This window comes from Spirillospora sp. NPDC046719 (genome assembly GCF_040645715.1).
In the GTDB taxonomy this organism is placed as follows: domain Bacteria; phylum Actinomycetota; class Actinomycetes; order Streptosporangiales; family Streptosporangiaceae; genus Spirillospora.
This window is the reverse complement of record NZ_JBEYYT010000024.1, coordinates 1-49,865: the sequence shown is the minus strand read 5'-3', so window position 1 is coordinate 49,865 and position 49,865 is coordinate 1. Positions and strand designations below refer to the sequence as shown.

Annotated in this window: 48 protein-coding genes and 2 pseudogenes; 30 read left to right on the top strand and 20 right to left on the bottom strand. The window is 70.1% G+C overall.

Translation table 11 applies throughout. The features are described from left to right. The coding region (locus tag ABZ914_RS07080; protein ID WP_500192168.1) for a hypothetical protein at positions 1-215 on the bottom strand (215 nt) is incomplete at its 3' end. Between the two features lie 33 nt (positions 216-248). Then, positions 249-2,324, bottom strand: coding sequence for a molybdopterin-containing oxidoreductase family protein (locus ABZ914_RS07075; protein WP_500192167.1), 2,076 nt, complete (start codon positions 2,322-2,324; stop codon positions 249-251). A gap of 165 nt (positions 2,325-2,489) precedes the next feature. On the opposite strand from ABZ914_RS07075, the gene thyX reads away from it, so the two are divergent. Then, entirely contained in the window at positions 2,490-3,287 is a 798-nt protein-coding gene (gene thyX, locus ABZ914_RS07070) for an FAD-dependent thymidylate synthase (RefSeq protein ID WP_387030244.1), read from the top strand. Positions 3,288-3,364: 77 nt separating this feature from the next. Beyond that, the gene (locus tag ABZ914_RS07065; RefSeq protein ID WP_500192166.1) at positions 3,365-4,087 is read left to right on the top strand and encodes a dienelactone hydrolase family protein; all 723 of its coding nucleotides are present in this window, start codon (positions 3,365-3,367) and stop codon (positions 4,085-4,087) included. Positions 4,088-4,117: 30 nt separating this feature from the next. On the opposite strand, the gene ABZ914_RS07060 is transcribed toward ABZ914_RS07065, so the two are convergent. Further along, on the bottom strand, positions 4,118-4,522 hold the full coding sequence (locus ABZ914_RS07060; RefSeq protein WP_190864005.1) for a PaaI family thioesterase: 405 nt from the start codon (positions 4,520-4,522) through the stop codon (positions 4,118-4,120). A gap of 758 nt (positions 4,523-5,280) precedes the next feature. Here ABZ914_RS07060 and ABZ914_RS07055 point away from each other — a divergent pair. Further along, positions 5,281-5,526 carry a hypothetical protein gene (locus tag ABZ914_RS07055; protein ID WP_500192165.1) on the top strand — a complete coding sequence of 82 codons (246 nt, stop codon included), beginning with the start codon at positions 5,281-5,283 and terminating at the stop codon, positions 5,524-5,526. Between the two features lie 284 nt (positions 5,527-5,810). Here the strand turns inward: ABZ914_RS07055 and ABZ914_RS07050 are convergent, their stop codons facing one another. After that, entirely contained in the window at positions 5,811-7,172 is a 1,362-nt protein-coding gene (locus ABZ914_RS07050) for a serine/threonine-protein kinase (RefSeq protein WP_500192164.1), read from the bottom strand. Between the two features lie 1,273 nt (positions 7,173-8,445). Next, entirely contained in the window at positions 8,446-8,601 is a 156-nt protein-coding gene (locus ABZ914_RS07045; protein WP_500192163.1) for an Lsr2 family DNA-binding protein, read from the bottom strand. A 204-nt stretch (positions 8,602-8,805) separates the two neighbouring features. Here ABZ914_RS07045 and ABZ914_RS07040 point away from each other — a divergent pair, with 204 nt between their 5' ends. Further along, positions 8,806-9,117 (top strand): hypothetical protein, encoded by a 312-nt coding sequence (locus ABZ914_RS07040; protein WP_500192162.1) that lies wholly within the window; start codon positions 8,806-8,808, stop codon positions 9,115-9,117. A 408-nt stretch (positions 9,118-9,525) separates the two neighbouring features. Continuing rightward, complete coding sequence (locus tag ABZ914_RS07035) at positions 9,526-9,909, top strand: STAS domain-containing protein (protein ID WP_500192161.1); 384 nt, start codon at positions 9,526-9,528, stop codon at positions 9,907-9,909. Positions 9,910-9,923: 14 nt separating this feature from the next. Here ABZ914_RS07035 and ABZ914_RS07030 read toward each other — a convergent pair whose 3' ends face one another. Both ABZ914_RS07030 and ABZ914_RS07025 read right to left on the bottom strand, forming a co-directional pair. After that, entirely contained in the window at positions 9,924-10,274 is a 351-nt protein-coding gene (locus ABZ914_RS07030) for a hypothetical protein (protein WP_500192160.1), read from the bottom strand. Between the two features lie 520 nt (positions 10,275-10,794). Further along, positions 10,795-11,090, bottom strand: a pseudogene (locus ABZ914_RS07025) (helix-turn-helix domain-containing protein); the annotation flags it as partial. Between the two features lie 273 nt (positions 11,091-11,363). Between ABZ914_RS07025 and ABZ914_RS07020 the strand changes: the two are divergent. From ABZ914_RS07020 to ABZ914_RS07010, 3 genes are read left to right on the top strand one after another with little or no spacing between them, the layout of a single operon-like run. Further along, positions 11,364-11,963: an RNA polymerase sigma factor gene (locus ABZ914_RS07020; RefSeq protein WP_500192159.1), complete on the top strand. Its 600-nt coding sequence runs from the start codon at positions 11,364-11,366 to the stop codon at positions 11,961-11,963. Between the two features lie 2 nt (positions 11,964-11,965). Next, the gene (locus tag ABZ914_RS07015) at positions 11,966-12,973 is read left to right on the top strand and encodes a CU044_5270 family protein (protein ID WP_500192158.1); all 1,008 of its coding nucleotides are present in this window, start codon (positions 11,966-11,968) and stop codon (positions 12,971-12,973) included. Continuing rightward, the gene (locus tag ABZ914_RS07010) at positions 12,970-13,665 is read left to right on the top strand and encodes a hypothetical protein (protein ID WP_500192157.1); all 696 of its coding nucleotides are present in this window, start codon (positions 12,970-12,972) and stop codon (positions 13,663-13,665) included. The genes ABZ914_RS07015 and ABZ914_RS07010 overlap by 4 nt, the downstream gene beginning before the upstream one ends. Positions 13,666-14,064: 399 nt before the next feature. Here ABZ914_RS07010 and ABZ914_RS07005 read toward each other — a convergent pair whose 3' ends face one another. Continuing rightward, entirely contained in the window at positions 14,065-14,709 is a 645-nt protein-coding gene (locus ABZ914_RS07005) for a TetR/AcrR family transcriptional regulator (RefSeq protein WP_500192156.1), read from the bottom strand. Between the two features lie 147 nt (positions 14,710-14,856). Here ABZ914_RS07005 and ABZ914_RS07000 point away from each other — a divergent pair, with 147 nt between their 5' ends. The 4 genes and pseudogenes from ABZ914_RS07000 to ABZ914_RS06985 all read left to right on the top strand — a co-directional run bounded on the left by ABZ914_RS07000 (position 14,857) and on the right by ABZ914_RS06985 (position 17,171). Then, on the top strand, positions 14,857-15,636 hold the full coding sequence (locus tag ABZ914_RS07000) for a glucose 1-dehydrogenase (RefSeq protein ID WP_500192155.1): 780 nt from the start codon (positions 14,857-14,859) through the stop codon (positions 15,634-15,636). Further along, complete coding sequence (locus ABZ914_RS06995; RefSeq protein ID WP_500192154.1) at positions 15,633-16,109, top strand: nitroreductase/quinone reductase family protein; 477 nt, start codon at positions 15,633-15,635, stop codon at positions 16,107-16,109. The genes ABZ914_RS07000 and ABZ914_RS06995 overlap by 4 nt, the downstream gene beginning before the upstream one ends. 109 nt (positions 16,110-16,218) lie before the next feature. Beyond that, positions 16,219-16,533, top strand: a pseudogene (locus ABZ914_RS06990) (IS5 family transposase); the annotation flags it as partial. 200 nt (positions 16,534-16,733) lie between these two features. Next, positions 16,734-17,171 (top strand): transposase, encoded by a 438-nt coding sequence (locus tag ABZ914_RS06985; protein WP_500192153.1) that lies wholly within the window; start codon positions 16,734-16,736, stop codon positions 17,169-17,171. A gap of 978 nt (positions 17,172-18,149) precedes the next feature. Here ABZ914_RS06985 and ABZ914_RS06980 read toward each other — a convergent pair. The 4 genes from ABZ914_RS06980 to ABZ914_RS06965 all read right to left on the bottom strand — a co-directional run bounded on the left by ABZ914_RS06980 (position 18,150) and on the right by ABZ914_RS06965 (position 24,356). Beyond that, a complete protein-coding gene (locus tag ABZ914_RS06980) occupies positions 18,150-20,045 on the bottom strand; it encodes an acyl-CoA synthetase (RefSeq protein ID WP_500192152.1) in 1,896 nt (631 codons plus the stop codon). Between the two features lie 72 nt (positions 20,046-20,117). After that, on the bottom strand, positions 20,118-21,998 hold the full coding sequence (locus tag ABZ914_RS06975; protein WP_500192151.1) for a thiamine pyrophosphate-binding protein: 1,881 nt from the start codon (positions 21,996-21,998) through the stop codon (positions 20,118-20,120). A gap of 488 nt (positions 21,999-22,486) precedes the next feature. Next, positions 22,487-23,074 carry a VOC family protein gene (locus ABZ914_RS06970; RefSeq protein WP_500192150.1) on the bottom strand — a complete coding sequence of 196 codons (588 nt, stop codon included), beginning with the start codon at positions 23,072-23,074 and terminating at the stop codon, positions 22,487-22,489. Between the two features lie 79 nt (positions 23,075-23,153). After that, positions 23,154-24,356, bottom strand: coding sequence for an acyl-CoA dehydrogenase family protein (locus ABZ914_RS06965; RefSeq protein WP_500192149.1), 1,203 nt, complete (start codon positions 24,354-24,356; stop codon positions 23,154-23,156). Between the two features lie 277 nt (positions 24,357-24,633). On the opposite strand from ABZ914_RS06965, the gene ABZ914_RS06960 reads away from it, so the two are divergent. The 4 genes from ABZ914_RS06960 (at position 24,634) to ABZ914_RS06945 (ending at position 28,611) form a co-directional block, all read left to right on the top strand. Next, positions 24,634-25,815: a PucR family transcriptional regulator gene (locus ABZ914_RS06960; protein WP_500192148.1), complete on the top strand. Its 1,182-nt coding sequence runs from the start codon at positions 24,634-24,636 to the stop codon at positions 25,813-25,815. Between the two features lie 102 nt (positions 25,816-25,917). Further along, on the top strand, positions 25,918-26,349 hold the full coding sequence (locus tag ABZ914_RS06955; protein ID WP_500192147.1) for a flavin reductase family protein: 432 nt from the start codon (positions 25,918-25,920) through the stop codon (positions 26,347-26,349). A 13-nt stretch (positions 26,350-26,362) separates the two neighbouring features. Further along, on the top strand, positions 26,363-27,658 hold the full coding sequence (locus ABZ914_RS06950) for a PucR family transcriptional regulator (RefSeq protein WP_500192146.1): 1,296 nt from the start codon (positions 26,363-26,365) through the stop codon (positions 27,656-27,658). A 104-nt stretch (positions 27,659-27,762) separates the two neighbouring features. Beyond that, a complete protein-coding gene (locus ABZ914_RS06945; RefSeq protein WP_500192145.1) occupies positions 27,763-28,611 on the top strand; it encodes a fumarylacetoacetate hydrolase family protein in 849 nt (282 codons plus the stop codon). 127 nt (positions 28,612-28,738) lie between these two features. Here ABZ914_RS06945 and ABZ914_RS06940 read toward each other — a convergent pair whose 3' ends face one another. Both ABZ914_RS06940 and ABZ914_RS06935 read right to left on the bottom strand, forming a co-directional pair. Further along, positions 28,739-28,891 carry a hypothetical protein gene (locus ABZ914_RS06940; protein ID WP_500192144.1) on the bottom strand — a complete coding sequence of 51 codons (153 nt, stop codon included), beginning with the start codon at positions 28,889-28,891 and terminating at the stop codon, positions 28,739-28,741. A 276-nt stretch (positions 28,892-29,167) separates the two neighbouring features. Then, entirely contained in the window at positions 29,168-29,458 is a 291-nt protein-coding gene (locus ABZ914_RS06935; RefSeq protein ID WP_500192142.1) for a hypothetical protein, read from the bottom strand. Between the two features lie 163 nt (positions 29,459-29,621). On the opposite strand from ABZ914_RS06935, the gene ABZ914_RS06930 reads away from it, so the two are divergent. Beyond that, complete coding sequence (locus tag ABZ914_RS06930) at positions 29,622-29,942, top strand: TetR family transcriptional regulator C-terminal domain-containing protein (protein WP_500192169.1); 321 nt, start codon at positions 29,622-29,624, stop codon at positions 29,940-29,942. A gap of 470 nt (positions 29,943-30,412) precedes the next feature. On the opposite strand, the gene ABZ914_RS06925 is transcribed toward ABZ914_RS06930, so the two are convergent. From ABZ914_RS06925 to ABZ914_RS06915, 3 genes are all read right to left on the bottom strand, one after another. Further along, positions 30,413-31,198 (bottom strand): enoyl-CoA hydratase/isomerase family protein, encoded by a 786-nt coding sequence (locus tag ABZ914_RS06925; protein ID WP_500192141.1) that lies wholly within the window; start codon positions 31,196-31,198, stop codon positions 30,413-30,415. Positions 31,199-31,332: 134 nt separating this feature from the next. After that, positions 31,333-33,066 carry a CocE/NonD family hydrolase gene (locus tag ABZ914_RS06920; protein WP_500192140.1) on the bottom strand — a complete coding sequence of 578 codons (1,734 nt, stop codon included), beginning with the start codon at positions 33,064-33,066 and terminating at the stop codon, positions 31,333-31,335. Positions 33,067-33,447: 381 nt separating this feature from the next. Continuing rightward, positions 33,448-34,083 (bottom strand): TetR/AcrR family transcriptional regulator, encoded by a 636-nt coding sequence (locus ABZ914_RS06915; protein WP_500192139.1) that lies wholly within the window; start codon positions 34,081-34,083, stop codon positions 33,448-33,450. A 266-nt stretch (positions 34,084-34,349) separates the two neighbouring features. Between ABZ914_RS06915 and ABZ914_RS06910 the strand changes: the two genes are divergently transcribed. From ABZ914_RS06910 to ABZ914_RS06895, 4 genes are all read left to right on the top strand, one after another. Then, the gene (locus tag ABZ914_RS06910) at positions 34,350-35,720 is read left to right on the top strand and encodes a carboxypeptidase regulatory-like domain-containing protein (RefSeq protein WP_500192138.1); all 1,371 of its coding nucleotides are present in this window, start codon (positions 34,350-34,352) and stop codon (positions 35,718-35,720) included. 133 nt (positions 35,721-35,853) lie between these two features. Further along, complete coding sequence (locus ABZ914_RS06905; RefSeq protein ID WP_500192137.1) at positions 35,854-36,726, top strand: aldo/keto reductase; 873 nt, start codon at positions 35,854-35,856, stop codon at positions 36,724-36,726. Positions 36,727-36,870: 144 nt separating this feature from the next. After that, on the top strand, positions 36,871-37,599 hold the full coding sequence (locus ABZ914_RS06900) for a nitroreductase family protein (RefSeq protein WP_500192135.1): 729 nt from the start codon (positions 36,871-36,873) through the stop codon (positions 37,597-37,599). A 32-nt stretch (positions 37,600-37,631) separates the two neighbouring features. Next, positions 37,632-38,045: a universal stress protein gene (locus ABZ914_RS06895; RefSeq protein WP_500192134.1), complete on the top strand. Its 414-nt coding sequence runs from the start codon at positions 37,632-37,634 to the stop codon at positions 38,043-38,045. Positions 38,046-38,220: 175 nt separating this feature from the next. Here the strand turns inward: ABZ914_RS06895 and ABZ914_RS06890 are convergent, their stop codons facing one another. Further along, on the bottom strand, positions 38,221-38,958 hold the full coding sequence (locus ABZ914_RS06890; protein WP_500192133.1) for a helix-turn-helix domain-containing protein: 738 nt from the start codon (positions 38,956-38,958) through the stop codon (positions 38,221-38,223). Positions 38,959-39,078: 120 nt separating this feature from the next. Here ABZ914_RS06890 and ABZ914_RS06885 point away from each other — a divergent pair, with 120 nt between their 5' ends. Further along, the gene (locus ABZ914_RS06885; protein WP_500192132.1) at positions 39,079-39,579 is read left to right on the top strand and encodes an acetate--CoA ligase family protein; all 501 of its coding nucleotides are present in this window, start codon (positions 39,079-39,081) and stop codon (positions 39,577-39,579) included. 56 nt (positions 39,580-39,635) lie between these two features. On the opposite strand, the gene ABZ914_RS06880 is transcribed toward ABZ914_RS06885, so the two are convergent. Next, complete coding sequence (locus tag ABZ914_RS06880) at positions 39,636-40,532, bottom strand: LysR substrate-binding domain-containing protein (protein WP_500192131.1); 897 nt, start codon at positions 40,530-40,532, stop codon at positions 39,636-39,638. Positions 40,533-40,615: 83 nt separating this feature from the next. Here ABZ914_RS06880 and ABZ914_RS06875 point away from each other — a divergent pair, with 83 nt between their 5' ends. Genes ABZ914_RS06875 through ABZ914_RS06860 form a run of 4 tightly spaced genes read left to right on the top strand, consistent with a single transcriptional unit; the run spans position 40,616 to position 45,029 of the window. Continuing rightward, positions 40,616-41,785 (top strand): acyl-CoA dehydrogenase family protein, encoded by a 1,170-nt coding sequence (locus ABZ914_RS06875; RefSeq protein ID WP_500192130.1) that lies wholly within the window; start codon positions 40,616-40,618, stop codon positions 41,783-41,785. A gap of 55 nt (positions 41,786-41,840) precedes the next feature. Beyond that, positions 41,841-42,581: a 3-oxoacyl-ACP reductase FabG gene (fabG, locus tag ABZ914_RS06870; protein ID WP_500192129.1), complete on the top strand. Its 741-nt coding sequence runs from the start codon at positions 41,841-41,843 to the stop codon at positions 42,579-42,581. A gap of 40 nt (positions 42,582-42,621) precedes the next feature. After that, positions 42,622-43,836: an acetyl-CoA C-acetyltransferase gene (locus ABZ914_RS06865; RefSeq protein WP_500192128.1), complete on the top strand. Its 1,215-nt coding sequence runs from the start codon at positions 42,622-42,624 to the stop codon at positions 43,834-43,836. After that, positions 43,833-45,029, top strand: coding sequence for an acyl-CoA dehydrogenase family protein (locus tag ABZ914_RS06860; RefSeq protein ID WP_500192127.1), 1,197 nt, complete (start codon positions 43,833-43,835; stop codon positions 45,027-45,029). Before ABZ914_RS06865 ends, ABZ914_RS06860 begins: the two co-directional genes overlap by 4 nt. A gap of 56 nt (positions 45,030-45,085) precedes the next feature. Here ABZ914_RS06860 and ABZ914_RS06855 read toward each other — a convergent pair whose 3' ends face one another. Next, the gene (locus ABZ914_RS06855; protein ID WP_500192126.1) at positions 45,086-45,898 is read right to left on the bottom strand and encodes a mycofactocin-coupled SDR family oxidoreductase; all 813 of its coding nucleotides are present in this window, start codon (positions 45,896-45,898) and stop codon (positions 45,086-45,088) included. Positions 45,899-46,020: 122 nt separating this feature from the next. Between ABZ914_RS06855 and ABZ914_RS06850 the strand changes: the two genes are divergently transcribed. The 4 genes from ABZ914_RS06850 to ABZ914_RS06835 all read left to right on the top strand — a co-directional run bounded on the left by ABZ914_RS06850 (position 46,021) and on the right by ABZ914_RS06835 (position 49,828). Further along, positions 46,021-46,830, top strand: coding sequence for an enoyl-CoA hydratase (locus ABZ914_RS06850; RefSeq protein ID WP_500192125.1), 810 nt, complete (start codon positions 46,021-46,023; stop codon positions 46,828-46,830). Further along, positions 46,827-48,404 carry a class I adenylate-forming enzyme family protein gene (locus ABZ914_RS06845; RefSeq protein ID WP_500192124.1) on the top strand — a complete coding sequence of 526 codons (1,578 nt, stop codon included), beginning with the start codon at positions 46,827-46,829 and terminating at the stop codon, positions 48,402-48,404. Before ABZ914_RS06850 ends, ABZ914_RS06845 begins: the two co-directional genes overlap by 4 nt. A 57-nt stretch (positions 48,405-48,461) precedes the next feature. Further along, the gene (locus tag ABZ914_RS06840) at positions 48,462-48,914 is read left to right on the top strand and encodes a MaoC family dehydratase (protein ID WP_500192123.1); all 453 of its coding nucleotides are present in this window, start codon (positions 48,462-48,464) and stop codon (positions 48,912-48,914) included. 74 nt (positions 48,915-48,988) lie between these two features. Continuing rightward, positions 48,989-49,828: a FadR/GntR family transcriptional regulator gene (locus ABZ914_RS06835; RefSeq protein ID WP_500192122.1), complete on the top strand. Its 840-nt coding sequence runs from the start codon at positions 48,989-48,991 to the stop codon at positions 49,826-49,828. Positions 49,829-49,865: the final 37 nt, after the last annotated feature.

Sequence of the window (49,865 nt, the reverse complement as noted above, 5' to 3'; positions counted from 1 at the left end):
GCCCGCTCGGCGCCGTCCAGCACCCGCAGCGCCTCGTCCACCCGGCCCGCCGCGGCGAGCGCGCGCGCCTGGCGGGCCCGGACGGCGACGGCCGACGGCCGGTCCCCACGCGCCTCGGCGTCCTGCGCGGCGGACGCGTACGCCCCCGCGGCCTCCTCCGGGCGGCCCTGCCGCTCGTACTTGCGGGCGCGGTCGAGCATGGCCTGAAACGTCATCGATCCCTCCGTACGGCGCATACCGTATCGGGATCAGCCGGCAGCGGTGATCTCGACGCGGGTGTCGTGGAACACCGGGCCGCCGCCGAGGTCGGTGGCGCGCTCGTCCACCACCGCGTTGGCGTTCGAGCCGCCGGCGAACTTCGGCCAGTGCCCCTTCGAGGTCGCCGCGACACCGGGCCTGACCTGGTCGGTCACCCGCAGGACGGCCTCGAACGAGCCGCGGTCGTTGCCGACCCGGACCCGCTGCCCGTCCGCCAGGCCCCGCGCCGCCGCGTCGTCCGGGTGGACCCGCACGGCCGGGCCGCCCGCCCGGCGCCGCAGCTCCGGGTTGTTCGCGAACTGGGTGTTCAGGAACTCGTGCGACGCCGCCGAGACCAGCGCGAGCGGGTAGCGCCGCGCCCGCTCCGGATCGGCGACCTCGGCCGGCGGGACGTACCCGGCCAGCGGGTCCGCCCCGGCCGCGGCCGCCCGCGCCGACCGGAACTCCAGCCGCCCCGACGGCGTCGGGAACCCGTCCGCGTACGGGACGAACGGGTCCGGCACGGCCATCCGCACGAACCCCTCCTCGCGCAGCCGGTCCAGCGTGATGCCCGCCATCCACGGGTGGTCGGAGGCCAGGAGCTGCTCGGCGAGCCGCTCGTCGGAGTCGTACACGGCCGGCTCCTCGACGCCCATCCGCCGCGCGAGCCGCCGGAACGTCTCCGACGTCGGCAGGCACTCGCCGGGCGGCGCGACCGCCGGCTCGTTCCAGGTCAGGTACAGGTGGCCGTAGCCCTCGTGCAGGTCGGCGTGCTCGTGCTGCGCCGTCGCCGGGAGCACGATGTCGGCGTAGTCCACGGTGTCGGTCGGGAACTGCTCCAGCACCACCGTGAACAGGTCCTCGCGCGCGAGGCCCCGCCGCACCCTGTCCTGGTGCGGCGTGCTGCCCGCCGGGTTCGCCGCGATCACGAACAGCGCCTTCACCGGCGGGTCCTGGATGTCCAGCAGCCCCTCGCCGAGCCGGCTCATCGACAGCGTCCGCACCGGCCCCGGGCGCAGGTCGTCCCGGTACAGCGCCGCCTTGTTCAGCTTGACGTGCCCCGACGTCGAGAACGCGAGGCCGCCGCCGTGCAGCCGCCAGTCCCCGGTGACCGCCGGGACGCCGGCCAGCACCCGGAGCGCCGCCCCGCCGCCGGAGTGCCGCTGGAGGCCCTGCGTCGCCCGGATGGCGGTGGGACGGGTGCGCGCGATCCGCTCGCCCAGCGCGGCGATGTCCGCCGCCGGAACGCCGGTGATCTCCGCGGCCCGCTCCGGCGGGAACTCCGCGATCCGCTCCCGGAACTCCTCCCACCCCTGCGTGTGGTCCCGCAGGAACTCCTCGTCCTGCGCGCCGAGGCCCACGATCACGTTCAGCAGCCCCAGCGCGAGCGCCGCGTCCGTGCCGGGCAGCGGGGCCAGGTGCTCGTCGGCCTGCTCCGCCGTCCGCGTCCGGACCGGGTCGATCGCCACCAGGTGCGCGCCCGCCCTGCGCGCGTCCTGGACGAACTTCCACACGTGGTGCCCGCTGGTCAGCGGGTTCGTGCCCCACAGCAGGATCAGCCGCGCGTGCGCCAGGTCCTGCGGGTCCATGCCGCCCGCGGAGCCGATCGCGGCCTCCATCCCGGCCGCCCCCGCCGCCGAGCAGATGTCGACGGCGTGCGCCGACGCGCCCAGCGCGTTGAAGAACCGGCGCCCGCCGAAGCCCTCGCAGCCCTGCAGGTAGCCGAGCGTGCCCGTCCCCCAGTAGGGCCAGACGGCCTCGCCGCCGTGCTCGGCGATCACGCCGCGCAGCCGCCCGGCGATCTCGTCCAGCGCATCGTCCCAGGTGATCCGCTCGAAGCGCCCCTCGCCCTTCGCGCCGGCGCGGCGCATCGGGTACAGGATCCGGTCGGGCTGCTCCGCGCGTTCGAGCCACCGGTTCACCTTGGTGCACAGCGCCCCGCGCGTGTACGGATGGTCCGGGTTGCCGCGCAGCCGCACCGCCTTCCCGTCCCGGACGGTCACCGCCCACGAGCAGCCGTCCGGGCAGTCCAGCGGGCACGCTCCCAGCACCGTCAGCCCGGCCAGCCCCGAGCCCTCCTCGACCATCCTCGAACCCCCCGTAGCAGGTGAAACCTCTCCAGTGTCCGACATAACCACATGAGCGTCGTCCCGGGACGCCCATGACGCGCGGTGCCGGGCACCCGGGTCGCGGCGCCCCCGGCGGGGTGGTTTCCTATAGGACGATGGAACCGGCCCGTAGGGGGATACGAAGTGAAGAGCGTCGAGCCTGAGGTGTTCCTCGTTGCGCGGCCCGAACTGGACTACGGCGAGGTGGCCCGGTACCTGCGGGACGTCGGCGGCGAGAGCTGGCTGGAGCGCCTCGACCGGGGCGACCTCGACGGCGAGCTGAACGACCCCCAGGCCCTCGCGGAGTTCGCCGGCCGGCTCTGCTACCGGTCCTGGGAGCCGGGCCTCAACCCCAACGTGACCAAGGTCCGCACCGACTCGTCCGCCTACCTGGAGAACATCCTCCGCAGCCTGCACGGCTCGGTGCTGGAGCACGTGAGCTTCAGCTTCGTGCTGCACAACGTCAGCCGCGTGCTGACCCACGAGCTCGTGCGCCACCGCCCCGGCGTCGCGATCTCGCAGGAGTCGCTGCGGTACGTCCGGCTCACGGACATCCCCTTCTGGTTCCCCGAGTGGGCCCGCGAGGACGCCGAGCTGATGAAGCGCGCCACCGCGATGCTGGAGCAGATGGAGGAGTTCCAGGGGTGGATGACCGAGCACTTCGGGCTGGACGAGGAGGGCGTCCCCTTCAAGGAGAAGAAGCACAAGACCTCCTTCATGCGCCGCTTCGCCCCCGAGGGCCTCGGCACGGGCCTGGTCTGGACGGCGAACGTCCGCAGCCTGCGGCACACCCTGGAGAACCGGACCGCGCCCGGCGCCGAGGAGGAGATCCGCCTGCTCTTCGGCAAGATCGGCGAGCTCATGCGCACGGAGGCGCCCGACCTGTTCGGGGACTACGAGGTGGAGGACGGCGCCTGGATCCCGAAGTGGCGCAAGGTCTGACGACCGCCCGGGGGCGCTGAGCCGGCGCCCGCGCGGGCCTGTACGTACGACGTACGCCTGCGGCAGGATGGGGCGGCATGTCGGACATCGTGATTCCCGCCGGCGCCCGCGAGCTGCCCGGGTACCTCGCCGTCCCCGAGGGCGAGGGTCCGTGGCCCGCCGTCGTCATCGTGTTCGAGGCGTTCGGCGCCACCCCTGACATGCGCGCGCAGGCCGACCGGTTCGCCTCCCACGGCTACCTGGCCGTCCTGCCGGACTTCTACGACGGCGCGCCGTGGGTGCGGTGCGTCCGCAAGGCGCTGGGGGAGATGCGCGCCGGACGCGGCCCCACCTACGACGCGGTCGAGGCGACGCGCGCGTGGCTGGCCGCGCGCGGCGACTGCACCGGCGACGTGGGCGTGTGCGGCTTCTGCATGGGCGGCGGGTTCGCGCTGGTCGCCGCGGCGAAGTACGACTTCCAGGCGGCGGCGGTCAACTACGGCATGCTGCCGAGGAGGCCGGAGGAGGCGCTGCGGGAGGCGTGCCCGATCGTCGCCAGCTACGGCGGCGCGGACCCGACCCTCCGCGGCGCCGCTGCCAAGCTCGACCGGGCGCTGACCGCCGGGGGAGTCCCGCACGACGTGCGGGAGTACCCCGGCAGCGGCCACGGCTTCCTCACCGAGACCGAGCCGCCGGGCCTCCTCGGCCCGGTCACGAAGATCGCTTTCGGCCTGGGGAAGGGCCGCGAGAACGCGCCCGTCGCCTGGGAGCGCGTCTTCGCCTTCTTCGACGAGCACGTCGCTAAAAAATCTACAACGTAAAGGCGTCGGGCCGTGGCGCCGGGCGTTCGGTCACGTCCGCAGGACGGCCTGGGTCTGGGTCACCTGGGCGACGCGGCGGCCGGTGCCGTCGTAGAGGTCGGTCTGCACGACGATGGACGTCCGGCCCGTGTGCAGCGGATGCGAGACGCCCCGGACGCTGCCCTCCTTCACGCCCCTGAAGAAGTTGGTCTTGGACTCCAGCGTCGTCGTGGACGCGCCCGGCGGCAGGTTGAGGAAGGCGCAGGCCGCGCCGAGCGTGTCGGCGAGCGCCATCAGCGCCCCGCCGTGCATCAGCCCGCCGGCCGTGCAGCGGTCCGCCGCCCAGTCGAGGCGGCCCGTGACCTCCTCGGGAGCGGCCGCGTCGATCTCCACGCCGAGCGCGCGGGCGAACGGCATGGCGTCGGTGATCTGGTCGGGGGTGAGCCCGGTGGTCATGGATCCTCCTCGGACGGCGCCGGAACCTACCCGGCCCACCTTCACGATCAGACCCGCGCGCCGTCCATTACCTCATAGGTAAAGCCGAGGCGTCCGACCACGTCGGAGGGAGTCGATCGGGGAGCCTCCTACCTGCAGCGATGCAGGGAGGAGGTCGCAGGTGATCGTGAGGTGTTCGAGCACGTTGGCTCCCCACTCTGGCTCCCGTAGCTCCCTTCCAGAGCAGCAGGGGTTCGCGGCAATGACACCAGCAGCCATGAGGAGCCGAGGCCGCCAACACCTGGGCAGTCAAGCCGGTATCCAGTCGTGGCCGTCACTACCGGCGACGCTAGCCCTGCGGATTAAAAGTCCGAAACTGCCGTATCGGTGCGGCCTGCTCGGTGTCGGCTGGTGTCGATCCGTCCGCATCGAGTCCGATTCGCGTGCCGCACGGTGCCGCCGCGCGCCGATCCGGTTCGGAACCGCCGAGCCGACAACGAGCCGACATGGACCATTGGCGGTCTGGTGGCTTGCTCATCGACGGCCCTATCTGACCAGGCTGGATGGAGTCTTCGGCAAGCGCAGCGTTCCGTCCGCGTCCTGGTGCTGCGCCTGGTCCGGGAGAACCCCGGCTGGGGATATCGGCGCGTGCATGGCGAACTGCTGGTGCTCGGGGTGAAGGTGGTCGCGTCGACCGTGGGAGATTCATCGACCCGGCACCCGAACGCGCCGCCGGCACGTGGGCCGCCTTCCTACGCTCCCAGGCCGACACGCTACTGGTGTGCGACTTCCTGGAGACGGTCACCCTGACCGGGGCGCGCATGTACGTGCTGGCCGTGATCGAACACCGCACCCGCCGGATCCGCATCCTGGGTGCGACCGCCCACCCGACCGCCTCCTGGATGACGAAGGCGGCCAGAAACATGGTCATGGACCTGGAAGACGTCGGTTGCCAGGCAGGGGGTCCTGATCTGGAACCGACGGCACTTGCTTCATGCGCTGCGCGAGTTCGAGATCTTTTATAACCGCCATCGTCCTCACCAGGGCATCACGAACGCCCGACCGTGTGCCCCGCTGCCCGCCGATCACCGACCGCGACCAGATTGCCCGGCTGGACGTGCGACGACGCCAACGCCTCGGCGGAATCCTCAACGAGTACGAGCATGCGGCGTGACCTGCACGGATGTAGTTTTCGGCAGGGGTGAGGTCGTCCGGGAGTAAAGACGGCCCAGCGCGGCGGCGAACACCACCCTGTTTCTCGCTTCAGCCACGCCGCCCTGAGCCTTGGCACCCGTCCGGGCTAGGCGGCTCAGGCGACCTCGATTCGCAGGAGCGTCCTGCCGTCGTCGAGGACGACCTCGACACTGATGACGCCCGGCACGTGGACGGGGCGGACCCCGATGGTGCAGCTCCTGCCGTCCGGGGCCAGCGTGCACGGGCTCACGGCCGCGACGCCGGGCTTGGTCTGCAGCCACTGCTGGACGGCTTGGAACGTCGCTCGATCGGTGGGCGTGGCGGGGCCGGAGCACGCTGCGCCGCATGCGCGGGCGGCAGTGAGGGTGACCTGTGCCCTGCCGCCGCCGACGTTCTTCTCCGATGTACGGGTGTAGCCGCTGGGCGCCCCGAGCTTCTCGGCGATGCTCAAGTTGTTCTCGTAGGTGGAGTCCGCGCCGCCACGGATGACGAACGCGAGCACCGCCGCGGCCGCGACGGCCGTCAGTGCCGCGCCGATCAGCACGGGCCACAGGAGTTTCGCGCGCCGCCTCGCCGGCGCCCCGGGCATCGGGGCCTGGGGGACCCCCGGCGGTGGCACTTGGACAGGTGTTCGCTGGGGCGGTCCGGCGGGTGCCGGCTGACCCGAAGCGAGCTGGGCCAGCATCACCTGGAGCCGGTCGACGGTCAGCCGCTGGGCCGGGTCCTTGCGGAGAAGACCGCTGATGACCGGCTCAAGGGGGCCCGCGTGAGCGGCGGGTGCGGGATCTTCGGTCGCGACGGCGACGAAGACCGCGCCGGTGCTCGTGCCTGTGAACGGGGGACGGCCCTCCACGGCGGTGTAGAGGGTCGCGCCCAGCGACCAGAGGTCGGTCTCGGCGCCGGTCGGACGCCCGCGTACCTGCTCGGGCGACATGAAGGCGGGGGTCCCGATGACCTCGCCCGAGCGGGTCAGGGCGGCATCGCCGTCGACGGCGGCGATGCCGAAGTCGGTCAGGACGACCCGGTCGCCTTCCAGGAGGACGTTGGCCGGCTTGATGTCGCGGTGGGTGATGCCCGCCCGGTGCGCAGTGTGTAGGGCGTTGAGCATCTGCAGGCCGATCCTCGCGGCCTGTTGGGGCGGGAGCGGCCCCTGGGCTTTGAGGAGGTCGTCCAAGGACCCGCCGTGCACCAGTTCCAGGACGATCCAGGGGCGTCCGTCGTCACCGGTCACCAGATCATGGACGGTGACGATGCCCGGGTGCTTCAACCGCGCGGCCGCGCGCGCCTCCCGGTCCAGCCGCGCGATCCAGGTCCGCCGCTGGTCGGCGCTGAGATGCTCGGGGAGCCGGAGTTCCTTGACGGCGACGTCTCGCCCCAGCTGCCCGTCATGGGCGCGCCAGACGGCTCCCATGCCGCCCCGTCCCAGCAGCCCCGTCAACCGGTACCGGTGGGCGAGGACCTGACCGAGATCGTTCACGAGCCGACCCTAGCCGCGCCCCGCTCAAACAGACAACCGCGTCCGGCGCGGCGCACCGGCGAGCCGGGCCGCCATGCTTTTCTGCCACTTCCTGCGCTCGGGCCGCAGCGGCCGCCGGCATGACGGCCGCACGGCGCCCTCGATGGCGACGGCAGCGTCCGGCTCGGTTGGCCGATGTCCGGCTTCCGGCGCCTCTGCAACGGACGTTCATGATCGTGGCGTGGCGTGGTGTCCGATATTTTCTATCAGTCCCGCGTCGTGGCTGGCGCGACGCTGCCCACGGCGGCCGAGGGACGTGACGCAGCCCGGCTCATCGCGTGGGCTGACCGGGTCGTGGTTCGCCAGCCGGTGTGCGGTGGCGTCCGGCGCTGTGGCCAGCCGCGGTCGCCTACGGGGCGGCGTTCAGCACCCAGGCGCTGAGCGGGACCGGCATCGCAAACCCGTCCACGTCGTGGCCTCCACCAGCGACGGTCTGTCGAGTCTCCGCGCGCCGTTCGCGGTCGCCGGCGATGCGCACAATGCCGAGGACGGGTTGGAGCAGCGCCTCTACGGAGCCGAACCCGACGACGACCGTCCGGGCCGGTCGCGGTAGGACGCCCGGCTGAAGCGCCGCCGTCGACCAGACCCACCGGATAGGCGTCGTCCTCGGCCGTATCCCCGGCCTCCCGGACGCCCCGGTGATCTGGGACGGCAGTGACCGCCCACCCGGTGGCGGCGCGCCGCTGGGCGTGACCAGCCCGGTCAACGCCGTCGTCAACGAACTGCGGCGGCAGGCCCGGATCGAGATCGTCGGCCAGATGTTCGACGACGCCGGGCCGACCTTGATGAGCGCCGACCAGACCTGGGAACGAGCCGTAGGAGCTGAAGGCGGCGGGCGATCGGAACCGGTCGACACCCTCAGTACGCGCCAGGATGTTCACCGCCGGCAAGATCCTCGATGCCGTGCAGCACGGTCAGGGTCGTGCCGGAAGCGGTGCCCGCCGCGGAGGTCCGCTCGGCGGCCATGGTGATGGTTGCCGGTGACCAGCCTGGTCGTCGGGCACCGGAATCGTGGTGGCGATGGCACGAGATCGAGGACCTCAGCCGCCAGCACCGGACAACCAAACCCGACTACTCCATGTCCTCGGAGTCCTTGATCAAGGAGCTGAACGCCTGTGACCGCTCATGATGCTGCGAGCACCTCGGAAGAGCACCTGATCCGGACGTCCATGACCACGCCATGAGGCCTGAGGCACTCTGAGCGCGCGGATCCATCGTGGCTCGTTGTGCTCCCTCAGTGGTAGCCGGTGCCGTGGGAGGCCTCGTACTGCTCGATGACAATGACTGGCAGCGGCCCCTCCCGTGGGACCTTGATACCCACGCTCTGGGCCCAATGCCTGATCGCCGCATCGCTTCCGACCAGCGCGTGCGACGCGCGGCGCTCCTCCAATGCCTGCTCTACTTCCTGTCTAGTGCAACACCGACCCCGACCGCACCGGCGAACTCGCCCGCCGCTGGCCGGCCGAGGTCAGCGCTGAGCGGCCTGGCCCGAAACGCCTCGCCGTCACCGCCACCCGCCTCGCCGGTGTCCGAATCGATCACGGTGAGAAAACCTCAATAGACTGACCTGCTGAACCGCTCTCCAGTGCATTGAGTGGTGGAACGACTGACGCGAGCCGAGTCCAACACCCCTCATCGGGAAAGGAAGACGCAGATGCGACTACGTAAAGCAGCCGTGAGTGCCGGGTTCACCATCCTGGCGGTCAGCGGACTGAGTACGGCCGCCCAGGCGGCCGCCCCGCAGATCGGCGGCTCCTCGAAATTTGGGCCGGGTCCAGGGTGGACGCTGGTCGATAACTATGCGAGCCGTTTCGAGTGCGTGGATGCGGGCCAGCAGTACGAGCGTGAGGGCTGGAAATACATCTGCTGGGACCAGGCCTTTACTACACAACTCTGGATCAGATAGCTCAGGCACCGAGCGCTGTGAACAGATCACACACGTAATGAATGTCCGGTCCGGCGGATTAACCTTCGGTTACAAATCCGTCTCGGCCGCACGAAGGAAGGGCGAGGCCCCGCGGCCTTGCCCTTCACTCGTGCGGATCCGGATGCACACCCGCGAGGTCCTGCTGCAGAGCGTTTGTTGGGCATGAGGGTCTCGCAGCGTGTTCCTCGCCTTGGTGAACATTTTGCGCCGGTCAGTGAGCCATTCGACGTCTCAGCCCGTCCCCTGCGGACTTCCTGAGACCGTCACGTTCACGGGTGCGCGGATGTACCTGCTGGCGGTCATCGAGCACCACACCCGCCGCATCCGGGTTCCGTGAGTGTGGGCGGTAAAGGCGCGGCTGTTGGGCGACGATGACGACGTGCCCTGGTGGCCGAGCTGATCGCCGAGCACCTGCCCCTCGTCAGCGTAACGCGCACGGGCGCCTCTCTCGCCTTCGGACGGGATGAAGAGAGACTTAGCCGGAGGTGGCGGCATGGCCGTGACGCCGGAGGGGCGTCGTCGGCATCGTCGTCGACGTACGGGACGTCTGTGTCCGAGTTGGGCGCGGGCGTGCAGCAGATCGGCCCGTGGCTGGTGGTCGAGGTGACCGGCGAGCAGGACCTGGTCACCGCTCTGGGCTTGCTCGCCCGGGTCGGCAAGCTGATCGCGTTGACGACCTCGCCGTGTATCGCGCTGGAGATGTCGGGAGGCACCTTCTGCGATTCGTCGGCGATCAACGCGGTGGTCCGGCTGTGGAAGCGGGCAACATGACCATGTCGGGGACCCTACTCGCGCCTGCCACCCGGCGGACGCTGCATCACCGGCCGCCCTCCGGCCACGCCGACGAGCACAAATCCGTGCGTGCCGTACCGGTCGGTCAACGCGCCGATACCGGCGTTAGAGCCGCCGATCGGTTCGACGACCACCCGCAACCCGTGGCCCAGGCGGTCGGCCAGGGCAATGACATCGCGCAGTGCTTCCTCAGCGAGTCCCTCGCCGTGCCGACCGGGCGGCGTTCGGAGGATCTGCATCGTGATCGGCTCATCCGGCCCAGCCCAGGTCAGCGTGAGCAGCACCTCCGGATGCGCCGCGCGCACGTGAGTCGCCGCCATGCGGAACCGCTCGTACTCCTGCACACCGCCTAGGTACCCGTCACGAGTGCTGTCGACCTCACACGCGCGGTCGCGCGACCGCCGCCGGTCACCTTCGCCCCGGCGGGAGCGCCCGAGAGCGGGAAGGCAGGCCGGTGCGTCCCTGTGAACGCGGCGGTGATGACGGCGAGGCGTCGCCGACGTCGGCGCGAACGCGGACCGCCGGCCCGCATGCGTTAGCGGGACCACGTCGCCGGGTTGGTCCCGGTCCGTGTCGTCGGGACGTGATCGTCCCTGCCCGTCGGGCCCGCTGTGTGGCGAGGTCGGCGGCCTCGCCATCGTCGGTGTCGTCGGGGTCTGGGGGTGGGGAGGCGGCAAGGAAGGCCAGGTGGGCGTGGGCGACCATGGCCATGGTGATGTGCCGGTGCCAGGCGGTGTGCTTGCGGAACCTGGTGGTGGTCCAGGCCGACCTCGTTCTTGGTCGCTTGGAAGCATTCCTGGACTCTGCAGCGGGATCGGCCACCCGCACCAGTTGGGGCAGACCGACCGGCCGGTTGGCCGCGCAGGTCAGGACGCGGTGCACGGTCGAGGGCGCCATGCCCAGGATCGAGGCGATGCGGGCCGGGCCGAGTTTTCGGTCCCGGCGTAGTCGGCACACATCGTCTTCCACTGGCGTGCGGTGGGCGATGGTGTGGCGGACGGCTGGAGCGATCGGCCAGCCCCGGCGATGCCCTCGGCGCGCCAGCGGGCGATCCGTTTATGCGCGGTGGAGCGGGAGACGCCCATTTCGGCGGCCACATGCGTAACCGGGCGGCCGGACTGCACCCGTTGGACCAGCAAGAGCCTGCCATGCACGGTCAGCCGGGCGTTACGGTGGGGCCACGAGGACCTTCGCTGTGGTGTGGAGCCTAGACACCTCCACCCACGTCGGAGGTCTTCCTCGCTCACCAGACGCCCACGGTGTCAACAACGTTCGTGATCAGTACAGCCAGCGCCTATGGAACACGCTCCTGGCGTGGGTGATGCCCCACGGTGCGGCCGTGCCGAAGGGCGTGAACCCGGGCCGCCTCGTCGGCCAAGGAGAGGTGACCCACCTGGTGCCCGCTACGGGCCCTGACGAAGGGACACCGCTCAATGCCCGCAGCGCCACCGCGCTCGCAGGCCGCGTCGTCGACCGACGTCGATGACGCGAGCCTCATCGAGCGATCGAGGAGCGAACCCGAGCTCTTCGCCGCGATCTTCGATCGCCACGCCGGGCGGCTGCGCGGATACGTCGCGCGCCGCCTCGGCCCCGATGCCGCTGACGACGTGGTCGCCGACACGTTCCTCATCGCCTTCCGCCGCCGGACCCGCTACGACCTGTCTCGTAGGGACGCGGCGCCGTGGCTGTACGGCATCGCGACCAACCTGATCGGCGAGCGGCGACGGGCCGAGGTGCGGATGTACCGTGCGTACGCCCGCTCCGGAGCCGACCCGCTCACCATCGAGGGCCACGCCCAGCGGGTGGCCGACGCCGTTTCCGCCGAGGCGGAGAGCCCACGCCTGGCCGCCGCGCTCGCGTCACTGAAAAAGCGCGACCGCGACGCGCTACTCCTCTTCACCTGGGGCGACCTGTCCTACGAGGAGGTCGCCCACGCGCTCGACGTGCCGGTCGGCACGGTGCGCTCACGCCTCAACCGAGCCCGGCGGAAGCTGCGTGCCGCCCTCGGTACCCCGACGACGAGCGAGGACTGACCATGAGTGAACCGAACACGAGCGAGCTGGACACGCTGCGGCGGATGCGGGCGCCCCTGGCCGAGCCCGAGCCGGTACGGCTCGCCGCGGTCCGGTCACAGGTGACCGCGCGATTCGACGAGCGCGGGCCTCGCGTCCGACTGTCGCGTACGAGCGTACAGCTGGTGGCCGTCGGCGCCATGGCCGTCACGATCGCCACCGGCGTGACCGTGGCCCAGAACCTCGGGGGCGTGGACCAGAACGGCCACCGCCACACCGGCATCCCGGGCCTGCCCGCCGGTCCCGTCGCCTCGGCGGGCGAGCTGGCCCACTGGGCCACGCTCGAGGCGGCGACCGAACCCGCCTGGAACCCACGGCCGAACCAGTGGACCTACCTCAAGGAGGTGCTCGCGACCTCTTCCGCCGGTACGGGGGGATCGCTGGCCGGGCGACCTGACCGACGCATCACCGTCGAACGCTGGCTCAGGGTCGACGGCATGCGACGGGCGACCAAGGAGAACGGGGGACGGCTCGAAGCCGTCCCGACCACGCCTATGGATCGCTCGGCCGTACCGCGGTCCGACTACACCTACCTGCGGTCGCTGCCCACCGACCCGAAGGCCCTGCTGGCCCTGGCCTACAAACAGGCGGAGCAGATGCCGCTCGGCCGCGACGCCGGGGCCTTCACCACGATCCAGGACCTGATGAGCCGCAGCGTCCTGCCGCCGAAGCTGCGCGCGGCCCTGTACGGGGCACTCGCCGCGATTCCCGGTGTCCGGCTGGACAAGGACGTGGCCGACGCGGCCGGGCGCCACGGCGTCGCCCTCTACCGGATCGACGAGGGCTACCTGCGCACCGACGTCATCATCGACCCGACCACGTACGCCTACCTCGGGCACCGCGCCATCGCCGTCAAGGACCACACGTCGACGGGTGACGACGGCACCTCGCGGTTCGTGAAGGGCCAGATCCTCGGCTGGTCCGCCCAGCTGACCACTGCCCTCGTCGACCGGCCGGGAGCCCAGCGGTGAGAAGAACCCTGACCACCGCGATCGCCGTCGCCGCGGGTGCGGTCAGCGCGCCCGTTTCGGCCACAGCCGTCACCGGCGTACGCCAGAACCCGCGCGCCGCGACCGGAAAGACCGCGGGCGGCACCGCGGCCATCTTGGATCCCCGGATGCGCACCCGTTTCGGGGCGCGCCCGGCGGCACGAGCTCCCCGACATGCGGCGTCCGACGTGCCCGTCGATCTGATGTTGCTCGACCACACCGGGAAACCCGCGACAGAGGACGACCTGGCGTTCCTCACCGAGACGACGACGGGCGAGAGCCCGGCACCCCTGGCACACCCCCATGAGCCTCACGCTCTCCCGCCCTCCCAGCACACCGACTCGGCGACACTGCCCCTCCTCGCGGTCCGCTACCGGATGACGCTCGATGAGCAGAACCGCGCCACCGCTGGAGCGGATCAGCACTTCGAGGTGCGCGTCGAACGGCCCGGCGGGGCCGTGGCCACCGATGTGACGAAGCTGACCGTCGACGCGTCCTTCGACGACGGCACCACCTGGCAGCCGGTCACCCTGACCTGGGCCGGCGACCACTGGACCGCCGCGCTCCGGAACGCCGCTGATGCGCAGCACGTGTCCCTCCGAGCGAGAGCGGCCGGCACCACGGGCGACGCCGTCGACCAGACGCTGATCCACGCGTACGGCATCACACGCTGACAGACCAAGAAGCCCTCGCCCCGGCGCCCTCACAGCCCGGGGCGGGGGCTCCCTGCTGCCTCACGTCTTCGGATCACCGCTCGTTGAGGGCTCTTCACAGATGGGGGTGTAGCTGCGGGGGCGACTGGGCTTGCGGGTCTTGGGTCACCCTCTCTTGCTGTCGTTGGGAGTTTCCCCCGAGAGGGCAGCCTTGCACGTTTGGGCCCGCTGCTGAGACTTCTTGTCGGGCCGTGCTGATGCCAGGCTGATCGAGGTGGTCAACACATCGAGACTCCCTCCTTCGGTGTCCGCCCCGGGATGCCCCGGGATGCCTCGCGAACGCCCTTGGTGCCGACGACTTCGATTGCGTAGGCATCAGCTCTTTTGGTGGCGGCGGGACTTTGTCGCCGTTGGAGGGACTCAGTCGTTGGTGGATGCCCCTGGTCCAGTCGCGGCGTACCGGGCGGCGATGGTGCGGACGGCCTCGTCGACCACCTGAGCGACGCGTTCGGCGCTCACCTCCCAGCCCGGCACCAGGAGTGTCGGCCAGAAGACGTAGTTGGAGATCATGCCCAGGAACTGGGTGGCTGCGAGGTCCACGTCCTCGACCCGCACCGTTCCCGCCTCGTGCTCAGCCAGGAGGTAGCTGCGTACGGACTCGAAGTAGGGCATCTTCCCGTGCGAGAACTGCGCATGGGCCAGCTCAGGGAACCGCGGCAGTTCGGCGATGACGATCCTGAACAGGTCGGTCATCTGGGGCCGGCTCAGCAGCTCGGCGTAACGGCGACCGATGATGCTGAGCCCGTCAACGACGTTGCCTGCCGGCGGAGGATCCTTCTCGTCAGCGGTCGACCAGGACTCGGTCACGATGGCGTCGAACAGGGCGGCTTTGGTCGGAAACTGCTTGAACAAGGTGGCCCGCGAGACGCCCGAGCACTCTGCGATCCGCGCCAGCGACGTCCGGTCGTAGCCCAACTCGAGAAACAGTGCGGTCGCGGCCGTCACGATCAGCGCGCGCTTCTCCTGGGCGACGCGTTGATGGTACGTCGGCACGACCCTGTTCATGGGCCGAGCATACGAGGTGAGTGGCTTGACTCGCCACTACCGCCGACCTAGTGTCGAGGCGATGGTGAGTCGCCCGGCTCACCACTGGCCGCCGTTCATCACTGGTGATCCCGGTCATTCACCTACGTACCGACGAAGGAACACTTGATGCCCCGCTTCGACAACCAGACCGTCCTCGTGACCGGTGGGACCGGCGGCCAGGGCTCGAGCCACGTACGCGCCTTTCACGAGGAGGGAGCGAACGTGGTGATCGGCGACATCGACACCGAACGCGGCGCCGCTCTCGCCGACGAGCTCGGGACCCGCGCTCGCTTCGCCCGCCTGGACGTCACCGACGAGAGCTCGTGGTCCGCCGCTGTGCTAGCCGCCGAGAGCGCCTTCGGCACCCTGAATGTGCTCGTCAACAACGCGGGCGTGCAGAATCCGCCTGCAACAATCGAAAACACGGACCAGGCCACGTGGTCGCGCATCCTCGACATCAACCTCACAGGGACCTTCCTCGGCATCAAGGTCGCAGCCCCCGCTCTGCGCCGCGCAGCAGGGGGAGCGATCGTCAACATCGCCTCGACCATGGGCCTGGGCGGCACGGCGCACTACGCGCCGTACGTCGCCAGCAAATGGGCCGTGCGAGGCCTCACCCAAACGGCAGCACTCGAGCTCGGCCGCGACCACATCCGGGTGAACACCATCCACCCCGGCGTGATCGCGACCCCTTTCATCCACGAACCAGCAGCTGGCGCAGTCGCGGCAATCGCCGACTTCTACTCACCCGAGCCGTTCGCCATTCCCCGGCTCGGGGAGCCGACCGACGTCACCCGGCTTCTCCTGTTCCTCACGTCATCAGACGCGTCGTTCATCACGGGGTCGGAGTACGTCATCGACGGTGGACTCCTCCTCGGCCCCGCCCTTCAGACCGAGACCGCATGAACACTCCAGACACGACCGGGTCGAACGACTCCGCACGGGACGCGTCTCTATCAGACCTGCCTAATCACATCCGACGAGCCATCGAGATCACCCCCGCCGCAGGCACCAGAGAACGGATCATCGACATCACGACGCTGGGTCGCCGCACCGGCCGGCCACGCCGCATCGAGATCTTCTTCTACCGAGCTGCGGGCAGCACCTACCTGTGTAGCGGCGCCGGCGGTGCCGCGACCGACTGGCATGCGAACCTTCTCGCCAATCCCGACTTCACCTTCCACCTCAAGAACGGGATCCGCGCAGATCTGCCTGCACGGGCCACGCCTGTCACCGACCCAGCTGAACGTCAGGCCGTGCTGGCGGAGATCGTCGCGGATCTCAATCAGCCCCACGACCCCGGCACCATCCGGCCGACCCGGCTCGAAGACTGGGCTGACAGTCGGCTGATGCGCATCAGCTTCCGCCATCGGCCGTGATCGGATCCCTCGACAGACGACCTACTCCCAGGGACTGGGGTGTAGTCACGGCTAGGGCCTGTTTCTTGGATCGGCTGACGGTGGGCGTTGGTTGGGTCACTGTGGGGTGATGGGTCGTGGTGACTTGACCGATGCGCAGTGGGAGCGGCTGGCGCCGTTGCTGCCGCCGACGGGCGGGCGGGGTGGACGGTGGGTCGATCACCGGCGGGTGATCAATGGGATCTGTCATCGGGTGCGGACTGGTGTGCCCTGGCGTGATCTGCCGCCGGGTTTCGGGGAGTGGATCACCGTCTACAAGCGGTTTCGGCGCTGGTCGGCGGATGGGACCTGGGAGCGGCTGCTTCAGGTGGTGCGTGCCCAAGCCGACGCCGCCGGGGGCATCGACTGGCGGGTGTCGGTCGATTCCACGATCGAGCGGGCGCACCAGCACGCGGGCGGCGCCCCGCACCGGCCGCCGCCCGCCCCACCGGAAAAGAGGGGACGGCGCCGGGACGAACCAGGACAACCCATCATGGCGCGGACTGGTCGCCCTGCTGGAGGAGGTGGCCCGGCAGGCGAAGCACTAGGACGTTCCCGCGGCGGGTTTCCAGCAAGATCCATCTGGCCGCCGACGGCCGCTGTCGGGTGCTGTCGTTCCTGGTCACTCCCGGTCAGTGGGGTGACAGCCCGCAGTTCGTCGCGGTCCTGGACGCCATCGGTGTCGCACGGCTGGGGCTGGGCCGCCTGCGCCGCCGTCCCGAGCATGTGCTGGCCGACAAGGCCTACTCCTCGCGGGCCAACCGGCTCCTCGCGGGCCAACCGGGCGTATCTGCGCCGACGCGGGATCGCGCACACCATCCCGGTGCTGGCCGACCAGCGGCAGCACCGCCGCGACCGCGGACGCCGCGGTGCTGCCGCCCGCCCGGCTTCGACCCCGAGCGCTACAAGCAGCGCAACACCGTCGAACGCGCCATCAACCGGCTCAAGCAGTTCCGAGCCGTCGCAACCCGCTTCGACAAACGCGGCTACCTGTTCACCGGCACCATCACCATCGCCGTCCTGCTCATCTGGCTACGCACCTGATCCAAGAAACAGGCCCTAGACCGCCTGGTCGACATCTGCACGACCAGCACCGAACAGATGTGCCGGATGCTCTGGGAGGATTTTGCTTCCGCGGGGTGCCCTTCATCCACGGTTAGCCGCGTGGATTCTGCACTGGTTCTCGTTGCGCACGATGCCTCGTTTGACCGGTCAAACCGAAAAACGTGCACGCGTGACATGGTTCTTCCGGGGCAGCGTTTAGTTAGGAGTAGATTTGTGATCGCGCGCTGCCCGGCACCGGCGATGGGGCGCCGCTGATGTCAACTCGATGCCTCGCAGTCATGGCTGCCGGGAGACTACGTACTCCTCGCGCCGTTGAGAAGGCGAGACGTCCGCGTTTACGTCATAGTGGAAATTCCCTCTTCTCGTTTGTCAAGGGTTCTTTGGACGCTGCGATACGCGTCCTCGACGGGACCATCCCCCGCAGGTGCGGGGCCGACGCCGTGTAGCAGGGGTGCAGGACGGGCCGCCGGGAACCATCCCCGCACGTGCGGGGCCGAGGCCGCACATCTGGGCCGGTGTCCCTGGCCGCCCGCCGAGCCTCCGCCTCGGGCCCGCGTGCGCTGGCCGCTGCCGACGTCTATCCGGTCACCGGGCGTGGTCGGCTGTCCTATCCGCGCGCCGAATACCTGTTCAAGACCGCCACCGCCGATTTGGGCCCCGCACGGGCAGGGCTGGGCACTCCACCAGTTGCGCCACTCCGCCCTGCGGGACCTGGCGGCGGGCGGCCGTTCGGCAGCCGAGGTGCAGGCCAAGAGTCGCCACCTGCACCTGGCCAGCCTCGGAACCTATGTCCGCCTCGGCGAAGCCACCTTGGCTCGTCTCACCGCCGAAACCGACCCACACGCCCGTCACCGACGCGGGCCTGGCCGTCCCGGCGTACACGCAGTGATCACCGGGCGGGTTCCGGGTGAGCCGCCCCGCCCCGGCTTTGTGCTGGTGCGCTGCCGGGCGGGGCGGTCATGAGGTGACCTCGTGGGTGAAGGGGTAGCGGCCGAGTTCGGCCGACAGGGCGCCGGCCTGGTCGGTGTCCGGGCTGCTGAGGTGGATGATCGCGTGGGGGCGTCCGTCGCGTGTCTGCGTCTGGACCTGGCCGTTCAGTTCCGCGCGGTCGAGTTCGTGGTGGACGATTCGTCGGATGGAGTCCAGGACCAGTTCCGGTTTGTAGATCTTGCCGACCTGGGTGGTGGGCAGGGTGTCGACCACGTGGACCGAGCGGGGCGCGGCTGCGGGTTCGGGAGCGTGCTCGCGGGCCCACTGGTGGAGCTGGGCGGTGGTGGCCGTAGCGCCGGGCTCCAGTACGAGGTAGGCGACGGGGACCTCGCCGGCGTGGGGGTCGGGTGCGCCGATCACCGCTGCGGCGCGCACGTCGCTGTGCGCCAGCAGCGACTCCTCGATGGGGCGGGGGTCGATGTTGTGGCCGCCGCGGATGATGAGGTCCTTGGCTCGGCCGGTGAGGTAGACGTAGCCGTCGGTGTCGATGTGACCGAGATCGCCGGTCATCAGCCATCCGTCGAAGATCTTTCCGGTCGGGTCGGGGGCGGGGCCGTCGGGTCCGGGGCGCAGGTAGCCGGGGAAGACCGAGGGCCCCTTGATGGCCAGGACGCCGGGGGTTCCTGGCGGGCAGTCGCCGGTCGGTTTGTCGTGGGCGTCGACGGTGACGGCCTTGACGTGCTGGTAGGGCAGCCGCAACCCGACCGATCCGGGCCGTGGGGCGAAGGCCGGTGTGGTCGCGGTTGCGCAGGTGGCCTCGGTCAGCCCGTAGCCCTCCAGCATCGGTACTTTGGCCGTGCCTTCGAAGGCGGTCCGGACGCGCGAGGGCAGGGGGGCGGCGCCGACGACGCCCGCGCGCAAGCTGGAGGTGTCGACGCCGTCGGGTACCGGCGGAAGGGCGGCGTACACGGTGGGGACGCCGGAGAAGCTCGTCACCCGGTAGTGCTCGATGATCTGCCAGAAGTCGGCCATCAGTGTCTTGTCGCGGTAGCCGAGCGGGCCGAGGCTGACCACGGGGCGGGCGTGCATGAACGGCCCCAGCCCGGTGACGTGGACGGCGTTGACGTGGAACAGCGGCAGCCCCGACAGTCCGACCGCGTCGTCGAGGTAGGCGCCTGAGCAGCCCAGTGCCCAGGCCATGTAGACCTCGTTGGCGTGGGTGTGGGGCGCTACCTTCGGCACTCCGGTGGTTCCGCCGGTGTGGAAGTAGGCCGCGAGGTCTTGTGGTGCGGGCCGGCGGTCGGTCAGCAGCCGGTCGTGGGGCTGGGCGGCGGTCAGGGAGGTGAAGTCGGCCGTGGTGACGCCGGCGACCGCGGCGGAGTCGGGCGGGGAGCCGACGGCGGCCACCGCTCGCAGGCCCGGGAGCCGGGAGGCGATTCGCAGTGCCTTGGCCCACAGGTCGGCCGACAGGTCCGGCCCAGGTGCCAGCAGGATCTGTGCCCTGGTCAGGGTGAGGATGTCGACCAGATGGTCCTCGGCGAGCATCGGATTGACCGGGTTGGCGATCCCGACGGCCTGGGCGCCCAGCAGCGCCGCGTAACCGATGCCCAGGTTGGGCAGCATGAGGGCGACGACACCGCCCGCGGGCAGGCCCAGTTCCAGGTAGGTGTTGGCCGCCTGGTGCACACGCTGCAGCAACGTGCCGTAGGTCCAGCAGGGCGCCTGCCGCCACAGGTGCCCGTCCTCACCCAGCAGGTACAGGGCGGGCCGGTCGGGGTGGGTGCCGGCCGAACGGGCCAGCAGGTCGTAAGTGCTGGCGGGCAGTCCCCGTTCGGTGAAGGGGATGGTTTCGATCGCGGGAACGTCCTGGGGCGCCACTACGAGGGGGCGGTCGCCGCGCGTGTGCGGGGCTGGGGCGGACACTGTCGGTTTCTCCTTGCGGCGGGTCAGGCGCTCATGGCCGTGAAGGGGACGGACGGCCGGGAAAGATGTTCGTCAGGCGGTGACGTCGAGGGCGGCGGCGATGATGCTGTCGGTGTCGAGGCCGTGGCCGCGGTACACCGATTCCAGGTCACCGGATTGGCCGAAGGTGGATACGCCTAAATGAACGGCGGGCACCGAGTTGATGGTGGCCAGGAAGGCCAGGGTGTGGGGGTGGCCGTCGAGCACGGTCACCATCGGTGCGGCGCGGTGTGCGGGGAACGCGACGTCCAGTACCCAGGTGTCGCCGGGCATCGTGCCGGTTCGGGCTTGCAGGGCCCGGAACAGCAGCCCTGGGCTGGTGATGCACACGACGTCGGTGCTGGTGCCGAGCGCCTCCAGCCGGTCGGCGGCGGCCAGGGCCTCGGGCAGCAGTGCTCCCATGGCGGCGATCGTCACGGCCGGGTGTTGGGTCCCGGCCGCCCTTTTGAGCGGGTAGGCGCCGGCGACGACCTGCCGGCGTCGTCGCCGGCGTGCGGCGGGGTCGGTGGGGACGGCGGCCAGGTTCTGGTCGATCGGGCGGGTGGACAGCCGCAGGTAGGCCGAGGTGCCGTCCGGTCGGCCGAGGCGGGCCAGGCAGGCGAGCAGGGTCCACTCCACGTCGATCGCGAAGGCCGGTTCGTAGGCGATGCAGCCGGGCTGCTCGACTCCGGTCGAGGGGGTGGTGATCGATTGGTGCGCGCCGCCTTCGGGTGCGAGGGTCACGCCGGAGGGTGTGCCGACCAGGATCGACTGGCCGCCGGCGTAGACGCCGAAGGACCAGGGTTCCAGGGCGCGCTGGACGAACGGGTCGTAGAGCACTCCGATGGGCAGCAGCGGCTGGCCCCAGCGGCTCCAGGTCGTTCCCATTTCCGCCAGTGCCCCGACCAGGTTGACCTCGGCGATGCCCAGTTCGAGGTGCTGCCCGGTGGGCCGCTCGCGCCAGTGCAGGATCGTTTCGGGGTCGTCGTCGAACCAGTCCGGGCGTTCGCTGGGGGACCAGACGCCGACCTTGTTCACCCAGCCTCCGAGGTTGGTGCTCGACGACACGTCGGGGCTCAGGGTGACCACTCGGCGCGCCGCCTCGGGGGCTTGCCTGGTGAGGTCGAGCAGAGTGCGGCCGAGCGCGGCCTGGGTGGTGGCGCGCCCGGTGGGGGTGCGCCCGAGGTCGGTGGGGATCGGTGGGACGGTGGTCGGGGTGACCGGCGGGCGGCGGAGTCGTTCGGCGGTGCGTGTGCACAATTCGGCCGCCGATCCCGCGGGGAACCGGGCCCAGGGGTCGTCGATGCAGGCTCCGACGCGGGCGGCGAGTTCGGCGAGCTGATCGGCAGTCAGCAGCGCGGAGTGGTTTTGCGGGTGTCCCTCGCTGGCCAGCCCGTACCCTTTGATCGTGTAGGCGAAGATCACGGTCGGGCGGGTGTCGTCGATCGCGGCCAGCGCGTCGCTCACGGCGCGCAGATCGTGGCCGCCCAGGTCGCGGAGCGCGGCGTGCAGGGTGGCGTCGTCGAGGGAGGCGACCAGGTCGGTGGTCGCGGTGCCCGCGCCATCACCGGGCAGCCGCCGGCGCAGCTGGTCAGGGCTGCAGCGCAGCAGCCGCTGATACTCGGCGTTGGGCATCTGGTCGATCCGGCGGCGCAGGGCGTCCCCGCCTGGCCGGTTGAACAGCGCTTGGAGCAGGCGCCCGTACTTGACGGTGAGGACCTGCCACCCGGCGGCGGCGAACATGCCCTGGAGCCGGTCGGGGGCGGCGACCGGGACGATCCGGTCCAGCGATTGGCGGTTGAGGTCGACGATCCAGACCACCTCGCCCAGTTCGGCGACCATCGGGTCGCCGATGGCCTCCCAGCACGCGCCCTCGTCCAACTCCGCGTCGCCGAGCAGGGAGTACTGCCGTCCGGTGCCCGCTGTGCCGGTCACCGAGTTGACGTACCGGCGGGCCAGCGCCCCCCCAGATCGGCGCGGTCGCGCCGATGCCGACCGAGCCGGTGGAGTAGTCGACGGGATCGGGGTCCTTGGCCCGCGACGGGTAGCTCTGCAGTCCGCCGAAGGCGCGCAGCGTCGTCAGGTACCGCTGGTCGAGTTCGCCCAGCAGGTAGTTGATCGCGTGCAGGACCGGTGAGGCGTGCGGCTTCACCGACACCCGGTCCTGGACGCGAAGGTGTTCGAACCACAGCGCCGTCATGATCGTCACCATCGAGGCGCTGGAGGCCTGGTGCCCGCCGACCTTCAGCCCTGCCGGGTTGGGCCGCACCCGGTTGGCGTGGTCGACGATGGCGGTGGACAGCCACAGCAGCCGCCGCTCCACCTCCCGCAGCGTGGCCGCCCCCTCCTCGGCGGCGGTATCCGGCATCACCATGTCGATCATCTGGCGTTCCTCCGGGCGGGCGCCGTGCCGGTCGAGCGGATCATTGGGCCGGGGCCGGGAAGCGGATCGGCGCCACCGGCTGGTGGACCGTGCGCACCAGGAAGTCGCTCTGCGGGGCGCCGCCGCGCAGGCGGGCGAGCCAGTCCGCCGGGTCGAACTCGACACCGATCGGGTTCTCGGCATAGCCGGGGCCGGCCATGAAGGCGTTGGCCTCCTCGGCGGAGGCATAGCTTTCGACCTGGAACTCCATCTGGTTGCCGTCGGGATCGGCGTAGTACAGGGAGATGGTGATGCCGTGGTGCAGGCACCAGTACGGCTCGACGCCGATCGCCCGCAACTGGTCCCAGTTCTCCAGCAGGTCGCGCAGCGAGGCGAAGGTGTAGGCGACGTGGTCGACGCCGACCAGACCCTGCCGGTTCCTGTCCTCAGGGGCGGGGTCGGGGTCGATCAGGTCCAGGTTGACGAAGGCGAACCGGTGATGCTCCTGGTCGTAGGTCAGGAACGCAAGCGCCTCATCTTTGAACTGGACACGGGCGTCGAACACCTTCTGATACCACTCCAGCATGGTGTCGAACCGGTGGGTGCGGTAAACGACGTGCACGAAACGTGCGGGGCGGATGCGGTCCATGGTCATCTCCTTGAACGGTGCGGTCGGGCGCCAGGCGGAGTGGCACGGCCCCAGGCGGGTGTCAGGCGTCCGGCGGGTTTCAGGACAGGGGGGTCATCTGCTCCTGGATGCCGAGCAGGGCCCGCCCGTAGGCCTCGGCGCTGATGCTCGGGTTGGCGACCGCGTGGCGGGCGGCGGTGGCCGAGTCGCGCCAGATCCGCTGCAGCGGGTTGGACTCGGCGAAGCTGGAGGCGCCGTTGACGTCCAGCAGCAGGTCGATGGCCTGGCGGGCGCGCGTGATGGCGTAGCCGGTGTCCATACGGACGCGCAGCCGTTCGGTGACGTCCAAGGGCCGGCCCTGGGCGGCGGCCTGGTCGATGTCGGCGGCGGAACGGAACATGTGCAGCGCCGCGGTGTCGATCAGCTCGGTCGCCCGGGCCACCTCGAACTGGGTCGAGGGCGCCTGGATGGCCTGGTCGTAGAAGGTGTAGGAGATGCCGCGCCTGCCGATGGTGTCCAGCGTCCGGTCCAGGGCCGCGCGGGCGAGGCCGAGCTGGGGCCCGGTCAGCACCACCGCCAGCGCCGGGACCAGGGAGGAGCGGTAGAGCGGCTCGTCGGGATGGTTGTCGGGCTGGTCGGCGCCCAAGGCCACCGGGATGAGCCGGTGCGCGGGCACGAAGACGTCGTCGGCGATGAGGGTGTTGCTGCCGGTGCCGCGCATCCCGGCCACGTGCCAGGTGTCCTTGATCGTGAGCTGGTCGATCGGCACCATCACGTTGCCGAACGCGACGATCCGCCCGTCATCGCCGCTGACCTGCACGCCGAGCATCGCCCAGGTGGCGTGCAGGCTGCCGGAGGCGAACCCCCAGGAACCGGTGACGAGGTAGCCGTCGCCGGTGGGGATGGCGGTACCGCTGGGGGACAGCACACCGCAGGCCCGCGCGTCGGGGTCGGCGCCGAAGATCTCCTCACGCACCGGCTCGGGGGCGATGCCGGCGGCCCAGTTGCAGACGTTGAGCAGTGTGCACACCCAGGCGGTGGAGCCGCAGGCGCGGGCGATCTCGGCGTGGACGGCCAGGAAGGTCGCGAAACCGGCTTCGTGGCCGCCGTAGCGGCGCGGCACGGTCAGCTTGAACAGCCCGGCCTCGGTGAGGGCGGTGACGGTCGCCTCGGGCAGCCGCCGCTGACGTTCGGCCTCGGCGGCGCCCGTTTCGATCAGCGGCCGCAGGTCTCGGGCGCGCTGGACGAGGTCGGCGTCGATGGACGGGCTGTACTGCAACGGGAACTCACCGGGAACCGGCACGGAAGGCCTCCTCAACGAACGGGTGTCCGCTGATTTCACGGCGCATCATGGGCGTCACGCTTGGTCCGCCGGCCCAAACTTGCCGCCCGCGGTTGCACCCGGCGTCCTCGCCGCCGGCTTGACCGCATGGTGGAGTGCGGTGATGGACCTTTCCTGGATCAGCCGCCTGGACGGCCCTGCGCAGGCAGAGCCGTGCTGCGACCCGGCCACCTCGGTCCCGGCGAGGCGAGTGCTCGGGGACGGGCCGCTGCGGTGGGCGGTCACCGCCGCTCAGGCCATGACGCAGCAGATCATCGACAACGTTCCCGAACAGGGAATCGGTCCGGCGCCGTTTGAGACACTGCGGCGGGCGTCCGAGGCGGCGGTGCTCACCTGCCTGTGCGGCCTGGCAGGCGGGCAGGCCGATCGGGTGACCCGCGATGGCGTCGAACTCGTCCGCGACTGCGTACGCCGCGGCATACCGCTGGACCGGGTGCTGCGCGGTGTCCGTGTGGGACATGCCTGCCTGCACCGCGCGCTGCGCGACGCCGCGCCCGGCCGCCAGATGCCCGCACCACTCGCCGAGATGTTGTTCGAGCAGGTCGACCGGCTGTCAGGTGAACTGGCGGAGGTGTACGTCGCTGAACGCAACCGGTCAGAGGTGAGCGAGGAGGCCGCGCGCTGGCGCATGATCGAGGCGATCATCGCCGGGGAGCAGTCCGATCCGGTGGCCGCCGAACGTGTCCTGGGCTATGCGCCCAACCGCCACCATGTGGCCGTCATCCTCTGGCGGCAGGGATCGCGCGACGGCGGCGGGCATCCCGCACGGCTGGCCGCCGACCTTGCGGACGCGTGCGGTGGCGACGAACTGCTGCAGGTGAGCGGGCATGCCGCAGCCGTGTGGGCCTGGATGGGATTCGATGTCCGGCCGCGCCGGCTGCCATGGCCGTCCCACCTGCCGGACGGGTGGCGCGCCGCGGCCGGCCCGCCGTCCTACGGCGTGGCGGGGATGCGGCGCAGCCATCTGGCCGCCCGGCGCGCCGCCTCGATCGCCGCGGCACAACCCACCGCGGCCGGCGTGTGCGACTACCGGGACGTGCGCACCGCATGCCTGCTGACGGGCGACGCCGAGCAGGCACGCTGGTACATGCTGGAGACCCTCGGCGCCTTGGCCGCCGAAGACGGCTGGACCGAGCAGTTGCGCAACACCCTGCGGTGCTACCTTGCGTCGGGACGGAGCCTGAAAGCGACCGCCCAACAGCTTGAGGTGGCCCGCAACACCGTCGCCTACCGCGTCAAACGCGCCGAGGAACTACTCGGAGCCCGCACGCCCATGGATCCCCTCGAGACACGGCTCGCGCTGGAGATCATCAGGTTTCCCGGCGTGCTGACGCCCAGGCCGGGAGCATCCAGCGGCGCGACCAACGACGGGCCGGACCGGCTACGGCACATGTACTTCAAGACGGGACTGCTCCCGTGACCAAACGATCGGCGTTGGTTGGTGCCCGCAGACCAAGCGGAGCCGTCGACCCGCCACGCACAGTTGAACGCCATGAGCCCGTTGCGAGAAATCATGCGGCATGTGCCCTCCAGCGTCGCGATCGTCACTGCCGTGCACGACGGCGTCCCCGTCGGGATGACCATCGGCTCGTTCACCTCGGCGTCGCTGGAGCCGCCGCTGGTGTCGTTCTTCACCGGAAAGTCCTCCGCCACCTGGCCGCTCATCGAGAAGGCGGGCAGGTTCTGCGTGAACGTCCTGTCGGCGCACCAGCCGCAGATCGCCACCGCGTTCGCCTCCCGCGACACCGACCGGTTCGGCGACCGCGCCTGGACGCCCAGCCCGCTGGGCTGCCCGCAGTTGGACGGCGTCCTGGCCTGGCTGGACTGCGAACTGTACGCAACCTACGAGGTCGGCGACCACACCGCGGTCGCGGGCCTGGTCCACGGCGCCCACGCCTGCGACAACGCGACACCCCTGGTCTTCTTCCGCGGCAGACTCGCAGCCCTGGGCTGATAGGACTGGCCAGGTGAACCACGTCCCGCACGACTGGATCCTGGCCCTGGCACCCCCCGACACCCCGCAGGGTGCGGCCGAGCCGGCCTGCTCTGCGGTCACCATCGCGGTGGCGACGGCGGTGCTGGGCTCGGGTCCGGTGGCGTGGGCCGTGCAGACCTCGCTGGAGATGACCGACGAGATCATCGAACGCGTACCCGAGCACGGCGGCGGCCCCGCGCCGTTCGCCACGCTGCGTATCTCGGTGGAGGCGACCGTACTGCTGGCACTGTGCGGACTGCTGGAGGACGTTCCACCCGACCACGCGCAGTTCCCCCAGGAGGCCGTCGCCGGAGGCGTGGAGTTCGCGCGCCGCGGCATCCCGTTGGACCGCGTGCTGCGGGGCGTACGGATCGGTCACGCCCGCCTGCACCAGGCGCTCACCGCCATCATCGACACCCAGCCCGAACCGGTCCGCCGCGCCGAGAACCACCGGGTGAGCGATCTGCTGTTCGCCTATGCCGACGCCCACGCCAGCCGGCTGGCCGAGGAGTACCTGGCCGAGCGGGCCCGATGGGAAGCGGGCCGGGAGGCCGATCGCCGCCGGCTCGTGGAGGCCCTGCTCGCCGGCAAGGACGTCCCCACCGAATCGGCCTCCGCCACGCTGGGATATGAGCTGGCCCGCCACCATCAGGCGTTCGTGGTGAGCGGCGACCGCCACGTCCCCGCCGCCGACCTGCACCGTCATGCCGAAGATCTGTCCCGCGCCCTGGCCGCGGACGGATGGATGAGCCTGTCGGTCGTCCCAGGCCAGGTGTGGGCTTGGGCAGGCTGGCGGGCGGCCCCACCGCCCGGTCACAGCGATCCGGGCCGCAGGTTGCGGCCACCGCCCGGAGTCAGAGTGGCCGCCGGACCCGTGGCGTACGGGCCGCAGGGACTGCGCCGCAGCCACGTGGGAGCACGCGAAGCCGACCGGGTCGCCTCCGCGGCGGGCGCCGGCTGGTGGTGCGACTACAGCCGACTGCGGACCCTGTCCCTGGCGACCATCGACGACGAACAGGCCCGCTGGTACGCCGAAGACGTCCTCGGCGCGCTGCTGACCGACGACGAACGCACCCGTGAACTGCGCGAGACCCTGCGCGTCTACCTGGCCTGCGAACGCAGCCCCCAGAACGCCGCCGAACAGTTGCACATCGCCCGCAACACCGTCACCTACCGCGTCCACAAGGCCGAGGAACTCTTGGGCCGCACCATCGACGACCCCATGGAGTTGCGGCTGGCCCTGGAGATCGCCCGCACCCTGGACCCCGCGCCCAAGCCGCGCACCTGACTTTGGCCTGGCGGGCCAAGTCGTTGTCGCCGCTTTCCTCATTCAATGCGGTGAATCCCCTCGGGCTGAGCTGCCGGGGCGACACACCAACCGCGGAGGAACGGATGCGCATCGCGAATTTGGCCGGCCGGGCCGTGCTGCTGACCGGCGACGGAGCCATCGACATCCACAAGGCCAGTGGCGGGACCCTGAGCCCCGACCCGCAGGCGCTGTTCGAACGCTGGCACGAGACCCGGCCGATTCTGACGGCCCTGACCGGCGAGGCGTCCCCCTACAGCGACAGCGATCTGCGGGCGCCGGTGCCCCGCCCCGGCCAGATCTTCGCCATCGGCGTCAACTACCGCGAACACGCCGAAGAGTCCGGTATCGACATCTCCACCCTCGCCACGTGGCCGATGACCTTCACCAAGTTCGCCTCCTGCCTGACCGGCCCGTCCGCCACCGTCACCCTGCCCGAAGGCTGTGTCGACTGGGAGATCGAACTCGTCGTGGTGATCGGGAAGGGCGGCCACCGCATTCCCGCCCACGACGCCTGGGAACACGTCGCCGGGTTCACTATCGGCCAAGACCTGTCCGAACGGATCGGCCAGTGGTCCGGCCCCACCCCCCAGCAGTTCTCCCTCGGCAAGTCCCACCCCGGATTCGGCCCCACCGGCCCCGCCGTCGTCACCCTCGACGAACTCACCGACCCCAACGACCTGGCCATCGGCTGCACCCTCAACGGCGAAACCATGCAGGACGCACGCACCAGCGACATGATCTTCCCCGTGCCCGAACTGATCAGCCACCTGTCATCGGTCGCCACGCTGCGACCCGGCGACCTCATCTTCACCGGAACCCCTGCCGGAATCGGCGCCACCCGAACCCCCGCCCACTTCCTGGACGACGGCGACCACCTGGTCAGCACCATCGAGGGCCTGGGCACCCAACACACCACCTTCCGCGCGACCTGACGACGGCCCGCGCCTCCCGAGCCGGCGGCCCATCCGGCAAGTCGTTCGAACGCCGACCGCCGCTGCTATCTCACGCAGCTCACCCCCGCCGGTCCAGCAGCGGACACGCACAGAGATCGGCACAGCATCAGAACAAGGTGTTGCGCACGCGCAGGGGCCGGTACCCGGTGGGGCCGAGCTGGGCGAGCTCGCCCTCGATGTCGACATCGATCGAGCCGAAGAAGTTGATGTTCTCCCCGTGCCCGGTGTGCGGCCACCCGCTGCCCGACCGGACCGGCAAGCCCGGACGGCCCGGGGCTCGGGTCCGTGCGACCAGCCGCAAAGTAGCTGTGGGTGACTGCGGTGACGGCGGGTGTTTGCATCAATGACCCGTTCTGCGAGGTCAGCGCGCTGCCACGTTTCCGCAGGCTGCCATCTCGCAGATCCCCTCTCACAACCCCGAAGTTCTGCGAGACCGTCTTGCGAAGCTCCTGACCTGCACGAACGACCTACTTTGGGGCCGGTGGTCCGGACCCGAGTCCCGGGCCTGGATGGCCGCCAGCATCCCTGCCTCCCGCTAGAACACCGAGCATTTGTCGGAGATCAGCATGCCGTCTCCGGTGGTCCTGCCGTTGTCACACAGGAAGTGGGTGGGCGAGCCCCACTCTTGGATGGTGAGCCTGCTGTAGTTGCCGGTCGGCTTAGGCTTGCAGCCTGTCGCGATCACGCCGCCGTTGTACAGGACCTGGTCGCAGAGGAAGTAGGGATACGCTGCGGCGTGCGCCGTAGCGTGCGCCGAGGCGGGAAGAGCGGCCAGTGCCGCGGCCGCCGCAACGGCGGCCGCCGCGACGGTGAGGTTCCTGCGCATGCTGTTTCTCCTCCGGGTTCGTATCCGGGCACCCGCCCGGCTTCTCTCTGTAGTTATAACACTACATAGAGCCACATTTGCGGAGGCGGTGCGCAAGGGGACGGCGTCCTTCTCCCGAACCTGTCCCCAGCCGCCAGGTAGCCGAGCGTGACCGGCGGTTGTCATAACATCCGCCTCCGACCGGGCGGGGGCGGCCTGCTTCGCCGCCAAGATGGCCTTGGAGGTCGGCGCCTCCGACCCCGAGGTGAAACGCCTGGCCAAGGAGTGCTCCTCCGTGGTCCGGACGGCGGTGGCCGAGTGTGTGCGAGCGGCGCAACGCAACGGTGACATCGACCCCGACGCGGATCCCGACGACCTCGCGTACCTTCTGCTGACCATCATCCGCGGGACCGATGTAGTAGGCGCGTACGGCCACAGCCCCGCCCGCCTGACCTCGATCGCGGAGAGTGCGTTCGCCTTGCTGCCTCGCCCGCGCCACACCTGAGAAGGACACGGCCGGCCTCGCTGTACAGGCATCCGATGCGGTCGGCCCGCTTCGACGCCGCGGAGGGCACGGCCCGCAGGATGAGGGCAGCGGTACGGACTCCCGCTGGGCGTCGACGAGTCGGCGACCTCCTGCTCACCCACGTGGCGAACGACCCCGTACAACCGGGACCACGACCAGGCAGGGGCGCCCCCCATGCTGACGCGCTGGATCGCCCAGGCCCACGGCCGCCACCGCGCCCCCGGCAGCTCGCTGACTTCATCACCTCAGCCGAAGAGTGACCGGGTGTGCTCCCTTTGGGGGCTCGTGCCGTCTTGTGGTGCCCCGAAAGGCCCGAGGTTGCCTCCTGGTAATTCGTGCCGCGGACAGCGCGGAGAGCTGGCTTGTCACCCCCGAGCACCAGCGGTTCATGTGACCAGGCGGTGTCGAGTCCTCTTCTCAGGGCGCGTACGGGCGGCCACAGGTGAGCACTAGCGGCCGGTGTACACCGGTGGTCGTTTTTCCAGGAACGCTGTGCGCGCTTCGGCTGCGTCCGCGGTGGCGTTGGCGAGGATCTGGGTCCGGTTCTCCAGGTCCAGGGCCGCCTCCAGTGACGGTGCGTCGATGTTCTGGCGGTAGACCTGTTTGGTCATCTTCTGCCCGAACGGGCTGAGCGCGGTGATCGCATCGAGGACGGTGTCGGCCGCCTCGGTGAGCCGGTCGTCGTCGACGAGGCGGCTGACCAGGCCGATGTCGAAGGCCTCGGCGGCGTCGACGTGCCGGTTTGTGATCATGAGGTCGGCGGCGCGGCCCAGCCCGACCAGGCGGGGGAGGAAGTAGCTGATGCCGCACTCGCCGGCGGACAGGCCGATGTTGGGCGCGCCGATGATGAAGCGCGCCGACCGTCCGGCGATCCTGATGTCGCCGGCGAGGCTGAGGCCCAGCCCAGCGCCCGCTGCCGGGCCGTTGATCGCGCTCACCACGGGAACGGGGGCGCACGCCACGGCGCGGATCATTCGGGCGAAGCGCTCCTGGACCAGGAGGGCGTCCGCGTTGCTGCGGCCGCGTTGGCGTTCGTCGGCGCCCGCGATGTCGACACCTGCGCAGAAGCCTCGGCCGGTTCCGGTGATGAGAACCGCTCGATGCGCGCCGGCACCGGTGATGCTCTCAGTGATGTCGTCGACCATTTCCGGCGTTAGCGCGTTGAGTCGATCGGGCCGGTTCAAACGCACGACTCGCACGCCGTCGTCTCGATCCTCGACCACGACGTTCGACATCGCATCTCCTTGGTCCGGTTGCTCAGAGGAAGTACTGCTCGCCCCGCCGATGGGCGAGCCCCGGTGGGACGCCTCCCGACCAGTGCGAGTGCCTCACCGGTGGGCGTACAGTCCCATCGGCCTGCGCGCCGTGCTCAACGTCGGATGATCGGGAGGACGAGCCGGCTGGGGTGCTCGGGACCGTGCAAGATGCGGTTGGTGGCCGCGACGGCCTCTTCGAGAGACTCCTCCGCGATGCAGCCGCCCGTGTTGGTATTGCGGTCGAAGCGAGGGAAGTTGCTGCTGGACACTTCCAGGCGGATCCGGTGCCCGGGCAGGAACACGTTCGAGGTCACCGACAGGTCGAGAGTGATCTCGTAGACCTGCTCCGGCTCGAGGAGTTCCGGTTCGGCCAGTGAGTTGCGGTAGCGGGCACGCAGGATGCCGTCGGTCAGGTAGATCGCGCGGCCGTCGGGATGGACGTCCACCAGCTTTCCGGTGAAGTCGGTGTCCCGGGCCGACGAGACGATGTGCAGGATCAGTGACACATGCCCGGTGACCTCGACCGGCTCCTGGAGAACCGGCGTGGTGTAGCAGAGAACGTCCGGGCGGGCCTCGACCTGGCGCTGGTCGACCGGGCCCGTGGCATTCAGGGTCGCGGGCATGAGCATGCGGCCGCCGAGGCTGGGCACCGGTTGGGCCGGGTCGTACACATAGGTGTCGGCTGCCCCGACCGACGGGAGGCTGGTACACAGGGCGCCATCGCCGTCGGCGGTGTTGGCCTGGCCGGCGCCGTCGAGGAAGTAGTCGATGTAGGTGGTGTCGGGCAGGGGCCAATCCTGCTCGTCGCGCCATCGGTCGATGCCCATGACGAAGATCCGGACCGGGGCCGTGCCGTCGAGGGCGTCGGTCTTTCCGCGCAGCCAGCGGTCGTAGAACCGCACGTGCGCACCGGTGAGATCGGCGGTGGCCGCGTCGCCGGACGGGCCGAACCGGCGGTCGTGGTAGGCGCCGGTCTGGCCGGTGTGGTCCCAGGGACCGATGATCAATTGCTGCCCCTCGCGCGCTGCGGTGCTTCCGGCTTCGGCCTTCGCGCGGGTGTAACTGCGTGTGGTGTTGTTGACGAAGAGGTCGAACCAGCCGCCGACGTTGAGAGCAGGCACGGTCACCGCCTCGAATCGGTCGGCGACGCACAGTTCCTGCCAGAATTCGTCGCGGTCGGCGTGCCGCAGCCAGTCGGGCCACCACGGGCAGTGCTTGGCCAGGAGTTCCTGCTCTGCGGGCATCCCGTTGAGGTGGGCCTGCGGGTCGGAGAACGCGCCGGCCAGTGCCATCAGCGTCTGGAGATCGCCGTCGCCGCGCGATACCGACCGCTGGGCGGCGCGGACCGTCATCATCGTGCTCCAGAACCAGGCGGTGTGCCAGGAGAGCGCGCCGCCCTCGCAGTACCAGGGGCCGGCGTAGTAGTCCGTGCTCGTAATGGTCGGCGCGATGGCCTTCAGCCCCTCGGGGGACTGTGAGGCGGCGGCCCATTGGGTGAAGCCGAAGTAGGAGGCGCCGTAGGCGCCGACGCTGCCGTCACACCACGGCTGTTCGCACACCCAGCCGATGGTGTCGGCACCGTCCTGCGGTTCGTTCGCCATCGCAACGAACTCGCCGTCGGAGTCGAAGGTTCCGCGGCAGTCTTGCCAGACCAAGGCGTAGCCGGCATCCAGCAACTCGAAGATGTTGGGGAGCAGGGGGCTGCCCAACGAGACCACGTTCTTGCCGTACGGCAGGCGAACCAACAGTGCCGGTCCGGGGCCGCCGTCGGGAATCCACAGGTCCGTGGCGAGAGTGACTCCGTCCCGCATCGGCACCATGACGTCCTTTTCCACCCGGAAACCCATGGGCGAGCCTTCCTGCCGTTCGCTCCCGGCCTTGTGACCGGCGTCCCTTCGCGGGATGGGCGAAATTAATTAACTAATATAGCTGTATATGTGGCGGCTGTCACATCGGTTCGCCGGGACGCCCGTCCGGCCGCTGCACCGTGCGAAGTTGGGGCAGGGCAGAGATCCGCTGTTCGGACCGATGCCGTGGTGGGCGCTGGCGGGCGCGCGGGACTGGAGGAGTTCCTCCGCCGGAAGAACGTCTTCGCCCACGCGCCGCCCGCGACCTAGCCGCTAGGGCGGTCAGCGCCGTGGCGCAGACCGCTCCGCCCAGGAGGCGCCACCCGCTCGCCGGGACCCGATCGTGAGAAGGCCTCGTTGAATCAGGTCTCGGGCCTTGAATCAGGTCTCGGGGCCGAGGAGCTCGGTGAGCAGGTGCTCGTGGATCTCGCTGTGACCCTTCAGTTCGTCGGGGACCGGCATCGCCCGGCGGAGGCTCACGTGGCCGTGCAAAGCCGTCCACAACAGCACAGCCAGTTGTCGGGCGTCCAGGCGCGGGTGCGGGCGGATCTCCAGAAGCATGCTCACCGCGGCTTCCCAGGTGTCGAGGATCTCGCTCACCGGGTGTTCGGCGAGCCGTTCCTCGGGCACGGCGGACTGTTCGAGGTCGAACATCAGACGGTAATGGCGCGGCCGGTCGAAGGCGAAGGAGCAGTACGCGTCCGCTATCGCGGCCACCCGCTGCCGCGGGGAGCCGTCGGACGACTGCTCCGCCTCCCGCATCACGGCGGCGAGTTCGCCGTAGGCAGCCGAGAGCACTCCCCATACGATCTCGGTCTTGTCGCGGAAGTGCCGGTAGATGCTCGGCGCGGCGATCCCCGCCTCCCGGGCGATCGCCCTCAGTGAGAGGTTCTCCTCGCTGCCCCCCTGTGCGAGCAGCCGTCCGGCGGCCATGAGGATCTCGCCCCGCAACCGGTCCCCCTGCCCCCAGCGGTTCGGGACGCGGGTACGAGTGGGGCCTCGCTGCGCCGGCGCCATGCGTTCGCCTCCTTGTCGCGGACGATGCGGAACCCTACTGCAGGCTCGACTGGCTAACACATGTTACTCAACTTGGCTTACATGTGTTAGCCTCTGGGCGGCCTGCCTCGGAGCCCGCCTCACCCGGCCCATGCGCGCGGTCCACGGCCGGCCGCGACGGCCGGCCGTGACGGTCGGGAGCTCCGGATCAGCGACGGGCCCGGCGTGCCATGTCCGTATCCGCCACCTCCCGTGTTGAGGGGTGCCGTCCAGAGAGGTCGCCACGCGTGAGCGATGAGCAAACCGCCGAACCCGACGAGAAGCCGCGACTGGTACGCACACTGGCGGGAAGCCTGTGGTTCCCTCTGCTGTTCTTCTTCGGCTTCCTGTTCTGCTACATGCTGCCGTTCCATTCGCCCTCACCCCACGACGTCAAGGTCGCGGTGTCCGGACCGGTGGCCGCGGCGCAACTGAGCGCTGGACTCGACCAGCAGGCGCCGGGCTCCTTCGACATCATCCCGGTCAAGGACTCGGCCGCAGCCAAGCACAAGGTCACCAGCCGCGACGCCGTCGCGGCCTACAGCGTCGAAGGCCAGAAGGCCACGCTGTACCTCGCCAAAGCCGATGGCACCTACCTCGAACAGGCCGCCACCACCACGTTCACCGGCATCGCCAAGCAGGGCGGCCAGAAACTCACCACCGTCGAGGTGGCACCCACCGCCAAGGGCGACGTCACCGGAACCGGCCTGTTCTACCTGGCGATGGTCTGGAACATCGTCCCCTACATATCGGTGATGATGATGCTGCGCGCGGTCACGCTGAGCCGGCGCGTCAAGCTCCTGACCTTGGCGGGAATCGGCGCCTTCACCAGCGTCGTGGGATACCTGGTCGGCCTGTCCATGGACGTCGTCCCGAACCAGCCGCTCGCCATCCTGTACGCGTTCCTCATCACGCAAGCGGTGGCATGGACGACGTACGGGCTGGTCCCGTTCGTCCGCCAGTTCATCCCCGGCGTCGCCATCGGCCTGTTCGTGCTGCTGTCGATTCCGTCCAGCGGCGGCGCCATCCCCTACCAGCTCGTCCCGGGCTTCTTCCGCGCGCTGCACCCGGTCATGCCCCTGGGCAACCTGATCGACGCTCTGCACGGCATCTTCTACTTCGACCGGCAGGGACTCCTGCGACCCACCTTGGTGCTGTGCGCCTGGCTCGCCGCGGGAGCCGTCCTGATCGGGATCGGCGCACTCCTCGAACGGCGCAAGGCCGACCAGGCCCAGGCCGACGCCGATGTGCTTGTCGAGGAGCCCGTCGAAGACCCCTCTTTCGAAGCCCCCAGGCCCCACTCCGTCGACCCCGGTCAGCACGACGGCTTCGGGAAGCAGCCCCCGATGCTGGTCGGTACCGTCCGGACCGCCGAGGGCGCTCCCATCCCGCACGTCGGCGTCACGATCCTGGCTTCGAACGGCCACCAGCTACTGCGCACGGTCACCGACCAGGAGGGGCGCTACGCCGCTACCGGACTGCCGCAAGACTTCGTCACCGTCCTGCTGCTCACCGCGGGCCGCACTCCCGCGGTCGCACGCCTGCTGGTCGCCGGCGGCCGCACCTTCCGCCAGGACTTCGTCCTGGACGCCCCTGTCCACCAGCCCCTCCACGCCTGACGTGCCAGGATTCATCTGGGCCCGGTGCGTCCGGGTTCCGTGTGAGACGTCCGATATCGGGGGTAGGGCACACGATCACCTGTTGCGCGCGACCGTGTGCCGCCTCATCTGACCGATAGAGAGGAACGCTTCCATGAGCACGCTCTCCAGTGACCGCCCCGCCGAAGCGTCGGGCACGTTCGCGATCGGCGGCGACCTGCCGGTCGTCCGCCTGGGTTACGGCGCGATGCAGCTGACCGGACCGGGTGTGTGGGGAGATCCCAAGGACCCCGATGAAGCGGTGCGAGTCCTGCGCCGCGCCGTCGACCTCGGCGTCACCTTCATCGACACCGCCGACTCCTACGGTCCTTTCGTGAGCGAGCAGCTGATCCGCAAGGCGCTGCACCCCTACCGCGACGACCTGGTCATCGCCACGAAGGCGGGTCTGAGCCGCTCCGGCCCCGGCGACTGGCGCCCGCTGGGGCGGCCGGAGTACCTGCGCCAGCAGCTGGAACTGAGCTTGCGTCACCTGGGTCTGGAGAGGATCGATCTCTACCAGCTGCACCGGATCGACGCCAAGGTCCCCCTCGCCGACCAGCTGGGCGAACTCGTCGAGCTGCAGAAGGAAGGCAAGATCCGGCACATCGGGCTGTCTGAGGTGACCGTAGAACAGTTGAAGGAAGCGCGCGGCATCGCCGAGATCGTCTCCGTCCAGAACCTGTACAACCTCGTCAATCGCAAGGCCGAGGACGTCCTGGACTACGCCGAGGCCGAGGACATCGCGTTCATTCCGTGGTTCCCGATCGCGACCGGGGAACTCGCGCGCCCCGGGGGTCCGCTGGAGTCGGCCGCGCGAGAGCACGGTGCCACTCCGTCGCAGCTCGCCCTCGCGTGGTTGCTGCGGCGTTCCCCGGTCATGCTGCCCATCCCCGGCACGTCCCGCGTCGCGCATCTGGAAGAGAACGTGCAGGCGGCGACGGTCACGCTGACCGACGAAGAGTACGAGGCCCTCACCAAGGCCGTGTGATCCCTGGCGGCCGCCTACCGGACTGCCTGAAACGGCCTGACCGCGGCAGAGGGGGAGGCGCGGACTACCCTGCCGGGAGGAACGAGTGATGCGAGCTCGCCGGCCCGTAGCGGATACCGTGGCGAGCGCCGTCGAGGTGGGTACATGAGCAGTGATCTGTCAGACCAGCCGCTCGCGGACGACACCGTAGGGCTGCTCGAAGGCCTGACCAGCACCCGAGCCATACGGCGCTACCTCGATGAGCCGGTTCCTCCGCAGGTGCTGCGGGACATTCTGTTCGCTGCGACGCGGGCGCCGAGCGGGTCCAACCGGCAGCCGTTCCGGTTCCTCGTGCTCGTCGACGGGCCGCGTGCCCGCGAGGCGCGGCGGCTCATCGGCGAGAGCGCACGGCGGATCTGGGCGGCGAAGGAACAGCAGGACGGGTACGGCAAGGGCAGCGGCACGTACGCCGGTTCCCCGAAGAGCCGGATGGCCCGCGTGATGCGCGAGTACGTCGAGGGGTTCGAGTCGGTGCCCGTCGTGGTCCTTCCTTGCCTGGTCCGCTACCGCGCGCCGCATCCGACCGAGGGAGGCTCGGTCTATCCCGCCTGCCAGAACCTGCTCCTGGCAGCCAGGGCGCTCGGTTACGGAGGCGTCATGACCGGCTTCCACCGACCGGTCGAGCCCGAACTGAGGGAACTCCTGGGAATCCCCGAAGAGACGTTGATCGCGGCGACGATCTCGCTGGGCCGTCCGGCCGGCGCGCACGGCCCCGTCCGGCGGCGGCCCCTGCGGGAACTGGTCTTCGCCGACCGGTGGGGCGAGTCTCCCGACTGGGCGTTGGATCCTCCGGGCGCCCGGCACACCGCCGCCGGCCCCCGGCGTCCGCAGTGACTCCGTCCGAAGCGTGCAAGGTCGGGCCGCGGGTGATCGTGGCGGGCGTCGACGGGTCCGAAACCTCGCTGAGGGCCCGCGCCTATGCCTGGGGGCTGGCCCGGCGCAACGGATCCAGGCTCGTGATGGTCTACGTCAAGCCGCTGGTCTCGCTGTCGAGCATCACGACCGGTGGTGCTGCGCTCATGCGCCAGACGAGCGAGGAGATCGCACGAGAATTGCGCACCCAGGTCGAAGACGCGCTCAAGCAGGGCGCTCCACCGATCGCGTGGGAACTCGCGACCGAGGAGGGCGACGCCGCGACCGGCCTGGCCTGCGCGGCGGATGCGGTCCGCGCGGACGCGGTGGTCGTGGGCGCGTCCGCACAGGCCGGACACCGGCTGGTCGGCTCGGTCGCCGTGAAGCTCGTACGCATGGGGCGCTGGCCCGTGACGGTCGTCCCCTGAGGTCCTCGTCATACCCCCGCCGGCCCGGGCTCTCAGAAGGCGGCTTCCACCCGGCCACTGCCGTGCGCGATCCAGATTCAGGCGGGTTTCGCCGTAGGGGCGTACATGCGACCAGGATGCGGGGTGGAAGCGTGCCAGCCGGGCGGGGTGAACAGGCCGGCTTAGCCGGGTGTGTTCAGTGGGTGTCGCGGGATTGGATGTCATCGAAGACTGGGGCCCGGGCACCCCGAGTCGGCGCGATCAGCAGGCCGGTCATGGGTCGGTCGACGTAGAAGGTCAGTGAGGTAAGCGCCTGGCTGCGGCACTCGGCGCTCTGGTAGGTCGCCAGCGTATGGATGCCGAGGTCGAGCACAAGCTGAAATCGCATGGTGAGGACGGCGCGGTCGAGATCGGGAGAGCGCCGTCGGCAGCCATCGCCCGGCCAGGGAATGTATGACCGGACGGGGACGGCATCCGGCCGCATGACCATGTCGACCAGCGCGTGCACGTCATGGCCGCGCTCGACCGAGTCTGCGGCGCGTACGAGTTCCAGCCGGCGGGTGTGGTCACGCCCGCCCGCTGCCCCACGATCGCCCGGACGATCCTCCTTACCGCTGAACTGGTAGTTGAACGCGCTCGCATTGCGCTGCCCGGCTGCGCGGTGGATGTCGCGCAGAGGGCCGGCTTGGATACCACGCTCGGCAAACAGTGCCCTGGCGCTCCGGATCAACCGCAGCCGGGTCTCGAGGGCACCGGTATGTCGGAGTCGCCGCCTCGGCCGACGCCGGAAGCAGCCCGCGCCGCTGCGGCCGGCTCTCAGGACTCTGCCGCGGCGGCAGGCCGCGATCAGCTCGTCACCCCTACCCGAAGGGCTCACCGCTCCCATCGTCGGTGCGGTGTCCGCGGCGCGGCGTCGCAAAGTCACCGTGCTCACCGAACGGATCGTCAGTCCTCTCTTGGCCGACTTGGGCGTTCCCTGTCCCCGCATGGCGTGCGCCGAGTCCCCGGACGCGTTGGGCGCCGCGGTGTCCGGTGGCACCCTGCCGGGCCGTGGGTGCTCAAGGTCGATGACCCCAGCCTGCCGCACCGGGCGAAACTCGGACTGGTCAAGCTCGACCTCTCGACCGAAGAGGAGCTCCGCGCCGCCGCCGATGAGATGGCGCGCGTCTGCCGAACGCTCGACGACCCTCCGAGCGCCCCCGCCTTCGTCGTGCAGCATCAGGAGCACGGGGTGGCGGAGTTCAGTGTGGGAGCGGTCAGGGATCCGGTGTTCGGGCCCATGATCGTGGTGGGGCCCGGCGGAGGCGCCGTGGAGGGGAACGGTGAGCGTGCCGCCTCGCCGGTCCCTCTGACCCCGCGGGGCATCGCGGATCTGCACCAGGCCGCCGAGCGCAACGCCGGAGTCCCGGTGGAGCCCGCCGCCTTCGCCGCGATCGTCGAGGGGGTCGCCGCAGTCCTGCGGACCGGGGAGGTCGCCGAGCTGGATCTCAATCCAGTGATGGTGGTCGGCGGGGGCGGCCTCGTCGCCGTCGACAGCCTGCTCGTGATCGCTTGAGTCCAGGAGGGGATCGGCAGGCCCTGCGGAAGCTCCGAACCGGCCTCCCGCTCGAATCACGCCACGGTGGGGAGCACCTCTTCGGAGATCTCGAGCACGTTCGTCAGGGCCGGGTCCCGGTCACTGGTACGCCATAGGAGGTAGCCGTAGATGGGAGGGATCTCTTCGGCGAGCGGAACGATCTCCACTCCTTCCAGCGTCATCTGCGCGATCGCCGAGTCGGTGGTGAAGTGCAGCCCGACTCCGGCCGCGACGAGGGCGACGCACGTCCATGAGTCGGGCGCGCTCTGCACGATGTCGGGGACGAAGCCCGCCGCGTGGCAGCCGTTGACGAACATCGCGCGCACCGCGGAGCCGACGGTTTCGGGCAGCGTGATGAACGGTTCGCCGCGCAGGTCGGCGAAGGACACCGACCCCGCCCGCGCGACGGGGTGACTCGATGGGACGGCGAGGACGCCGCGTTCGCGGGCCACGACCCGGCTGTCGACCCCCGCAGGTGCGTGCTCGAAGCGGGCGATGGCCAGGTCGGTGGTGTGTTCCACCAGTTCGCGGACGACGATCGGCCCATAGCGGCCGGGACGGAATGCGAGATCGATGCGTTCGTGGCGCTCGCGCACCGTGCGGGCGAGTTTGCCGACCATGGCCTGGGAGGCCGGTCCCGCGAAGCTGAACCGTACGCGGCCGGCGTCGCCGCGGTGAGCCGCTTCGACGTCCGCGCGGGTCCGTTCCTCCATTCGCAGGAGCGCTGTCGCCGGCTCGATCAGGGCCTGGCCGGCCGGAGTGAGCGAGACCCGTCGCGTCGTGCGTTCGAACAGAGGGGTGCCCAGGTCCGTCTCCAGAGCGCGGATCGTGCGGCTGAGGTAGGGCTGGGCGAGGTGCAGGCGCTCGGCGGCGCGGCCGAAGTGCAGTTCCTCGGCGACCGCTTGGAACACCTTGAGCTGGGTGAAGTCCACCGCCGGATTATATCTCCTAATGAAATAACCAAGCGACTATTGGTATTGGACACGCATCAGAGAGGGTTCGACAATCGGTGGTCATGAGCGAGAAGGTCGGCGACGAGGACTTCGCGGAGATCCTGGCCCAGGTGCGGCGGTTCGTGCGTGACGACGTGGTGCCGCGGGAGAACGAGATCATGGCCGCCGATCGGATCCCCGATGATCTGCGTGCCGCGGCGGCGGACATGGGGTTGTTCGGTTACGCCATCCCGCAGGAGTGGGGCGGGCTCGGGCTGAACCTGCGCCAGGACGTAGAGCTGGCGATGGAGTTCGGGTACACCACCCTGGCGTTGCGGTCGATGTTCGGCACCAACAATGGGATCGCGGGGCAGGTGCTGGTCGGCTTCGGCACCGATGAGCAGAAGAAGCAATGGCTGGAAGGCATCGCCTCCGGTGAGGTCGTCGCGTCGTTCGCGCTCACCGAGCCCGGTGCCGGGTCCAATCCCGCCGGGTTGCGTACCCGTGCTCGCCGCGACGGCGAGGACTGGGTCATCGACGGGCAGAAGCGCTTCATTACCAACGCTCCGCTCGCCGATCTGTTCGTGGTGTTCGCGCGGACCCGTGAGCCGGGACCGGACGGGCCCGGCATCGCGGTGTTCCTGGTGCCCGCCGACGCGCCCGGCGTCGGCATCGGGCCCAAGGACGCCAAGATGGGCCAGGAGGGTGCCTGGACCTCCGATGTCACGTTCGACTCGGTGCGCGTCCCCGGATCGGCGCTGGTCGGTGGTGCGGAGGAGGTCGGGTACCGGGCGGCGATGACCTCGCTGGCTCGCGGGCGCGTCCACATCGCCGCGCTGGCGGTGGGTTGCGCGCAGCGTGCGCTGGACGAGTCGGTCTCCTATGCCGAGGCCAACACCCAGGGCGGCGTTCCGATCGGTGATCATCAGTTGGTGCAGGCGATGCTCGCCGACCAGTACACCGGCGTCGCCGCCGGCCGCGCTCTGGTCCGGGACGCCGCGGCGGCCTACGACTCGGGAGCGGACCGGCGTGTGGCGCCGTCGGCGGCCAAGCTGTACTGCACCGAGATGGCGGGTCATGTCGCCGACCTGGCGGTGCAGGTGCACGGCGGCACCGGCTACATGCGTGAGGTCCCGGTCGAGCGGATCTACCGCGACGTCCGCCTGCTGCGGCTGTACGAGGGCACCAGCGAGATCCAACGCCTGATCATCGGCGGCTCCCTGGTCCGCGAGCGGCGGAAGGCGCGGTCCTGACCGTTCGAAGCCGCGGCAAGGACCGCTCCGAGGTAATCGATTAAGGAGAACGACGATGGCTTTGTTGGATGGCCGTACCGCAGTGGTCACCGGCGGCGCGCAGGGAATCGGGTTCGCGATCGCCGAGTGCTTCGTCGCTCAGGGCGCCCGGGTGGTCCTGGGCGACCTGGACCTCACCGCGACGCAGGACGCCGTGAAACGGCTCGGCGGCGCCGGCGTAGCGGAGGCGGTCCGGTGCGACGTGACCGTCGCGGACGACATGGACGCGCTCCTGGCCCGTGCGGTGGACGCTTTCGGTTCGCTCGACGTGGTGGTCAACAACGCCGGCATCACGCGTGACGCCACGATGCGCACGATGTCCGAGGACGAGTTCGACCAGGTGATCAACGTGCATCTGAAGGGGACGTGGAACGGCACCCGCAAGGCGGCGGCCATCATGCGCGAGCGCAAGTCGGGTGCGATCGTCAACATCTCGTCCCTGTCCGGCAAGGTCGGCATGGTGGGGCAGACGAATTACTCGGCCGCCAAGGCCGGGATCGTCGGTTTGACGAAGGCGGCTGCCAAGGAGATGGCCCACCATGGCGTCCGTGTCAACGCCGTCCAGCCGGGACTGATCCGCTCGGCGATGACCGAGGCCATGCCCGCCAAGGCGTGGGACCAGAAGATGAGCGAGATCCCGATGCGCCGCGCGGGGGAGGTGGCCGAGGTCGCCAACGTCGTGCTGTTCCTGGCCAGCGACCTGTCTTCGTACATGACAGGGACGGTGCTCGAAGTGACCGGCGGGCGGTTCATGTGAGCGCGGGCATCGGAAAGTACGAGCCGGAAGGTGGCGTGTCATGCGTGAGGTCGTGATCTGCGAACCGGTCCGCACCCCGATCGGCCGATACGGCGGCGCGCTGAAGACGCTCAGCGCCGCCGAACTCGGCGAGGTCGCTCTGCGGGGCCTGCTGGAGCGGACTGGGCTCCCTTCGGACGTCGTCGAGGACGTCATCGTCGGGAACTGCTACCCCACCAGCGAAGCACCCGCGATCGGGCGGGTCGTCGCGCTGAACGCGGGGCTGCCGGTGACGGTGCCCGGCATGCAGGTCGACCGCCGCTGCGGCTCCGGCCTGCAGTCGGTGATCCAGGCCGCGATGCAGGTGAGCGCCGGCGTCAACGAACTCGTCGTCGCCGGTGGCGCCGAGAGCATGAGCAACGTGCCGTTCTACTCGACCGAGATGCGCTGGGGCGTCAAGGGTGGAGGGGTGACCCTGCACGACGGCCTCGCGCGTGGACGCGTCACCGCGGGCGGGCGGGACTACCCGGTTGCGGGCGGCATGCTGGAGACGGCGGAGAACCTGCGCCGCGAGTACGGCATCTCCCGCGCCGAGCAGGACGAACTCGCCCTGGCCTCGCACAGGCGGGCGGTCGCCGCGCAACAGTCCGGCGTGTTCGCCGAGGAGATCGTCCCGGTCACGATACAGACCCGCAAAGGCGAGACGGTCGTCGACACCGACGAGCATCCCCGTGCTGATGCCTCTCTCGAGACGCTGGCCGGGCTGAGGCCGGTGCTGGGCAGGCAGGATCACGAGGCCACCGTGACGGCGGGCAACGCCAGCGGGCAGAACGACGCGGCGGCGATGTGCGTCGTCACCCACCCCGAGCGCGCCGAAGCCCTCGGCCTCCGGCCGCTGGTCCGCCTGGTGTCATGGGCGGTCGCCGGCGTGCCGCCCGCGACAATGGGCATCGGGCCCGTCCCCGCCTCGCAGGCCGCGCTGGACCGCGCCGGGCTCAAGATCTCCGACATCGACCTGATCGAGCTCAACGAGGCCTTCGCCGCCCAGGTGCTCGCCTGCACCCGGGAATGGGGGTTCGGCTCGGCCGACTTCGAACGCCTCAACGTGCACGGCTCCGGCATCTCGCTCGGCCATCCCGTCGGCGCGACCGGCACGCGGATCCTGGCGACGCTCGCCCGGGAGATGCACCGCCGGCAGTCCCGATACGGACTGGAGACGATGTGCATCGGCGGCGGCCAGGGCCTCGCCGCGATCTTCGAACGGGTCGCCCGATGACCCGCCTCGCCCAGACCGCCGGGCTCACCGACGTGCAGCGGGAGATCCTGGCGGCGGTCCGCAACTTCGTGGACAAGGAGATCATTCCGAACGCGCAGGCGCTCGAGCACGCCGACGAGTACCCGGCCGACATCGTCGCCGGCATGAAGGAGATGGGCCTGTTCGGCCTGACCATCCCGGAGGAGTACGGCGGGCTGGGGGAGTCGCTGCTGACCTACGCGCTGGTGGTCGAGCAGATCGCCCGCGGCTGGATGAGCGTCTCCGGGGTGATCAACACCCACTTCATCGTCGCGCACATGATCTCCCGGCACGGCACCCCCGAGCAGAAACAGAGGTACCTGCCGCGGATGGCCACGGGCGAGGTCCGCGGCTCCTTCTCGATGTCCGAGCCGGACCTCGGCTCCGACGTCGCGGCGATCAAGACGCGCGCCCGCCGCGACGGCGACGCCTACGTCGTCGACGGCACGAAGATGTGGCTGACCAATGGCGGCAGCTCCAACCTGATCGCGCTGCTGGCCCGCACCGACGAGGGCGCCGCCAAGCCGCACCAGAACCTGACCGCGTTCCTGATCGAGAAGCCGGAGGGGTTCGGCGAGGTCGCACCGGGCCTGAGGATTCCCGGCAAGATCGACAAGATGGGATACAAGGGCGTCGACACCACCGAGGCCGTCTTCGACGGCTTCCGCATCGACGCCGGCCAGGTCCTCGGCGGCGCGCCCGGCCGGGGCTTCGCGTTCATGATGGACGGTGTCGAGGTCGGCCGGGTCAACGTGGCCGCCCGCGGCTGCGGCGTCGCGCTCCGGTCGTTCGAACTCGCCGCCGAGTACTCACAGCAGCGCAGGACGTTCGGCAAGCCGCTCGCCGAGCATCAGGCCATCGCCTTCAAGCTCGCCGAGATGGCCACCAAGGTCGAGGCGGCCCACCTGATGATGGTCAACGCCGCCCGGCTCAAGGACTCCGGCGAGCGCAACGACGTGCAGGCCGGCATGGCCAAGCTGCTCGCCAGCGAGTACTGCGCCGAGGTCACCCAGGAGGCGTTCCGCATCCACGGCGGCTACGGCTACTCCAAGGAGTACGAGATCGAACGCCTCATGCGCGAAGCACCGTTCCTGCTCATCGGCGAAGGCACCAGCGAGATCCAAAAGATGATCATCAGCCGCGGCCTGCTGAACGAGTACCGGTCGCCCTCCTGAGCCGCGCCGGACGTGGAGCCGTCCCGCCCCGGTCGAGGGACGGCTCCGCGACGGCGTCAGATCTTCGTGGCGCCCATGTCCAAGGTGAGTTGCGTGCCCGTGACGGTCCGGGACAGGTCGGAGGCGAGCCACAGCACGCCGTCGGAGATGTCGCCGGGCTCGGCGAGGGGGAGCTCGGGGAGAGCGGCGGCGAACGACGCCGCGTAGGACGGGTGTTCGCCGAGGACCTTCGCGACGTTCGCGTCCTCGCCCATGGGAGTTCGCACCCCCCACGGGTGCACGGAGTTGACGCGGATCCCGTACTCGCCGAGTTCGATGGCGGCGGCCTTCGTCAGCCCGACGACGCCGTGCTTGGCGGCGCTGTAGTGGCCCTGGCCGGGAAGGGACTTGATGCCCGCGACCGAGCTCACCGTGATGATCGACCCTCCGTTGCCCGCTTCGATCATGAAGGGCACGGCGGCCTTGAGCGTCCGCCACACCCCGGTGAGGTTGATGTCGATGAGCGTCTGCCACTGCTCCTCTCGCATTTCCCAGAACCGCCCCCAGTTGCAGATGCCCGCGTTGGCGACGACGACGTCGAGGCGCCCTCCCAGTTGCTCGACGCCCTCTCGGAGGACGGCCTCGAGCGCCGCGGAGTCCCGTACGTCCGCCTCGCGGACGAGCACGGGCCGTCCTTCCGCCTTTACGAGCCGGGCGGTCTCCTCCAGGTCCGCCGGCGCGGACGCGGGATAGCCATTGTCCTCGGACGTGGGCGCGCATACGTCCACCGCGATGACCGCCGCACCCTCGCGAGCCAGGCGAACGGCGTGACTGCGCCCCTGTCCGCGGGCCGCGCCGGTGACGAACGCGACTCTGCCTTCGAGCAGCATGACTCTCCCATCCGTCCGCGGCCGGCCCTGCCCGGGCCGGGCGGACCCTGATCCTGAAATCGCTAATATAGATGCAATATTAAACCTGTTTAGTCCGATCGGCCCTACCGGCAGGGAGCGTCATGGCCAGTGAACTCGTCCTCTACCGGACCGTCGATAGCGTCGCCGTGATCACGCTCAACCGGCCCGACCGCGCCAATGCCCAGTCGATGGGCCTCCTGGACGAGCTCGATGCGGCCTGGGCCCGCGCGGAGGAGGACGACGGGGTCCGGGTGATCGTGGTCAACGCCAACGGCGAGCACTTCTCGGCCGGTCACGACCTCTCCGGCACGGACGAGGCTCCGGCGAGCCTGGCCGAGCTGTACGGCAACGAGGCGCGCCGCTATCTCGGCTACTCCCTCCGATGGCGCAACGTTCCCAAGCCCTCGATCGCGGCGGTTCAGGGAGCCTGCATCGCCGCCGGACTCATGCTCTGCTGGCCGTGCGACCTCATCCTCGCCGCGGACGACGCGTACTTCTCCGATCCCGTCGTTCACATGGGGATCGGGGGTGTCGAGTACCACGGGCACACGTGGGAGTTCGGGGCCCGCCGAGCCAAGGAACTCCTGTTCACCGGTGCTCGCGTCACGGCGGCCGAAGCGGAGAGGATCGGCATGGTCAACCGGGTCGTTCCGCGAGACCGCTTGGAGCGGGAGACCCTCGCCCTGGCGGCGCAGATCGCGCAGCGGCACCCGTTCGCGCTGCGGCAGGCGAAACGCGCCGTCAACCAGACGCTGGACGTCCAGGGATTCCAGACCGCTCTGCAGGCGGTGTTCGACGTCCACCAGACCGGCCACGGCCAATGGTTCAGCGAACTGGGTTTCCCTTCGATGGCGGGCCTTGCCGACATGAAGAAGGCCAACGCGGAGACGGCGGAGGCCGACCACCGATGAGCGAGCACGGCACATCCGACGGTGCGTCCCGGCGCCAGGGGTTCTCGGCAGAGACCGCGATCGCCCCTATCGAGGCGCCGGGAGGCGGCGGAGACGAGGGCGTCACTTGGACACCGGACGGGGCGCGGTTCGCCGGCCTCGCCCCGCACCTCGCCGCACTGTTCGCCGCGACCGTCGAGCGCACACCGCACGCTGAAGCCATAGTGGATCTCGGGACGGGCCGGCGTCTGGACTACGCGGGCCTAAGGGAGGCATCGGGCGCCGTCGCGGGCGGTCTCGCCGAGATGGGCGTCCGGCCGGGCGATCGGGTGGCGATCCGGCTGCCGAACGGGGCGGACTGGTGCCTGGCCTTCCTGGGAGCCACGCTCGCCGGGGCCGTGCCGGTGCCGGTCAACACTCGGCTTGCCGCCGCCGAGGTGGAGTTCATCGTGCGGGACAGCGGCGCCACCGTGCTCCTGGACGGGGAAGGTGGCCTTCCAGAGGGTGCTTCCCCACGCGAGCCCGACCCCCTTCCCGAGGCGGCCGCCGCCATCTTCTACACCAGCGGGACCACCGGTAGACCCAAAGGCGCCGTGCTGTCACATCGAGCGCTGATCTCTGCGGTCGAACAGTGCCGGCGCACCCTCGGTCTCGGGCCGGTGGAGCCAATGCGCAACCTCGTCGCGGCTCCTCTGTTCCACGTGCTCGCCAGCGGTGTGCAATGGATGCCGGCGCTCGCGGCGGGCGGCACCGCCGTGATCATGCCCGCCTTCGACGTCGGCGCGTGGCTGGACGCGGTGCGCGACGAGTGCATCGACACGCTCAACGGCGTTCCGGCGATGTACTGGCAGGCGCTGCGGCATCCGGGCTTCCGCGACCTCGACGTTTCGCGGATCCGGCGCGTCAGTTACGGAGCGGCCCCCACGCCGCCGGCCCAGGTGCGGGCCCTGCTCGAAGCCTTTCCCTCCGCACGAATGGCGCTCGGCTACGGCCTGACGGAGGCACCGGGCGTCACCTGCCTCGCGCATGAGGACGTCCTCGACCACGCCGACACGGTCGGCGCCGCCGTGCCCGCGACCGAGCTCGCCCTGCTCGGACCGGAGGCCGCGCAGGGCGTGGGACAACTCCTCGTCCGTGGCCCCCAGCTGATGAGCGGATACCTGGGACGGCCTGACGCGACGGCCCAGTCCCTCCGAGACGGATGGCTGCACACCGGAGACCTGGTGAGCGTCGACGACCACGGCAGGGTGAGGATTCTCGATCGCCGTACCGACCTGATCAACCGCGGCGGCGAGAACGTCTACAGCGTCGAGGTCGAACGGGTGCTCGCCGCCCACCCGGCGGTGGAGGAGGTCGCGGTGGTCGGTGTCCCGGACGCGATGATGGGGCAAAAGGTCGGCGCGGTCGCCGTGCTCCGTCCCGGCGAGACGGTGAAGCCGGGCGAGATCATCGGGCTGGCCGGGGAGCGGCTGGCCGACTTCAAGGTGCCGCAGTACATCGTGCTGCAAGAGGACCCGCTTCCGCGCAACGCCGCAGGCAAGGTCGACAAGGCCGCACTGCGCGCCCGGTCCGACTGGGGACCCGCTCTCCGGTAGCGATCAAAGATCGAACGTTCAGCTCGACAAGTCCATCGTCGACCACATGGAGTGATCATGCGCGTGTTCAGGAGCATCGACGACCTTCGCGGCGCCCAGGGGGACGTCCTCGGCACCAGCGACTGGCTGATGATCGACCAGGGGAGGGTCGACGGGTTCGCCGAGGCGACCGGCGATCACCAGTGGATCCATGTCGATCCGGAGCGCGCCGCCTCCGGCCCGTTCGGCGGCACGATCGCCCACGGCTACCTCACGCTCTCCCTGCTGCCGTATTTCGCGTCGCAGAACTACCGCATCGAGGGCGCGCGCATGTCGGTCAACTATGGACTGAACAAGGTGCGGTTCGTCAGCCCGGTCCGCGTCGGCTCGCGCCTGCGCGGGACCACGGAGCTGCTCGAGGTCGCCGACCTGGACACGGGCGCCCAGTTGCGGTTCCGGACCACCATCGAACTGGAAGGCTCCGAGAAGCCCGCCTGCGTGGCGGAGACGCTGAGCCGCCAGTACTTCTGAGCGGTCGCCGGCACCGGCGAAGTCGACTCCCCTAAAAAAGATAACCTATTTAATTCTTCTGATAGCATCGGCTTATGGCAGCCGAAGCTGGGGCGTCCCCCGCGATGCCCGACGGGGAGCAGACGATCGCCGCCGGATCCGGCGGCGGGCCCGCTGGTTCCGGGCGACTCGGCCAGCGTGTCCGCGTGCCCAAGATGGCCGAACTCGTGGCGGCCCAGCTCCGCCGTAAGATCGTCCGGGGCGAGCTGGCCGGGGGTGAGGCGCTTCCGGCCGAGACCACCCTGATGGAGGAGTTCTCGGTCTCGCGGCCGACGCTGCGCGAGGCGTTCCGGGTGCTGGAGTCCGAGGCGCTGATCAGCATCCGGCGCGGCGCCCGAGGGGGCGCCCGGGTCCAGGTGCCGCGGGGAGAGGTGGCGGCCCGGTACGCGGGCCTCGTCCTCGAGCACCGCGGCACGACGCTCCAGGACCTCTACGAAGCGCGTCACCTGATCGAGGCTCCGTGCGCCGGGCTGCTCGCCCGGTGCGCGACCGACGACGACATCGCCCGGCTCAACGACGCCGTCCGCGAGGCCGAGCGCCTCATCGACGATCCGCCGGCCTTCATCCGCGCCCACATGCAGTTCCACGCCCTGGTGGTCGATCTTTCCGGAAACGAGACCATGCGGGTGCTCAACGGAATGGTGCGGCACATCATCGATCAGGCGAACTGGTCGCACGTGGATCTCGACGCCGGGAGCCCGGAGAACATCGTGGCCAACAGGAAGGGCTTCCGCGCGCACGTCCGGCTGGTGGAACTCGTTTCGGAGCGGCGGCCGGTGGACGCCGAGGAGCTGTGGCGCTTCCACCTCCAAGAGGCGGGCAGATACCTGCTCAACAACAAGTCGATGACCACGGTGCTCGACCTGCTGGGCTGAGCGACACGACCACGGCGCCGGGGCCCGTCGGCCCCGG

What these genes read in the sequence shown, in the direction of transcription:
- ABZ914_RS06840 (WP_500192123.1), top strand. Translation starts at nt 48,462, where the DNA reads ATGCGCGTGTTCAGGAGCATCGACGACCTTCGCGGCGCCCAGGGGGAC.
- ABZ914_RS07065 (WP_500192166.1), top strand. Translation starts at nt 3,365, where the DNA reads ATGTCGGACATCGTGATTCCCGCCGGCGCCCGCGAGCTGCCCGGGTAC.
- ABZ914_RS06905 (WP_500192137.1), top strand. Translation starts at nt 35,854, where the DNA reads ATGAGCACGCTCTCCAGTGACCGCCCCGCCGAAGCGTCGGGCACGTTC.
- ABZ914_RS06860 (WP_500192127.1), top strand. Translation starts at nt 43,833, where the DNA reads ATGACCCGCCTCGCCCAGACCGCCGGGCTCACCGACGTGCAGCGGGAG.
- ABZ914_RS06920 (WP_500192140.1), bottom strand. Translation starts at nt 33,066, where the DNA reads ATGGGTTTCCGGGTGGAAAAGGACGTCATGGTGCCGATGCGGGACGGA.
- ABZ914_RS06945 (WP_500192145.1), top strand. Translation starts at nt 27,763, where the DNA reads ATGCGCATCGCGAATTTGGCCGGCCGGGCCGTGCTGCTGACCGGCGAC.
- ABZ914_RS06960 (WP_500192148.1), top strand. Translation starts at nt 24,634, where the DNA reads ATGACGCAGCAGATCATCGACAACGTTCCCGAACAGGGAATCGGTCCG.
- fabG (WP_500192129.1), top strand. Translation starts at nt 41,841, where the DNA reads ATGGCTTTGTTGGATGGCCGTACCGCAGTGGTCACCGGCGGCGCGCAG.
- ABZ914_RS07000 (WP_500192155.1), top strand. Translation starts at nt 14,857, where the DNA reads ATGCCCCGCTTCGACAACCAGACCGTCCTCGTGACCGGTGGGACCGGC.
- ABZ914_RS06855 (WP_500192126.1), bottom strand. Translation starts at nt 45,898, where the DNA reads ATGCTGCTCGAAGGCAGAGTCGCGTTCGTCACCGGCGCGGCCCGCGGA.
- ABZ914_RS06995 (WP_500192154.1), top strand. Translation starts at nt 15,633, where the DNA reads ATGAACACTCCAGACACGACCGGGTCGAACGACTCCGCACGGGACGCG.
- ABZ914_RS06865 (WP_500192128.1), top strand. Translation starts at nt 42,622, where the DNA reads ATGCGTGAGGTCGTGATCTGCGAACCGGTCCGCACCCCGATCGGCCGA.
- ABZ914_RS07075 (WP_500192167.1), bottom strand. Translation starts at nt 2,324, where the DNA reads ATGGTCGAGGAGGGCTCGGGGCTGGCCGGGCTGACGGTGCTGGGAGCG.
- ABZ914_RS06845 (WP_500192124.1), top strand. Translation starts at nt 46,827, where the DNA reads ATGAGCGAGCACGGCACATCCGACGGTGCGTCCCGGCGCCAGGGGTTC.
- ABZ914_RS06970 (WP_500192150.1), bottom strand. Translation starts at nt 23,074, where the DNA reads ATGGACCGCATCCGCCCCGCACGTTTCGTGCACGTCGTTTACCGCACC.
- ABZ914_RS06935 (WP_500192142.1), bottom strand. Translation starts at nt 29,458, where the DNA reads ATGCGCAGGAACCTCACCGTCGCGGCGGCCGCCGTTGCGGCGGCCGCG.
- ABZ914_RS06900 (WP_500192135.1), top strand. Translation starts at nt 36,871, where the DNA reads ATGAGCAGTGATCTGTCAGACCAGCCGCTCGCGGACGACACCGTAGGG.
- ABZ914_RS07015 (WP_500192158.1), top strand. Translation starts at nt 11,966, where the DNA reads ATGAGTGAACCGAACACGAGCGAGCTGGACACGCTGCGGCGGATGCGG.
- ABZ914_RS06850 (WP_500192125.1), top strand. Translation starts at nt 46,021, where the DNA reads ATGGCCAGTGAACTCGTCCTCTACCGGACCGTCGATAGCGTCGCCGTG.
- ABZ914_RS06915 (WP_500192139.1), bottom strand. Translation starts at nt 34,083, where the DNA reads ATGGCGCCGGCGCAGCGAGGCCCCACTCGTACCCGCGTCCCGAACCGC.
- ABZ914_RS06925 (WP_500192141.1), bottom strand. Translation starts at nt 31,198, where the DNA reads ATGTCGAACGTCGTGGTCGAGGATCGAGACGACGGCGTGCGAGTCGTG.
- ABZ914_RS07005 (WP_500192156.1), bottom strand. Translation starts at nt 14,709, where the DNA reads ATGAACAGGGTCGTGCCGACGTACCATCAACGCGTCGCCCAGGAGAAG.
- ABZ914_RS06875 (WP_500192130.1), top strand. Translation starts at nt 40,616, where the DNA reads ATGAGCGAGAAGGTCGGCGACGAGGACTTCGCGGAGATCCTGGCCCAG.
- ABZ914_RS07020 (WP_500192159.1), top strand. Translation starts at nt 11,364, where the DNA reads ATGCCCGCAGCGCCACCGCGCTCGCAGGCCGCGTCGTCGACCGACGTC.
- ABZ914_RS06835 (WP_500192122.1), top strand. Translation starts at nt 48,989, where the DNA reads ATGGCAGCCGAAGCTGGGGCGTCCCCCGCGATGCCCGACGGGGAGCAG.
- ABZ914_RS07060 (WP_190864005.1), bottom strand. Translation starts at nt 4,522, where the DNA reads ATGACCACCGGGCTCACCCCCGACCAGATCACCGACGCCATGCCGTTC.